Source organism: Desulfoluna sp. CYM3A, from assembly GCF_056829965.1.
The window spans coordinates 1,998,640-2,056,310 of sequence record NZ_CP186556.1 but is presented as its reverse complement, the minus strand read 5'-3'; the positions used below and the strand labels follow the sequence as shown (position 1 = coordinate 2,056,310).

The following is a 57,671-nucleotide window of genomic DNA, read 5'->3' as shown; positions in this document are numbered from 1 at the left end:
GAGACGATCCCGATCGGATTTGGAGACGCTGCGCGCCGGAATCTTGGCGATGACGGCCACCACCTTCTCCATGTCGGAGACACGCACCTTGTGGGTGGCGTCCGCCTCGTCGAGGCGCTTGATCACCCCGGCCTCGTCGATGACGTCGATGGCCTTGTCCGGGAGATGGCGGTCGTTGAGCGTCAGCAGATCGGCTGCAGCTTCAATGGCCGCTGGGGTATACTCCACCTGATGGTGGGCCTCGAACCGGTCCTTGAGCCCGTTTAAGATCTCCACGGTCTCGGCCACGCTGGGTTCGCTGATATCAATTTTTTCGAACCGGCGGGACAGGGCCCGGTCTTTCTCAAAGTTGTTCTTGAACTCTTCATAGGTGGTGGAGCCCATGCAGCGCAGCTCTCCGTTGCCCAGGACCGGCTTGAGCATGTTGGAGGCGTCGATGGACCCGCTGCTGGTGGCCCCGGCCCCCACAACGGTGTGGATCTCATCGATATAGAGAATCACATTGGGAATGGCCTTCAGGGCTTCGATGACGCCCTTCATGCGCTTTTCAAAGTCTCCCCGGAACTTGGTGCCGGCAAGGACCGCAGGCAGGTCCAGGGAAAAAATACGCGTATCTTTCAAAGGCTCGGGCACCACACCGGAGGCCACCATCTGGCCGAGACCTTCGGCAAGGGCGGTCTTTCCGACCCCGGGGTCCCCTACGAAGATGGGGTTGTTTTTCCGCCTGCGCAACAGAACCTGGATGATGCGCTGCATCTCCTTGGTCCGCCCGATAAGGGGATCCAGGCGCCCGTCAAGGGCCCGCTCCACCAGATCGACGGTGTAGAGCTTCAGGGGATCTGTCTCTTCCTTGTCGTCACGGGTCTCACCGCCTTCGGAACCGGGTTGTCCGTCTCCGGCAGGTGTCTGCTTCTGCTCCTGTTCATGGGAGATATAGCGAAGCACGGAGAGTCGGGTCACCCCTTCGGTTTCCAGGAAATAGCTGGCATGGGAGTCCCTCTCCTGGAAAATGGAGGCAATGACATCGCCCACCTCCACCTCTTTTTTCTCGGCAGAGCGCACATGGGATACGGCCCGTTGTATCACGCGCTGAAACCCTAAGGTCTGTTGGAGCACATAATCTTCGGAGCCTGCGAGTTTCTCAATCTTCTCCTGAAGGAAGGTGTCCACCTTGCTTTTGAGTTCAATGGTATCGCCGCCACAGCTTTCGATGATATCTATGCCTGTGGGATCATGGAGGATGGCAAACAGCACATGCTCTATGCAGACATATTCATGGCGTCGTTTTTTGGCTTCTCGAACTGCAAAGCCCAAGGTTGCGCTGAGTTCTCTGCTTATCATAGGTCGTTATTCTCCATAACGCTTCGCAAGGGGTAGCCGTTCTCCTCGGCCAGTTCATGGACGGTATCCACCTTGGTTTCAGCTACCTCGTACGTGTAAATACCGCACAATCCCTTGCCCTGGTGATGAACATGAAGCATGATCTCCGTCGCTTGTTCCTGCGATTTACGAAAAACCGTCATCAGGATATCCACCACAAAATCCATGGGAGTATAGTCATCGTTCACAAGGAAGACCCGGTACATGGGAGGCTCATTCAGCCTGGTGTCCCTGTCGACATCCAACTCTTCGTGCAGATCGGGATGATTCTCGGCCATTGGTCACTCATTCCCCCTGAAATCCTATGGTTAAAATTATAACACAGAACAAGGCAAAAAAGCATCGACGATCGCGAGGGCCAGGGGATCGGCTGAAGGGTAAAAATCCCCGCATACCTTTGCCCTTTAAGGGAATCATCGATGCTTCCGTTGAAAAAAATACCGCGAGGATCAGGACCTGCCACAGCATTTTTTGTATTTCTTGCCGCTTCCGCAGGGACACGGATCGTTTCGACCCACCTTGCTGTCCGCGCTGCGCGCGGGCTGCTTTGCAGCGCCGCTGTCTGTGTGGGAGTACGAAAGGTTGGCCTGGGTCCGCTCCGGATTGACCTCTTCCACCTGCTCGGGTTCGGCGATCTGAATCCGGAAAAGGATGGCCACCACCTCCTCCTGAATCCTGTCGATCATGGCCTGGAACATCTCAAAACCCTCTTTCTTGTAGACGATCAGCGGGTTCTGCTGGGCATAGCCCCTGAGGCCGACGCCCTCCTTGAGGTGGTCCATGGAGAGGAGGTGGTCTTTCCAGTGGTTATCCACGGTCTGGAGAATCACGTAACGCTCCAGCTGACGGAACTGATCTGTCCCGATGAGGGCCTCTTTGCCGTTCATGATGCCCATGGCATGCGCCAGGACCTCTTCGGCCAGCTTCTCCTTGGTCAGGCCGTTGCCGGAGGCATCCACGGTAAGGGTGGTGTTGAAGTGACTCCCCATGAGCTGGGCAAAGGTCTCCCAGTCCCAGGATGCGGGGAGGGATTTTTCCACGGCGATGGCCGAGGCAATATCCCAGGAGATCCCCTCCACCATGCGCTCCACGTCCTCATGGAGATCTCCACCCCGCAACGCATCGCGTCGCTGACGGTAAATCACCTCACGCTGTTTGTTCATCACGTCGTCATATTCGAGGATGTGCTTTCGAATATCGAAGTTATGGCCTTCCACTTTTCTCTGGGCGTTTTCAATGGCCCGGGAGATGAGCCGGTGTTCGATGGGCTCTCCGTCTTCGAGGCCGAGGCGCTCCATGATGGTGGTGATACGCTCCCCGCCGAAAATGCGCAGGAGATCGTCCTCCAGGGAGAGGAAATAGCGGGAGAGACCCGGATCGCCCTGGCGACCGGAACGGCCCCTGAGCTGGTTGTCGATACGTCGACTGTCGTGGCGTTCCGTGCCGAGGATATAGAGCCCCCCCAGCTCGGTGACGCCCTCGCCGAGGACGATGTCCGTGCCTCGGCCGGCCATGTTGGTGGAGATGGTCACCGCCCCTTTCTGGCCCGCCATGGCAACGATTTCCGCTTCCTTGCCGTGGTGCTTGGCGTTGAGCACCTCGTGCTTGACGCCCTTCTTGCTCAGTTTCTTGCTGAGCTGCTCGGACATATCGATGGAGATGGTGCCCACAAGAACGGGCTGCCCTTTTCTGTTGACGCTGATGATCTCTTCGATGACCGCATCGAATTTTTCTTTGCGGGTCTTGTAGATCACGTCCGGCATGTCCTTGCGGAGCAGGGGTTTGTTGGTGGGGATCACCAGGCACTCGAGGCTGTAGATCTTCATGAACTCTTCGGCCTCGGTCATGGCCGTACCGGTCATGCCGCAGAGGGTGTCGTACATGCGGAAGTAGTTCTGGAAGGTGATGGACGCCAGGGTCTGGTTCTCGTTTTCAATGCGAACCTTCTCCTTGGCCTCCAGGGCCTGGTGAAGGCCTTCGCTGTAGCGACGCCCTTCCATGAGGCGGCCGGTGAACTCATCGACGATGACCACCTTGCCGTTTTTGACGATGTAATCGGTGTCGCGCTTAAAGGCCACATGGGCCTTCAAGGCCTGATTCACGTGGTGAAGGATCTCGATGTTGGAGGGATCAAAAAGGTTCTCCACATTGAGCTTCTCTTCCGCCTTCTGAACCCCCTCCTCGGTGAGGGTCACGCTGCGGCTCTTCTCGTCCAGGGTGTAATCCACCTCGTTTTTAAACAGGGGCATGATGCTGTCCACCAGCCCGTAAAGCTGGGTGGACTGCTCGGCAGGGCCGGAGATGATAAGGGGCGTCCTGGCTTCGTCGATGAGGATACTGTCCACCTCATCCACAATGGCAAAATTAAGATCCCGCTGGACCAGCTGTTCCTTGGTGAACTTCATGTTGTCGCGGAGGTAATCGAAGCCGAATTCGTTGTTTGTGCCGTAGGTGATATCGGCGTTGTACGCGGCCTTTCTCTCGGCATCGTCCAGGCCGTGGACGATCTTGCCCACGGTGAGCCCCATGAAGCTGTAGAGCTGCCCCATCCACTCGGCGTCTCGGCTGGCCAGGTAGTCGTTGACGGTGACCACGTGGACCCCTTTGCCGGTGAGGGCATTGAGATAGGCCGGAAGGGTGGCCACCAGGGTCTTGCCCTCCCCTGTTTTCATCTCGGCGATCATGCCGTTGTGAAGGGCCATGCCACCGATGAGCTGGCAATCGTAGTGCCGCATTTCAAGGACCCTGCATGAGGCTTCCCTGACGGCTGCAAAGGCTTCGGGAAGCAGATCGTCCAGGGACTCTCCGTCGGCATACCGCTGCTTGAAGGCGGGGGTCAACGCCTGGAGTGCTGCATCATCCAGTGCTTTGTATGTGGCCTCGAAGGCGTTGATCTGCTCAACCACCTGGGCAAGGCGCTTGACCACACGGTCATTCTTTGTTCCAAACAGACGGGTCAGTAGTTTTATCAGCATCGGCTGCATTCCTCTCTCAGCGGGAAACCGTTTTCAATTTCACGATCATCAATTGATGGCCTTTCCACACGGACGGTTGCCATGTGTGGGACCGGGGGACGTCATGGGAGGCCCATGACGATGGGGGGACCTTCGGTGGCGGCTCACGTTGATCCTGTCAGCACGAGGGAAGCCCATGGACAGCCGGGATCCGGCATCCGCCACATAGTTGTACAAAACGGGGATAAAATCAAGGGAAAGGCGGTGGGGAACCCGGCAAAAAAAGTGAGCCCGGCGGGGATCTCGGTCAATCGAGGATATATTTCTCGGGATTAACTGGCATGCCGTTGAGATGCACCCTGAGTTAATGCAGGTGGGAGCCGTTATTCGCCCGGTATTTCCCATAAGGGCGATCTTGTCCCCACGCTTTACATGCTCCCCTTTTTTCTTCAAGGTTTTGGAGAGATGCCCGTAGCGCGTCAGCATGCCATGCCCATGGTCCAGGGAGACCATGATGCCCATGGAGCCGCGGGCCCCGGCGTAGGTCACCACCCCGTCGGCAGGCGCATAAATGGGGGTACCCACATGATTGGCGATGTCGTAGCCTTTGTGAAACCTCTTCTTGCCGGAGAAAGGAGAGACCCGAGGTCCGAACCGCGATGAGATCCAGCCCGTGGTGGGGCTGATGGAAGGCGTGGACTCCAGGATGGAGCGCTTTTCATCCAAAATATCGTACAACGAGGTGAAACGCCCCAGTTCCTCTTCGGCGGCCAGGCTCGTCTCCTGGATCTGCTCGGCCATTTCACGGACCAGGGCCTCGCCCTGTTCATGAATAATAAGGTTTGTATCGATATCCCGGGGTGTTGCACCACCCACACCAAAAAGGCTGTCCCCCTTGGAGGGGCTGCCCAGGTTGGCGATAGCGCGGTTTCCTGGAAGGTATGGGCCATGGCGACCCCTGAGCCGATGATCTCCGCAGGCAGAGGGCAGCAGCTGCTCTCTCGGCCTTGGCTGGACTCGCCTTGCGCTCCATGGAGAGAGAAAAGGCGTCGACGGATTTCTGGTGGCGAAAGGAGGCCCACTGGGAATAAAGGACAACGGAGAGCGTTGAGGAGAGCGCCGTAAGAAGGACGAGAAAGACAAGGATACCCCGTCCGGTCAAGGCAAGCTGGCGGAAGGGTTTCTTTCCGGAACCGACTATATAAAAGGTATAGCTGTGTTTCATAGACTCCACGGTGTCAACAGCCAGGAGCGAAACAAAGCGCCCTGGAATAAGAATACTCTGGCAGGCCGAAGCCCTTGCGGCAAGATGTGCAGGGAGAGCGCACACCATTGTTATCAGGCTAATTTGCTACCATGGAGAGGTTCGGCTGTCAAGCATGGCGGACGGAAAAGCCGGATCGAGCCCCCCCTTTCCGTCCGCCGGAACGGCTTATCCGGACAGATCGTTTATTTCGTATATCACATGTTTTCAGGAACTTTATCCAAAGGCACCCACCGCAGGCTACCGAAGCAAACCGGGCAGCCACATCACAAGGCCCGGCACAAAGGTAATAAGAAACAATACCGCCAGCTGAATGAGGAGAAAAGGCATCACCGCCCGGGACACAAACACCAAGCCCCGGTTTGCAATGGAGCCGGTGATAAAAAGACTCACCCCCATGGGCGGCGTGCAGTATCCGATGGCCAGGTTCACGGTGAGGACCAGACCGAAATGCATGGGGTCCACGCCAAAATGCGGAAGCATGGGAATCAGGACCGGCCCCAGGATCAGGGTGGCAGAGATAATATCCATGAACATCCCGGTCACCAGCAGAAGCAGGTTCATCAGCAGAAGGAACCCCCAGCCTGACGAGACCGTCATCATCACCCCTTCTGTGATGCGCCCCGGGATGTTTTCAAAGGTGAGATAACGCCCGAAGCAGGTGGCTCCTGCCACGATGATCAAGAGGGTTGCCGAGGTCACGGCAGAACTGACGGTAATCTGCTTCAGCTCAGCAAGGTTCATGGACCGGTGAATGAAAAGCTCCACGGAAAATGCGTAGACACAGGCCACCACCGCCGCTTCATTGGCCGTGAAGACCCCGGAAAAGATACCGCCGAATATGATCACCGGAAGCATAAGGGCCCAGAAGCCCTCCCTGAGTGCGCCCAGCACCTCCCTGGTATGGGGAACGGCACGCCGCTCCACCCGCCCGCCGCGACGGTGCAGGACCCCGGTGTAGAAACAGATCCCCCCCACAATAAGCACCCCGGGGACAAAGCCTGTGAGAAACAAGCCTTCCAGGGAGACATTGCTGATCATGCTGTACAGGATCATCCCGATACTCGGAGGGATAATGACGCCCAGATTGGGAGAGGTGGCCATGAGCCCCACCGTGTACGACTCATCGTAGCCGTGATCCATGAGGGCCGGAACCATGAAGCCACCGATGGCCACCACCGTCGCCACCGTGGAACCCGAGATGGCCCCAAACAAAGCGCAGGCCACCACCCCGGCCATGCCGAGCCCCCCGGGAAGCCAGCCCACCAGCACATCAGCCACCCGGATCAGCTTGGAGACAATGCTTCCGGCCGTCATGATGTTTCCGCAGAGAATAAAAAAAAGGACCACCACCAGGGCAAAGTTGTCCAGGCTTTTAAAGAGGGTCTGCACAAGAAGGAGCACGGGCAGATCTGTGAACAGGAGAAACCCTGCCGCCGCTGTAAAAAAGAGCGAAATTGCCACGGGAATATATGCAGCCATGCACCCCAGGAGAACAGAGAGGATGATCAGTTCGTTACTCCCCATGGTCACCTCCGGTCTCCCCTTCCCGGGGTCCCTTGAAAAGAGCCAGGGCCTGGGCGCAGGCACGAAGCCCCATGAGCCCGCCGGAAAGGGGAAGGATCCCGTAAAGCCAGGCCATGGGAATCTGCATGATAATGGTTTTCTGTCCGGTTCGAGCCTGAAGCCCCACCATCTTGGCCCCGTGCACAATAAGCACCCCGGCAAACACGAGGACGGCTGCGTATGAAAAGAGCAACAACGGTTTCTTAATCCGGGGAAAAAACTGAACAAGGGCGTCGATGCGTACCATGGCCCCGTTTTTCACGGCCCGGCTGCACCCAACAAAGGTGGTGTAAACGATGACCAGCCTGACCAGCTCTTCGGACCAGGCCAGGGAGTGGTTGAAACCATAGCGCAGGAACACGCTTGCAAAAAGCGCCCAAAGGGCCGCCATAACGGTAAGAAAGAGGGTCCACTCCTCAAAGGAGGTTACCACGCGGTCGATTTTATTCCACAAGGCAGTCATTACATATCCAAGCAAAGGGCTTAAGGGCTAAGGGCTAAGGGCTAAGGGCTAAGGGCTAAGGGCTAAGGGAAAAAACCAAAGCCCAGAGACCGGGTCAAGGGTTAGTTGGTGGTGTAGCCCAGGTGGTTTCGGACTTCGGAGAGGTAATCCTCCGGGCGATAGGTATCCCCGTCGCCCAGGCGGTTAATCTCCTCTTTCCATGCCTGGTGCACGGAATCGCCCTTCTTCTGGAGAAGCGCCATCTCCGCTTCAGGCAGGGTATAAAACGTCACCCCCTTTGCCCTGGCATCGGCAATCTGAGCCTCTTCCTGGCAACCGGCCCCTTCTCTGGATCTCAGCGGCATCCTCGGCGGCAACCACCTCGATAAAGGTGGCGCGAAGGTCCTCGGGCAGGCTCTCCAGCCATGCAGTTTGAACACCCTCCAGATAAACAGCCCCTGGGCGTAGTTGACCTGGGTATAGTGCTTGGCCACCTCGAATTTTTTCGTGATATTGCACACCATGGGGGTATGGTCCAGCCCGGTGATCACCCCCTGCTTGAGGGACACGGGCACATCCGGCCAGGGCATCACCACAGGGTTCAGGCCCCAGGCGTCGTACAGGGATTTGTTCACGCCGGCTTCGGCGATGCGGAACTTCACCTTTCCGGCCTCGGCAAGCTGCGTCACGGGGGTGGTGGTGGCCCAGCCGTAGCTTCCGTAGCCGGTGATGTCCAGTCCCGTGATGCCCTGATGGGCCATGGCACGCATGAAATGATCAAAGAGGGGCCCGCTTTTGATGAACCGGTCCAGCTTGTCAAAGCTGTTCACCAAAAAAGGAAGGTTGACCAGCCCGAACCGCGGCCCTAAGTTTGTGGCGGCCACCGAACTCACGGCCATGCCCTGTATGGCGCCCATCTGAAGCTGCCCCAGGACCTCTACCTCCCCCCCCAGAACCGAAAGGGGCCGGTAGTCGAAGTAGATCTTTCCCCCGGTCCGCTCCCACAGGGCGTCACGAATGGCAAACCCGGCAGATACTGCTTCATGAACGGGACGGAGTATTTGGATACGATGCAGCGGTATGTGGCCGTGGACGGGTCGAACCCGGGCTTCCATTGCTCCAGGGGCGAAGCGGCCTTGGTTGCCGCGGCCTTTTCCGGGGCCGCCTTCTTCCCGCCCCCGTTGTCCCCACTGCACCCCACCAGCACAAGCACCCCAAAGAGAGCTGCCATTACCGTCCACCCCAGCTCCATTGCCTTCATTCTCTTCCCCACGCTCATTCTCCTTCGCTTTCCTGTATCGTGATTGCGCCCAAACAGGCTCATGACCATCGCCCACTTTATGACCGCCGGTCATTCACAGGCACAAAAAAGACAGGCGTTGCCGGCAAAAGGATCAAATCCCTCTGCCCCGCCTGTCTCGTTTTATGGATTGTCGATGTGCAGCACCAGAAGAACTGCATGGCCGGCGCAGATCCTCGATGCTGTTGGAACCCAGCAGAATCTGAATGAGGAACCCTTCAAAAAGGGCGGTAACAATGCCGCCCAGTTTCTTCGACGGGTAAACAGGCGCCCTGCGATGGGGGGCCACGATATCTGCAAACAGATCGCTGGAGAGGCGGTAAAAACTCTTGTTGAGCTCTTTTCTCACCTCTTCGTTGCCCGATGCGTGAATGGTGAACTCAAGGAAAACCCGTGCCCATTTGCCGTCGTCAAGGATCTGTTCAAGAAAATCGATGATGACCCCGATGACATCGTCCATGCTGGACGCCTGGTTCAGGGAATCCACGCGGCGTGACCTGTAAAGCCGGTACTTCTCTTCCATGATACTCAGGAAGAGATCGTCTTTGCTCTTCCAGTACCTGTAAAAGTTCCCCTTGGCATAGCCCGCGTGCTCGGTGATTTCAGAGATGGTGGTCGTGTTGAACCCCTTTTCCCCGAAAAAATGAATCGCCGAGGCCCTGAGCTCGTCATGGGTCTCCATGGATTTTTCCTGCTGTCGTCGCGCCATCTCACCACCTGTCCGTTCTTCTGGAAAACCGGCACACAAAATCGGTTCATTTTCTGACCGCCGGTCACATTTCGCTGATTATGAAAGACAGCTACCTGCCTGTCAACGAAAAAGAGGACAATCCGGCGCATCGCCCTTTGAATCGAGGGCCACCACGCTACAGAAGCCCGGCCCGTTCATCCAGGCCAGCCATGATATTCATATTCTGAACGGCCTGCCCGGACGCCCCCTTGAGGAGGTTGTCGATGGCAGACATGACCACCAGGCGACCGCCGCGGGCATCGGATGCAAGACCGATATCGCAGAAGTTCGTGTGCTGAACATGAAGGATATCGGGCACCCTGCCCTTCTCGCGCAGCCGGACAAAAGGGCTCGCCTCGTAGGTTTCGGCAAGGACCTTTCGGGCATCCTCTTCGGTTTTGCCGTCTTCAAGGGTGCAGTAGATGAACATGCCCCGGGTGGCAGGGATCAGGTGCGGGATAAAGGTGATCTCCACCTCGTCCCCGTGTGCAGCGGAAAGCACCTCTTCGATTTCAGGCCTGTGGCGGTGTCCGTCAACCTTGTAAGCTTTGAACGACTCGTTGGCCTCGCAGAAATGGGACCCGAGGGAGAGGCCCCGGCCCGCCCCGCTCACCCCGGACTTGGAATCGGAAATGATCCCTTCGGCCCGGATGATACCGGCTTTCAGCAGCGGCACAAGGGCCAGGAGAATCGTATGATGCTGGGGCTTTGCACCGCGCGCGTCACGGATCTGATCCCGGTAGAGTTCGCACAGGCCGTAGACCGCCTGCTCGGAGAGTTCGGGGGCAGTATGGGGCTGGTACCAGGCTTCGTAATCCGCCACATTGCGGAACCTAAAGTCTGCGGAGAGGTCCACCACGCGAACCCCGCCCTCCAGGAGGCCGGGCACGATGTCCATGGGAATTTTATGGGGAAGCGCGGTAAAGGCGATGTCCACCCGGTCGCAGAAGGTTTCGAGGTCAAACGCTTCACAAACCAGCTCGCACCGCCCGGAAAGGGAGGGGTATACGTCGCTGATGGGACTTCCTTCGTATTGACGTGAGGTAATAACGGTGAGTTCCACATCCGGGTGAGCCGAAAGCATACGCACCAGCTCGGCTCCGGTGTATCCCGTGGCCCCGATAATTCCTGCCTTTATCATAAAAATCGCCTCCAAACTGTCGGTAATGGGTATCCCTGTCGTTTTATTTTGTGTTCCTTATACCCCCTGCCCCGCATTTTTTCAACAGACCGTTTGGTCTTGATATGGCTTCTCCTGAAGCCTTGAACGCGCCCGGAAAACCCATTTTACATGGATGAATCGCTTGCGGGCATTTCCATCATATCGTGTTGACAATACATCCTTTTACCTATATCATTTGTCACTAAAGCTTGATACTGCACGTGATCTCCGCAAGTCACCGGGTCTTCACCGCACCATGATCCGGTACTCAACAGTATTCCACTTCAGCTCAACTCGTTATATCTCTGACTTACGATGTTTTTCAGCCGGTATTGGTACGGCTTGTCGTTTTCAAGGACCCTAAATTTGGTGGCATCGCAAAAGGTTATTCCCTAACCGAAAGAACGCTACACGACAAGAACCGCCTTTCCGAGATACCGTGGGGTTTGCCACAAAAGGCGCTTTCGGCAATACCTTTTTACGATTACATCATCGTTGCGCATACCAAACATCCCGCGTGTGCCTGATTACCTGATCGACACCGATCGTCGGACATCGGGCCATTCCGGTATCAGGTGCGTATCACCCCAAATCACTTCAATGCATGCCCCGCCCTCAAGGAGGAACCCATGAACCAGGCTTTTACCGACATGATGAAAGGCTTTGACGTATGGAAGAGTTGGGATATGTCAAAGAACATGGAGATGTTCAACACGTCCGATGCCGCACGCATGGGAGTCCGATTCATTGACTTCCAGAAAAGTGCATTCAACACCACCTTCGACACCATGCTGAAGATGCAGGAACAGTCGCAGAAGGTCACCACGGCGTTCATGGCGGGTAACAAGGGAATCCCCGATTCCGGTCGCGCTTTCCTGGATGAGTGGCAGGCCCAGCTCACCAGCAACCAGAACGAGTTCCGAAAGTACGTCACCGATCACTACGATCGACTCATCGACATGTTGCAGCCCAAAGATGAGAAGTAACGACTTGGAGGCCATGTTTTCAAGCTTTTCAAAGACTCAAAGGCGCTACCGAACCGGCAGCGCCTTTTGTGTTTTCCAACGGTCACCCAATACTTGCGCACAACGCCAACCCCACAACCAAAGGATCCTCCCATGAACCCTCTGAACCTGATGCAGCAGATCATCCAGTTCCAGAAAACCCTGACAGACAACAGTTTCCGATCCATGAACCTTCTTATAGAACACGGCGAACGGCTCCAGTACGCCTGGCTCAACAGCGTCTCCGTACTGCACGGCCCCGCACAGGAGACGGCAGCCCTCTGGCTGGATGCGAGCAAAACCTCTCGGGCCTGTTGGCATTCAGCCGCCAACGCCGTCTTTGCGCCCTTCAGCCCGTGGGAAATCTCCTGAAGCTTTCCTTTGCGTTATCCGCCTGATAAGGCTACACTCTCCATTTTCAGACAAACGACCCCACGATTCACGAGGCCACCATGACATGCCGTCCACACGCTAGCGCTCTCATCCTCCTGCTGATCTGCATTTTGTGCCTACCCGCACCGGCCGTTGCGGAACGGGCCGGGCTCACGATCACAGCGGTGGGTGACATCATGCCGTCGAGTTCGTTTCCGGACCCCAAATACCTCTCCACGATCCCCGACGAGGTCTTCGTCACCACCTTTGCCCGGATCCTGGGGGATGCGGATGTCCGCTTCGGAAACCTCGAAGGCACCATGGCCGGAGACGCGCCCTGCCTCAAGGCCTGTAAAAACTCAACCACGTGTTACGCCTTCAACATTCCCTTCGGGTATGCCGACATACTGAAGCGCGGAGGGTTCAACCTGTTCAGCCTTGCCAACAACCACATCAGCGATTTCGGGGAGCCGGGCCGCAGGCGCACGGTTGCGCCAGCTCCGGGAAAAGCGGGATTGCCTACTGCGGAACCCTGGAAAAGCCCTGGGACATTCTCTACGCCAACGGACTGTACATCGGCTTTGCAGCCTTTGCCCCCCACAAAGGGGTGGCGGACCTTCTTGACAGAGATGCCGCGGTCAGGCGCGTCCGAACCCTCAGCAGCATCTGTGACATGGTCATTGTCTCCATGCATGGCGGGGCCGAAGGAAGCGGGGCGGAGCATGTGCCCCGTGCGACGGAGACCTACCTCGGGGAAAACCGGGGTGATCTCCATGGATTTGCCCATGACGTCGTGGATGCGGGCGCCGATCTCGTCATAGGCCACGGGCCCCATGTGGTCCGCGGCATGGAGATCTACAAAGGGCGTCTCATCGCCTACAGCCTCGGGAATTTTTTTACCTGGGCACGCTTTAACCTGGAAGGCCCCAAGGGCCTGGCCCCTGTCCTCAATGTCTCCCTCGCGCCCGATGGCCGGTTTATTGAAGGGCGCATCCACTCCCTGCGACAGCCTTACAAAAGCCTGCCCGTTACCGACCCATCCCACGGGGCGGCCAGGGAGGCGGCACGCCTCTCCCTGGAAGATTTTCCGGAAAGCCCCCTTCACATCTCGGATCAAGGCGTCTTGTCGGTACGTGACAAGGGCTGAAAAAAAAAACGGCAGCCATTACAAACCAGGGCTGCCGTCAATTATCTGTATCATGCCTTCCCCATGCCTTGCGGGCTCGGGGCACGGCCCGCATTAGTGATGGTCGCAGGCATCTCCGTGACCGCCGCACACATCAATGGGCATAAACTCTTTGAGCTCTCCCTTGTCCAGCTTGGCGAGGTTCTCCCGCACCGTCCCCTCCACGGCTTTATAAACAGGTACCGCCTTGTGCTTCAGTTTTCCGAGGGCGCTGCCACCGATGCCCCCCACCACCACCGCATCCACGGAACGCCCGCCCAGGGCCTTCAGGGGCTGGCACTTGCCGTGCTGATGGTCCAGGTCCTGGTTCAGCACCTTTTCACAGGTTTCGGTCTCCGTATCAACAATCACGAAAAAATTTGCTGATCCGAAATGGTTGTATACAGGGCTCTCAAGTTCGTCGAATTTTTCTGTCGGGAACGCGATCTTCATGGGAACAAACTCTCCTTTGACGTCTGTGGTCGGGCTCAAAAACGATGAATGCAACGGCAGGCGTTGCGTCAAAGCGGCGCTGAAGCGTTTGGTGCCTGTGGCGCCCCATCATAAAACAGTCAAAGAAATATAGGGATCGAATCTGCCGTTGTCAACGAGAAGGGAACACAGTGAGAAAGGAGGGACCGGGCTCCCTACGCCGCGGAGAGCAGCGTTAATGCCAGGGAGCCCGAGGGTGAAAAATAGTCTCTTGATCATGTAAGGTCTGACATCGGGAATTATCGATTTCTTGTGAGGTGGGATAGGGTTCCTGGATTCGCCTTGTCAGATGAGGCGTCCGAACCGAAGGTAACACAATCTTTAGCAGATTCATCGGGAATGTGTTAACCGTAAAAACACGGTAAAAATACGGTAATCCATACCGTGTTGATTACATCTGCATCAGATAAACCTTCAAGTTCACCCCACTTTTCTTAAGCCCCAATTTTTCCCGAATACTGTCCCGGTAGGCATCGATGGTCCTGGGGGAGAGGTTGAGCAGGTCGGCGATCTCCTTTGTGGTCTTTCCGCTGCGCACAAGCTGGGCGGTCTGGATTTCGGCCGGGGTCAACCGAAAATAGCCGGCATTGATGTTCCGCGCAAAGGGAGAGAGGATGTCCTCGATGTTCTTCCCCAGCATCTCCACAAGGTTCTCCTGGGCCTTTGTCAGATGGGTCCCTTTGAGCCTTTCGATGTAGGGTAAAATCAAGTCATCCACATTTCTCATCATGTTTTCCTGGATCTCACTCATGTTTTCATCGCTCTTGCTCAACATCTGTTTTAAAGAGATGTTGGCCTCGGACAGCTTTTCACCGGACTCTTTGAGTTCCCTCTCCTTCTCTTTGAGTGCCGCTTCCTTGGCCCTGCGATCCGTCACCTCGTTTTTCAGCACCCGGTTCACCATCTGGAGTTTTTCGGCCTGGTCCTTCAAGCTTTCATACAGCCGGGTGTTCTCCATGGCCCCGGCCATCTGAGAGGCAAGGGTTTTTAAGACGCGCAGGCGCCGCCCGTCGAAAAGATGGTCCAGGGTCCGGTTTTCAAGGTAGAGGATACCGCATTGCCGGGATTGAACCATGGACGGAATACAGATGGCACTGCCGCACCCAAAGTCATCAAAGTAGGGATCATAGACCACGGGGGTCTCACCGTGGTTGTACTGAATCAGGCTGCCGGTCCGGGCCACGTAATGGATCATCGCCACCGGCAACCGGGTCTCCTCAGAAAGAACGGAAGACCCGCAAAGGGAGACCTCCTCCGCACCAAACCCCTTCCACGCCTCCAGCCGAACCTGGCCGTCATCCGTGCGGCAGACCGCCCCGGCCTCGGCCCCGCCGTACTCAAGGGCTGTGTCGACAAGCTTCCTGACGAGCCGGTCGTAATTTCGTTCCGTGGACAGGGCCTCAAAGGCCCTGGAGAGTCCCTCCAGATCGAGAACCCCCTCACTTGAACAGCACGCCTCGCCGGAATACCCCCTGCGGGGCAACCACCGATTCTTCCCGGCCATGGAGGGGAGGCGCCAGAGCACCTGCTCGTAGTCTGTCTCCAGTTTGCGGGCTTTGGCCTCGGCCCCCCAGAACCGCCAGAGGTTCACCGCATCGGTGAGGCACACCCTTGCCAGGCGCTTCCTCCCCATTTGCAGATAGCAGGCACCGGCCCTCTCCGAGGCATACGCCTCGTGGAACGTGAAGTTGTTTTTCTTGGCCTTTTCAGCGGCCAGTTCAAAATGAAAAACCGCCTTCTGGACATTCTTCCGGGCCAGGAATCGTTCTCCCCGCACCATGTCATGGAGATGAGCGAAGTTACACGGCGCATCCACCGCCGCTTTGCCCAGTTTTTTCTCGATATCCCGGACCAGCTTCATCCATCCGTTCTGCCGGAATGGGAGCCCCCCTCCGCCGTGCCGCGCGCAGATCGCCGCGGCAAAGGCCGAAAAGACCGGAATGGTGTACGTGCTGGTCACCATGTCGATGAGGGCTGCATACCGACGCATGATGGGCCGGGCATCGTGCCAGAAGAGAAAAGCCAGGAGGCCTTTGGTGATATGGTAGTTCAATGCGGCGATATGGTCGTTGGGCATGTCACCCCCGCGGGGGCGCTCATCATCGGTAAAGAATGGCCCGGAAAATGATACGGGCTGGGCTTTGGCATCCGTGAGATTGGCCACGGTCTGCTGAAGGTTACGGACGGTCCCTGTAAAGGGAAGCCTGAGGCGCTCCATCTCCTCCCCGTAGGTCACCATGTCCCGAGCCAGCTGGTGCAGGTCGTCGGAGCCGAAAAAGCGGGTGTAAAACCATGCGGAGACAGCCCCTCCCGCATACTCTGTGTCCCCTTCGGCCAAAGACTGCTCATAGGCACGCAGGTACACCGGAAACAGGTCCTGAATGGGCTCTTTCCAGTGCTGGACAAGGCAGACCGTCAGGGACAGGGTCTTGCCCCGGACCCCGGACTGCTCCTCTTTTTCCAGGAGCGAAAGGGCGTTGTAGGCATGGGCCGTTCCCTTCTCCACCTTGTTGTCGACCCGAAGGCAGATAAACCCGTAGGCAGCCAGGAGAAACGGCGTGTGTTTGGAGCGGCCGTGCTTCAAGCTGTAGCGCAGGGCCGTGAAGATAATCAGCGGAGACAGCTCACTTCCGGAGAGATAGGCAGCCATGGTGGCCGAAAAGAAAAGCTCCATGATGGAAAGATGCTCGGCATCCGTCATCACAGGAACCTGTTCGAGTCCTTTTCGCCCCAGTCGCGCCAGGGAACTGCGAATGCGCAGGAGCCCGGCCAGCTGGTGCAGCCGGGAGGCCCTCTCGGGCAGGCGAAAGCCGAACCGGCCCAACGCTTCCCTTGAAAAGGCAATGGCACCCGTCAGGTCGTTGGCGGCAATGGCTCCGCGTATTCGCATGCGCCAGACATTCACGCAGTCCCAGTCGTTTCTCGCCTCTTTCTCCACGGTGGCCACATGGGCCTCCATGACCGCATACTCCCCCAGGGCATACGCGGCTTCGGCAGCGGCCGAGGTCATCTCCAGGCTCAGGGAGTACTCCCGCTCCCACCCGTCTTCCCCCAGGAACCTGAGCCCACACCGAAAGCACTCCAGGGCCTGGCCGAAAGAGGAGGTCTCCATGGCCTGCTTGCCGGCATCGAGGTTCAACAGGACCAGCTCCTTGCGGTAGCTCTCCCGTATGGGCACCGACCCCGAGGCATTGAACTGGTAGACAATATCGAAAAGGTAGGGACCGGGACGATGCTTGAGCCCCTCATAGATATGCATTCCGGCGCTGAAGTGGGCCAGTTCCCGCTGACCTTGCGTCATGCGCTCATAGGCGGCTTTCTGCACCAGGTCGTGGGCAAAACAGTATCCCTCCCGGGTACGCACCAGAATTTTTTTATCGCAAAGGACCTCAAGGCCTTGCCTGACCTTCTCTTCCGAGCGCTGAACCACCATGGCAAGGAGTTCGGGAACGACCTTGTGCCCCAGCAGGGAGGCCGACTCCACAAGCCGCCTCATCTGCATGTCCAGGCCATCCACCCTCTCGGATATCCACTGGGCCGCCGAGGTACACATGGGAAGGGCCTCGAGCTTTTGCTGGTTCCAGTGCCAGGTCTCCCCCTCGGGACCGTGGGCCCTGACCAGCTCGCCACCGGAAAGAATCCGTTCGAGAAAGGCGTTCACATGATAGGGTATGCCGCCGGTCTTGGCATACACCAGCTCGGCCAAAGGGGCGATCCTCTTTCTGTCCTCGCCGAGGCACATGGAAAGAAAGGTCTCCACGGCAAGGCTGTCCAGCCCCTGGATGGGCATCACATCCACGATGCCCTCTTTCTTCATGGTCGAAGCCTGGAAAAACGATTCCACCAGAACGCTTTTGCTTTCACTGGTTCGAAAGGCGGCAAGCAGCCCCACCTTCTCCCCGGAGATACCTGTCAGCAGGTTGAGAAAGAGGCGGGAGTCTTCATCGGCCCACTGGATATCATCGATGAACAGGATAAGGGGGCGTCCCATCTGCCTGAACACCCGGAAAAAGTTGGCCATGGCCATGTGGATGACGTTGGCCTTGGCCGATGATTCCAGGTCCAAGGTGGCGTCGCCCTGTTCCGTATCCAGAAGCAGGGAAAAATCGGGCACCATGGACAACAGGACGGCCACCCCGTCCCCCATGAGGCGCTTGATGACCTTTCGCCACTCCCGAAGCTTGGCATCCGGCTCCCCCAGCAGGGTGCTCACCACCTGCTGCAGTGCACCGACAAAGGCGGCACCGGGCCTCTCCACACTCTGATCGAATTTGCCGGAGGCCACGATCACTTCGGGGTGATGCTGGCGGGCATACCGGCAAAGCCACTCGGCAAGGGCTGTTTTACCGCATCCAGCCGCCCCGGAGAGCACCATCACACCGGGCCGTTCAAAGGCAGCGGCACCGGCTTCGGCGATGCCCTTGACCCATTGCGCCAGCTCCCGCTTCTCGTCATCCCTGCCGCAGAGCACACCTAGCCATCCGGCGAGGACCACAGGCTAAGGTAGTCGGCCGACTCACCGGTGCGCATGCCCGCCTCTATGGCCTCGATAAGGGCCTCGGCAGAGGGAACGCGCCCTTCCGGGTTTCGATTCATCAGGCTCATGATGATTTCATCGAGCCACCGGGGAATCTCAAAGCAGAGCGTGCAGGGCCGCGCGGGTGTCAGGGCCACCCGGGAATGAATCATCCCCCCCACGGTCTCCATGTCAAAGGGGAGGCGACCGGTGAAGGCCTCGTACATCACCACGCCCAGAGAGTAAAGATCGCTGCGGTGATCCGGTTCCCCTTCCCTGGCGACGGTGAGTTCAGGGGCACTGTACGCAAGGGCCGTGAGCAGGTGATCCACCTCCTGGAACTCGTCGTCCCGGATCACCCCGGGCTCGTTGTTGAACCCGCCCAGCTGAACCCGACCCGTATCCTGGTTAACGATGATGTGTGAAGGGCTGATGTGACCGTGAACCACGCCTGCCTGATGGCAGTATGCAAGGGTTCGTGAGAAATCGAGGAACCAAGAGATGAGAACCTCACGACCGGGAAGTCCCGTGTCGTAAAGTTTTCTGAGGGGCTCGCCGTCGATGTCTTCCAGGATGAGGGTCAGCCCAAGGGACGTCTGCTTCAGTCCAAAGGTCTTGATGATCCCGGGGTGAGACAATTCCCTCAGCATGGCGTATTCATGCTTGACCATCTCCACCTCGGACTCCCCGGGGCGTTCACGCTTCAACACCTTTAAAATGACTTTTCGGCTGTGCGCCGTGCTCCATGCCCTGTAGTACCCGGACACCCGATCCTGAAAAACCAACTCCGGCTGAACAAATTCGTCGATAACAGCCATGCGCCCCCTCCATCTCCGCGGCAGCCTGAGAACCCGCCAACGGACGCGCACCAACCCACCAGTCATCGTCTTCCCCGGCATCGTCTCCACAAGGCATGCCGACCACCTCCCTGAAAGGCCATCGACACCCCCACCCACGTTCGCAAACGATATCATCGCCGATTGAACGTGTTATCCACCGGTATCATCGTCGGTTCTACCCATCACATCGCCGGAAGTCAATACAGATCACAAGGAACGGCAAGGAGGAAAAAGGGAAGGCAACGGGCTGCAGACCATCGCCATGGCGAAGGGAAAAAGGCCCGGTATCCTGGCGACACCGGGCCTGAAAATAGGATGAGGATCAGCCTGCCACCGTGGGTCGTCCGGCAAAGAGCTGCTCCACGGCCGCTTCATAGGCTGCAAGATCGGTGAGGCGGCGCAAGGGTTTGAAGAGGCGATCGCCGTTTTCAAAGGCGTCCTTGAAATAGACCCAGAAGGCTTTCATGACGTTGGTCACATGCCCGGGGCCATCGAGACGTTCCACCTGGCGGGCGTAGATGGCGTCATGGAATGTCTTGAGCAGGCTCAGTTTCGTCTCGTCATCAAACCGGTCGCCCTTGATCTCAGCCGGGAGAAAGGGGTTGGGGATCACCCAGCGCCCGATCATCCAGTCCGAGATGGTGGGAAATCGCTTTGACAGCGCCGTGAACCGATCAAGGGACCACAGGTCTCCGTTGTAGATCACGCGATGCCTGATCTCGGGGAGCACGGACTCGAAGAAATCGAGGTCCGGGTCCCCCTTGTACATCTGCACACCGGTGCGGGGATGGACCGTGAGGTCTTCCAGGGGATACCGGTTGTAAATCTCAATGAGGGTGTGGAACTCGTCCCGGGTGTGACGCCCCAGCCGGGTCTTGACGGAGAGGCGACCTTTACGTCGCTCCACCAGCTGTCCAGCAGGGCGTCCAGTTCATCGGGAAAACAGAGGATCCCCGATCCCTTCTTCTTTTTGGCCACCATTTTATAGGGGCACCCGAGGTTCAGGTTCACAACGGGATGGCCAAGGTCGTAGAGACGGTTGGCAAGCAGCACGATGTCATCGGCCACACTGCCCATTACCTGGGGGATCACGGGCATCTTTGTGTTGAGTTCCGGCAGGACGTCGTTCCACTCCCGGTCCTTGGCGCGCCCTTCGGGAAGCGCAGAGATAAAGGGAGAGACGGCAACGTCGATGCCGGAGAAAATCTCGGCGTACACGTCCCGGAAGAGCAGCTCGGTGTAGCCCTGCATGGGGGCCAGCCAAAGTCGATGTGTCATGATCTCACCATAAAAAAAGTGACCGTTGCTGCATGGAGCGCGGTCACGAGATATCTGTTGCCGATGCGGGCCAGGGGCCCGCAGCCGGATATGGAATACATCTGTTTTTTTTTGTAACTATTCAGCTCAAACAAGCCGTTCCAGGCTCCGCCGAAATAATGTCCACTTTTTCACATTAGAAACGTTTTTTGCGGAGCTTTTTTTCAAAAAAGCGACCCGCCGGAGGCAAGCTGAATAGTTACTGTTTTTTCCTACCTGATATGCACATGCATGGTGGTGGCCGCGGTAAAAATCCCCAACAGGATACTTACTGCGGTCACACTCCCGCACAGAAGGGCCAGGAACTTGTCTCTCTGGGACTCCCGCTTGCGCTCAAGGTAGCCAAGGGCCCAGGCCAGGCCCGCCCCTGCGATAATGCCGCCGCCGTGGGCCCAGTTGTTGATCCCCGGCACGATAAACCCGAAAAGGGCAAGGCTCACCACCCACCCGCTCACCTGGCGGTAGACGGCGTTGCCGTAGGCCCCTCCCCGGTTCTTGCCAAAGTAAAGAGCCGCCCCCACCAGGGCACAGACAGCCCCTGAAGCCCCGATGGTCAAATCCACCCCGGCCAGATACGACACCAGATAGCTCAGGGTCCCGCCCAGCGTAAAAATGATCACCAGACGATAGGTGCCGAACTCACGCATAACAAAGGGCGCAAGGTTCCGAAAGGCGAGCATGTTGAACACAATGTGCAAAATGCTGCCATGGAGCCAGTTGGCCGCCACAAGGGACCACCAGTACCCCAGTCCGTTGATGGGTGCCACCCCCGAGGCCCCCAGAAACAGCAGGGTTTCATTGGACGGAGAAAAAAAGCTCAAGGGGTTGCCCGTCAAGCCCACGCTCTCCCCCCTCAACACGCTGACCACAAGGGAGGCCACATACATCACGACATTGATCCCGATGATTACCTTAAAGATAAGGTCTGGATCGGACATACCGCGGACCATGGCGTTGTTCTTGAGCCCCGAACCGGGCTTGCGGATTCCGCAGTAAGGACACGACGGCTCGTCGTTGCTGATCAGGCGCCTGCAATTCGGACAAAGCAGAGATGTTCGGGAAGGTTTTCTGGTCATGGGGCCTCATTGGATAAATGGGTACGAAAGAGAACACGCCAACCGACGTGGAGGGACGGCTACGGAAGCTCAGGAACACAGCCACGGAAGATTTCCGTGGGCTTATGCTTGCACGGCACCCATCATAAAAGATCCGCGCCGCAGCTTCAATAAAAACCGAAACGAGCCATGGCAAAGGACCGCAGGGACCGGAGACCCGTTATGAACCGGTCAAAAAAAGCCGCCCGGAACACCGGATGCGCATCCGACACGCCTCCAGACGGCTTGGAAACAATTCACTTCCTGAAGGTAAGGACCGGATCCGCGGGCAGGGCCAGCCCGACACTCACTTCAAGGGTCTTGAGGATGGCTGCGGGCACGGGACAGGAGACATGGGGAAGATGCGCCGTACAGAGGGTAATCACCTTGGATTGTCCTTTGGCAAACAACTCGTTCATGACATCCAGGGGCTCGTCCCCCAGGGCCTCGGCCACCTTTTTCAGGTTCGGACACCCTGTTTCAAGGGTACAGACCGCCTTGTATTTATCCGTCGGGTCGGCCGTGATCACCGTCTTGAACCCACACACACCTGCAAACACTTCCATTTCCGTCATGAGACACCCTTTCTAACAAGGGGGGACGCCTCGAAAGGCTCCCCAAAAAACATAATACGCCAGACAAAAACAAGCCCATGGCACCCCCATGGCCGCCCCTTACCATAAAGACAGGCGGCCGGAGCCCATATCAAGCGCCAAGAGTATAGGACGATTCACAATCAAACACAAACCAGAAAAAATCGAGCAACCCAACCCCGCGCAGCCCCCTTGCTTCCCCCGCTTACACAGGCCCCTCATTGACACGCGGAAGAGCGTTACTGTATAAACGTCCTTTGCCCATGCCACGCCTTACTGGGTTCGATGGTAAAAGCAATCTGTGCCACCGCACATATGGGGCCGGGGTACCCGATGTTATTTAGGTATCCGGCCTCTTTTTTTGGGCCTTTTCGCCCGCAATGTAGATTTGGAGAATGCGAAGGTATGCAACAGAAAGGAAAGAGGGACCAGTTCGGAAGCCGACTGGGATTTATTCTGGCGTCCGCAGGGTCCGCCGTAGGGCTTGGAAACATCTGGCGATTCCCCTATGTCACCGGTGAAAACGGAGGGGCTGCCTTTGTTTTTATCTATCTTCTGATGGTTTTTTCCTTAGGATTTACCGTCATGCTGGCTGAGTTTACCCTGGGGCGCAACACCCAGCGTAACAACGTGGGCGCCCTCATGCGCCTGGGGGGCAAGGCCTGGTCCATGGATGGGGTGGCTGGGCATCATCGCCTCCATCATTATTCTTTCATTTTACGGCGTCATCGGCGGCTGGACCATGTGGGACCAGCTTGTGTCGGTGTTCCAGGGACTGCCCACAGGAGCAGATGCAGCGGCCCAGGCAGGCCAGGCCTTTGAAGGGTTCATCACCAACTCTCCGTCTGTCATCTTCTATCAGGCCCTGTTCATGGGGGCCACCATCTGGGTGGTCTCAAAAGGAATCGGCCAGGGCATCGAGCGGTTCTGCAAGGTCCTCATGCCCGCCCTGTTTCTCATCATCTCATCCTGTCCGTGCGTTCCCTGACCTTGGACGGGGCCATGGCAGGCATTTCCTTTTATCTGAAACCCGATTTTTCCAAAGTGACCGGGGGCATGTGCCTGGCCGCCATGGGGCAGGCCTTCTTCTCCCTGAGCCTCGGCAACGGCGGCATGCTCACCTACGGGAGCTACCTGAAAAAAGAGGAGCCCCTCCCCTCCTCGGCCTTCCAGATCTGTATCCTGGACAGCCTGGTGGCCTTCCTCTCCGGCCTCATCATCTTTCCGGCGGTTTTTGCCTTCGGGTTTGAACCGGCCTCCGGGGCGGGCCTCTCCTTCGTGACCCTGCCCGCGGTCTTTTCCCAGATGTTCGGCGGTGTTTTCTGGGCGGGTCTCTTTTTCCTCCTGCTCGTCATCGCCTCCCTCACCTCGTCGGTGAACATGCTGGAAGTGGTCTGCGCCCATTTTATCGATGAAAAGGGATGGTCCAGAAACAAGGCGCCCTGGGCCATCGGCTTCGGCATTTTCCTTCTGGGCGTGCCGTCGGCCATCTCCCTTGCAGGCGGCCTCAACGTATCAGAGGGTTCCTGGACACCATGGACTTCATCGCCTCCAACCTCATGATGCCCCTGGGCGGGTTGTTCATTGTCCTGTTTACCGGCTGGGTCATTGCAGATATCGCCAAAAACGAGGTCACCAACGGCGGCGACGTCTCCTTTTCCCTCCTGCCCGTATGGCAGGTGGCCTGCAAGGTGGTGGCCCCCCTTGCTGTGGGATACATTTTCTTTCAGGGACTCACCTGGTAACAGCGAACGCCGGATCCCCCGGCCCGAATGCCGGGGGATAAACAGCGCAACGCGCCGGACACTCAACGCGAGGGTATCATGAGCGACTACTCTATTTTCATCGGCCTTCTGGCCCTCTACATCGGCAGCCTCATCGGCATCGGCATCTATTACAACAAGAAACAGAAAACCAGCGTGGACTTTTTCCTGGCGGGCCGGGAGCTTAATGCCCTGTCCATCGGCTTTTCCGCCGCAGCTTCCTGGCTTACGGCAGGGGCCCTTCTGGCCGTCACCGGCTTTTTCATGCTCCTGGGCATGGGGTCTGTCTGGGGCTTTGTGGCCCCCAACATCATCGCCCTGGTGGTCATTGCCCTTTTCGTCAAAAAGCTGAAACGCCTTCCGGCCATCACCCAGCCGGAGCTCCTTGAGATGCGATACGGCGACTCCCTCAGGGGGCCGGTGGCCATCATCATCACCATCGTCATGATCCTTTTTGCGGTCTCGGACATCAAAGGATTCTCCATGGTGCTGGAGATTTTCTACGGCTTGGATTCCCTCTACTCCGTGCTTATCGTGGGGGCTGCCGTGGCCCTTTATGTCAACTTAGGGGGCTTTTCCGCGGTGGTCTTCACCGACCGCATCCAGTTTACCCTCCTCTTTCTCTTTGTCATGGCCATGGCCGTCATGACCACGGGGGCCGCCACTGACGCAGACGCCACCTTGAGCTTCTCGAAGATGGTAAGCGACGTCCCCGGAGCCTGGTACAACCCCTTCTCTGTTGGGCTCCCCATGGTCCTGATCTTTACCCTTTCCATTGTTCCCGGCTGGATCACCGAGCAGGATCCCTGGCAGAAGGTGTGGGCTGCAAAGGACGACAAAGCCGCGCAAACCTGGGTATGATCATCGGGGCCGTGCCGGACCTGGTGTTGGCGGATGCGCCGTCATCGCCATCGCCCTCAACCGCCTCTACCCGGAGATCGCCGCCGCGGGCTTTCCCGCAGGCATGGCCAAGGCAGAGCCCGCCCTTCTCGTCTTCATCACGGAAAGCGGCTTCTCCAAGTTCGGCCTGGCCCTCTGCGCCATCGGCCTTGCCACCGCCGCCATGTCCTGTGCCGATACCTTTGCCACCTCCGGTGCCTCGTGCATCTCCCGGGACATCTACCAGCGATACATCAATCCCGATGCGGATGAAAAGAGCATCATGCGCATCAACCGCCTCTCCGTCCTTTTCATCATCGGTGCGGCCACCCTCTGCTCCTATTTCATCCACAACATCATCGAGGCGATTCACATCGCCACGTTTATCGCCAGCGCCTCCTACTTTTTTCCCCCTGACTCGGCGGCCTTTTCTGGAAACGGGCCACCCGTAAGGGTGCTGTGGCGGGCCTTGTCTGCGGGGCCACAACACAGATCGCCCTTGTGGCCATCGACCTGGTAAAAACCCCGCCCATGGCACCCGGTTACCTGGAGTCCCTCTCCCCGATGCTCTCCGGCCACGGCGTCATCGCCGGGATGCTCATCAGCGGCATCGCCTTTGTGGTTGGCTCGTATACAGACAAGCCCGTGGACCAGAAACGACTCGATCTCTTTTTTACCCCATAAGCTTTAGTATCCATCTGAAAAACAGGGACGCTCTTGCAAAAGAGCGTCCCTTACCGGCCCAATACCAAACCCACATTCCTTTCCCAAAAGATCTTACTCACCCTTTTTGCCTGCTTCGAAATACTCCTTCTGCCAACACCACGGACAGAATATCTCTTTTTTTCCTGAACCATCTTTCCATGGTTTTAGGCCCACCGTTCGGTGACATGGAGGCCTTTCCATCTCCATTGACAAACCATTTGCATGGGTACATCAATAAAGTTTCCCGATATTTCACGACAATCCATGATCTCGCTGTATTCCATTTCTGCGTGCCTTTCCTTTGCGTAAATCAACCGAACAGAGATGATATCCCCAAACTTACATCGCAATTCCGGAATTGACTGAGCATCTGCCCTGTGGCGTCCCCTCACCCCCGGTTTTTCGCCACCACGCAACGGGCAGCCAACCCCATCGTATCCACCCCAACAAAAAGGAAGGACACCATGACATCACGCAACGTGAAAACCACGTTTCGCTGCATCTGTTTTTCTCTGGGCATCGCCCTGCTCATCGCGGCCTACGCCCACGCATCCGCATCGGCTCCACCCATAACGGCATCACGGGGCACCCTGCCCGATGCCGTGGAGCTTCACTGGCAACCCGTCAGCTGGGCAACGGGGTACCACATCCTTCGCTCCGGCAACTTCAACGGGCCCTATTTTCCCGTGGGATGGGCGGACGACGGAAACGAGACATATCGAGACGAAAAAGCGGAAGGCGGGGTGTACTACTGGTACAAGGTCAAACCCCAATTCGGCATCATTGCCGGACGGTCCACCCCGAGGGCACAAGGCTGGATCACCCCCAGGGAGCCCGGTGGCATGGTGGATACCACGGAAAGGGTTCCGGGGCTTCTCAAGCAGGTCCCCCATTTCCACAACGTGAGGAACCTGGCGAGAAAAGGGAAAAGTCGCTTCCGGCACCTGATGCTGACAGACGGATTCATCCCCTCCAACGAGGAAGAGGACCATTGGGTGGAGGGAATCTGCGCCACAGAACACCGCCGCATCGGCTCACCGGAATCCCGCATCGCCATTGCCACCCTGACCGGCTGGCTGGAAGGAATATGATCGGGCCCCATATGTCTATGATCAGCCCTTTGCCCTGGAGGCCGTGTACACCGCAACGGACTGGGGCCTGGACATCGACAGGGGCAACGGCTTCAAACCCTTTGACGCCTTTTACGCCGTGAACACGGGCATGACCCTGGACAACCCCAACGGCTCCATGGTCACAGGCCCCATGGTGTGGGCCGGGGACGGCAGCCCCGAGTCCTTTGACAAACTGGGCAATATCCAGGGCAAGGTGGTGGTTGCCGAATGCGAGTTTTCCAACCTGCCCCTGGGGTTCATCGACATGCTCTACAACGGAGGCTACGCCAAGTCAGATCCGGAGAACTGGATCAACCTGTTCACCTCCCTTCCCATGACCTTTACCCGCTCCAATTTTCCGGCGGAATACCTGGACGAGGATCATTACGATGAGGCGGTCTACTGGCAGGCCTTCGACAGGGGCGCCGCCGGGCTGGTCCTCATCATGAAAAACCACCCCGGTGACCTCAATACGCACTGGGGGCCCTACGACGGCCGCATGCGACCCATGCCCTGCATGTGGGTAAGCAGCCACAAGGGAGAGGAGATCAAAGAAATCGCCGAATCCGGCGCCACGGCCAAGGTCCGTATTTCAGGGGAGGTCAAGCCCGGAGAAGGCCACAACATCTACGCGGTGCTCCCGGCCACCGAGCCCGTGGACGGAAAGCTCTCCGATGAGATCATCCTCATCAGCACCCACCATGACTCCTGCTTCAAAGGGGCCACCGAAGACGGCACAGGCGTGGCCATGGTCCTGGCCCAGGCCGCCTACTGGAGCCGGGTGGAAAAACGGGAGAAAAACATCGTCTTCATCTTCACGGACGGACACCACTACCGGGGTCTGGGCGCCGAACTCTTTGCCCATGACCACCTGCACGACATCATGGAACACACCATTATCAACATCAACCTGGAGCATCTTGCGGCAAGCGGGGTAAAGGAAAACAAGGAAGGAAAACTCGTGGCCAGGACCACGGGGCCCTGACCACCATCTTTATCAATGAAAACCCCACAGCTATTGCAGCCACGGCCCGCATGCTCGAAGCCGCACAGCCCGACCGCACCGTGGCCATCCACTCAACCCTTTTAGGAAACGTGCCGCCTGGGGAATCAGGCCACTTCCACGTGGTGGCGGGCATCGACTTCATCCACTGGATCGGCTACCCGGTCTACCTGCTCACCTCGGAAGACACCCTGGACAAGGTGGACCAAAGCATCCTCAGCCCCCTGGCCCGTGCCGCCACCGAGCTCACCGCTACCTTCATGATGCTCCCGGACGGGTACTCGGACTACGCTGAGTAATGTAAGGTATGTCGTCACTATCCAGATCAAAAAAAACCTCCGGCGACCCTACCGGAGGTTTTACGTTTATTTGACATTCCACTCTGGCCGCGAGGTGAGCCACCTCGAAGCCTGATTGCCTTGCGCTTTGCCCTCGTTCCTCGGGCCAAAGCGCAAGGGCCTTCGACTCGGGCTTCGCCCGACACAAACGCTGATGGTATGTGCGAGCTGGATCACAAGCTTCGACGTAACAGGATACGTTATCGCTACTTGCCCATTGTGGATTTAATCGCACTGCCTCCGGAGGCTTCTTATTTCCTAGGCTCCGCCTTGCAGGTATGAACCATAGAGGGTGTAGCGACCTCAAACGTGAAGGCCGAGCCCGTACTAGGCTGTCTGCTCGCGATGGTGAAACAGGAATTTTTTCTGGTTTTTGGCACTCGCCCCAGAAGGATATCGGAGCCTAAAAAGCGCGGGCTCTTTGGGAATGGGCTGGGCCACGGCCGCGGCCATGGTCTCTTCGCTGATCTTGCCGTCCTTGACGAATTCCCTGCCGGCCTGCCTGATGGCCTCATGGATGGCGGGCACCTCTTTGGGAAGGAGTTCTTCCATGGCCAGGACATAGGAGTTGGGACGCAGGAGTTCCCCTGCGTACTCGGCCTGGAAGTTCTTGCAGATTCGCTTGACGTGATCCACCAGCCCGTCGAAGTTGTCCATCTCCCAGAACCCGCAGACGCTCATAAGAAGCAGCTTTAACGTTTGAAATGCGGGACTTGTGGCGATAATGCCCGTCCACCATTTCAAACTCGGGCTCCACCAGGGGAATGATCCGGTCGGTGAAGGTCTTCATCTGGGCTGTCATCCCGTCCACATACAAAGGCGTTGCCAGAATAAGCACGTCCGCTGCCGCCACCTGATCCAGAATGGCCGGCATGTCGTCTTTATGGATGCACTCCCCGGGGGTGCGGACCCAGCAGTTGAAGCATCCGTCGCAATACCTGATCTTCTTGTCCACCACATTGAACCGTTCCACCTCTGCCCCCGCCTCGGCAGCCCCTTCCAGAAACAGGTTCAACATCAGGTGGGTCATCCCTTTTTTCGTTGTCGGGCTTCCGTTTACAGCCAGAATCTTCATGCTCGCTCTCTCCTTATCAAAGCAATGGGATTGAAAATCCTGTCATCCGCAAACGTCACCAGCAAAGGCACAATCAACGGAAAAGACAGGGTTTATGCCTGTCAGGCTGCCACAAACCCTGCCAAATAGCAAAGAGATGTCCCTTAAAAAACAGCAATACGTAAAGAGCCATTCAGCGCTTTCGCCTGCACACCATACGGGTTTCAGCCCAGCCCATGCGCGAGTAAAAGTCCAATGCGTTTCGGTTGGTCTTGTCCGCAAGGAGCTGGAGCCTGGATGCGCCGAGCCCACGGGCCCAGGCTTCCACGGCCGCAAGGAGCATGGCCCCAAAGCCACGCCCCCTGTGGACCTCTTCCACCACCAGGTCCTCCACCAGGGCGGAGAGCCCGCCTTCGGCCGTGGAAACCAGGCACTGGGCGCTGCACATGGCCACAACGCGGCCCCCGGTTTCCACGCACAGAACCACCGAGTCGTCCCGGGACAGAAGCAAGCTCAGCCCCCGTGCCTGTTTCTCCGGATCAATGGCAAAATCCGCTTCCAGGGCGAACAGCACAGCAAGAAGTGATACCAGCCCCTGGATATCCTCCTGCCCTGCCCGTCGGAGGACGTAGGCGCCATCAGTCATCACCTCAGGCCTCCACGGCCGTCAGGAGATACGCTTCGGCTGCGGTGCCGTCTTCGATGGCGTCGAGGACCGCGTCCACAGCCTCTTCGGAGTCGATGCCCCCGTACCAGTGATTTTCCGGGTACACCACCACCACGGGCCCCCGCTCGCACTGCTTGAGGCACCCGGTGCTGGAGAGCAGGACATCGCTCATGCCCCGATCCAGGATCTCCTCTTCCATGTACTGGAGAAGGGAGACCGACCCTTTTTTATGACAGATCCCCTGGGGTTCCCCGGAAGCACGGGGGCTGCGTATAGCAAAATATGATGTTTCGGACATTCCATGATCTGCTCCTTTTCTCTTAAAATCGCTTTAGATTCATTCTTCGATGGTGCGCAAGCGCACCCTACAACCTGGCCGATAGCCATTAACCGCACCCCATGCCCATGCCCATGCCGGAGCACATTTCGCCCCGCCGCCTGGCTGGCCTTTTTGCCATGGGGGCCAGGCTTCGGCCCTCGAACACCGCCCCCAGGGCTTCGTCAATGAGCCCTTCGATGACGTGCACATCCACCCCGCTCTCTGCCATGGCTTTGCGGGGCGCGTCCCCAATGCCGCTCACAAGCAGGGTCGAGCAATCGGCCAAGCGCTCTGCAAGCTCCCGCCACCTCTCGGCCCCGGTACCCGCTGCCGGTGTGGGCCGGGTCTCCAGGTGCAGGAATTGGCCCTTTTTCTTGCCGAAAATCTTCAACTCCATGGCCTCGCCAAGGTGCTGGTTCACCAGCAGACCTTCCATGGAGGCCACGGCCACAAAGGGCCGCTCACTGTGGGTGGTCCGGCAGCTCTCCTGGGGGGACTCCCAGACGGAATCGGGCACTTCGGGCATGAGCTCGCACGCCTTGAGCTTGGCCATGAGGCCGTTATCCTGGGCATCGCCCAGGCACCCCACGGCATCGGCACGGCACCGGGCACAATGGGTCATCTGCCGGATATACACCCCGGCCTCTTTCCTGACGGCGTTCACCTCGGCTGCCGACGGCTCCGGGATATGGGCAAAGGCAGAGCCCTTGTTTTCATGGAAGGGCAGGCAGTTGAAGATATCCACCCCGAGGCCTGCCACGGTCTTTGCGATCTCCACGATGTGGTGATCGTTGATCCCCGGGATCATGATGGCGTTGACCTTCACCATGACCCCCGCCTGCTTCAGGGCCCTGATGGCGGCAAGCTGGCGCTCCATAAGAAGGGCGGCCCCTGCCTGGGAGCCGATGACCCGCTTGCCGTCCCGAACCCAGGCATACACCTCCGCGCCAACAGCCGGATCCACGGCGTTGACCGTGACGGTCACATGGCCGGTGTTCAGTGCGGCCAGATCATCGATGAAGGGGGCAATGCCCAATCCGTTGGTGGCAAGACAAAGGATCACATCGGGATAGGCCTGCCGAACCAGGCGCAGGGTCTCCATGGTCTGGGACGGGTTGGCAAAGGGATCCCCGGGACCGGCAATGCCCACCACCGAAATGTTCTTCTTGGCCTCGAACACATGCTCCAGGTACACCAGGGCCTGATAGGGCGAGAGCACACCGCTTGTAACCCCCGGGCGGCTCTCGTTGACGCAGTCGAATTTCCGGTCGCAGAACCGGCACTGGATATTGCAGCGGGGGGCCACGGGCAGATGGACCCGCCCGAAGCGCTTGCGGGCATTGACGTTAAAACAGGGATGGTTGACGCTGTTGATATCCTTATCTGGTTTCATTGGCTCTCTCCTGAAAATAGCTGTAAACATCCCGCCTGGAGCAAGATGATCCGCCGTGGGCACATGTGCGAATGACGAGCCGTTCACACATCTTTGATTGTAACTATTCAGCTTATGTTTGCCTCCGGCGGCCCTGCCGGGGGCCAAACTTTTGCCTGATTTATGAAACGCAGGTTTGACAAACAGGTCTTGACAGCTTTGGCATGAATTCAAGCGATTTTGACTGCTCTAATCCTTTTACCGGAAAGTTTTTTGCGGAGCTTTTTTTCAAAAAAGCGACCCGCCGGAGGCAAGCTGAATAGTTACCCTTTTTTACATGACCAGCTCGAAGCTCTCCTCTGAGGAGTCGCGATCCTTTCGGTCGAGGAGGGCGCTGAGTATCTGCTCCAAAAGCCTCAGGCCGCCCCGGTAGCCCACTGTGGGAAAATAGGAGTGCCCCACCCTGTCCAGGATGGGAAACCCGTGCCGCACAAAGGGGATGTCCTCGTCCCGTGCGATGTACTTGCCGTAGGTGTTGCCCATCAAAAGGTCCACGGGCTCGTTTTTGATCCACTGGTGCAGTTGGAACATGTCCCCGTGGGACTTGATGTTGACGGGCACGGGGGAGTCCTTGGTGAGTTCGGCGATGGTGGCTTCGAACTCCTTGCCCGGGGTGCCGGTGACGATGTGCACGGGCACCATGTCCAGGGTCACGAGAAACTCGGTGAGGGCGATGAGCTGATCCGGGTCTCCGAACAGGGCCACCTTTTTCCCGTAGAGGTACTGCTGCATGTCCGTCATGACGTCCACGAGCTGGCCGCGCTCAAAGGTCAGGGAGTCCGGCACGGTCACCCCGGCGAATTTCCGCAGGGTGTCGATGTAACGGTCCGTGGCCACAAGCCCGATGGGCAGGGGCAGTACCCGGCACGGCACCTTGAACTTGGTATCCAGGAACTTGGCGGCAAGGGAGGAGGCAAAGGAGCCCAGGGCCAGGGTCCCCATGCTGTCCCCCGTTGACTTGAGCTCCTCCACGGTGGTGCCCCCTTTGGGGAACATATGGTACCTGCCGGTCTGGGGGCCGTTGAGCACCCCGGAGGTATCGGGAAACAGCACGGTTTTCACCCCCATCTCCTCTGCCAGGCGCTTGACCTCGGCCATGTCCGACGGCTCCACAAAGCCCGGGATGATGTTCATCTGGTTTTTCTGCTCACCGGTCTTTTCGGCAAAGCCGCTGACGATGCCCTTGCACATGTTGGAAAAGCCCGTCACATGGGAGCCCACGTAGCTGGGGGTCGGGGCGTAGATCACGTGCTTTCCCTCTGGCACCTTGCCGTCGTCGTAGGCTTTCTTCACGATCTGGGTCAAATCGTCCCCTATGGTTTCCGACAGGCATGTGGTATGAACGGAGATGATGTCAGGCTCGTACACGGTAAAGATATTGTCGATGGCCTGAAGCATGTTGGACTGACCGCCGAACACCGACGACCCTTCGGTAAAGGAGCTGGTGGCCGCCACCACCGGTTCCTTGTAATGCCGGGTCAGGGTGCTTCGATGGTAAGCGCAACACCCCTGGGATCCGTGGCTGTGGGGCATACAGCCATGGATCCCCAGGGACGCGTACATGGCCCCGATGGGCTGACAGGTTTTGGCCGGGTTGATCATCAGGGCCTTTCTGTCCGTAATCTCTGTGGGTGTGTGTCTCAGTAGCATGATGTGTCCTTTTTTGTCTGGTTGATTCCGTCACCGCGCCTCACGCCGCTGCATAGGTCGCCGTCAGCTCCGGCTCTTTCTCCCAGGGCGCCTTCACATACGACCACACCTTGCTGTTGGTCATCCGCGCGATCTCCCGGTAAAAGTTGATGGCCCCCTTGAACCCCGCGTAGGGGCCTCCGTAGTCATAGGAGTGGAGCTGCTTCATGGGCACCCCGCTCTTCTGGATGATGTACTTCTCCTTGATGCCCGCGCAGAAGACGTCGGGCTTGATGGCCTCGATGAGCTTTTCCGTCTCGTACTGGCTGATGTCGTCGATGACAAAGGTGTTGGGCTTCATGTCCGCGATAAGGCCGTCGTACTCGCGGTAGATCTGGCCCGTGGACGTGAGCTCCTCCTCGGTCTTTCGCAGCCGGTATTTGTCCGGGTCCTGCTCCACCGAGAGCTGTCGATGCTGTCGATGCACGATTTCCAGCCCTTGATGGAGGAGGCGCTGCTTGCCTGGTAGATCATCCCGATCAGCGGCTTCCTGGCGGCCATGGTCTTCATGCCGAGCTCGCTGAAGAGTTCCTGGTAGTGGTGGGCCCTGGACCCGCCCACAAAAAGCATGGCCAGCTTGCCTTCGCACAAGGGGCGGTTCGCCTCCATGGCCTCGTTCACAGCGGGCATCTCCCGGGCGATGACCTCCTCCACCCGGGCGGTAAGTGAATCATCTTCAAAGTACTGAGCAATTTTCCTCAACGATTGGGCGGTGGCCCGGGCCCCGATAAAGTTGATCTTGATCCAGGGCATCCCGTACTTCTTCTCCATCATCTCCGCCATGTAGGTAATGGAGCGGTGACACATCACCACGTTCAAGTCGGCTGTGTGGGAGTTGGCAAACTGTTCCATGGTGGAGTTGCCGCTGAAGGTGGAGATAAGGGAGATCCCGCACTCATCCAGGATCCGTTCGATTTCAAAGGCGTCCCCGCCGATGTTGTACTCGCCCAGAAGGTTGATCCTGAACTCCCCGCCCCGGATGGTGTCGTCCAAACCCACCACATGTTGAAAAATACCGTTGTTGGCGATGTGGTGCCCCGCGGACTGGCTCACCCCCTTGTACCCCTCACAACTGAAGCCGAAGATATTGATGCCCAGGGTCTCCTTCATCTCCCGGCACACCGAATGGATGTCGTCCCCGATGAGCCCCACCGGGCAGGTAGAAAAGACGCTGATGGTCTGGGGATGAAAGATGTCGTACGCCTCCTGGATGGCCTGCTTGAGTTTCTTTTCTCCGCCGAAGACGATGTTTTCGTCCTGCATGTCCGTGGAAAAGCAGTAGGGCATGTAGTTCGGGGAGTCATCGGAGGCGGGCCGGGTCTGGTTTCGCCGGGTCAGCCAGGCGTAAAAGCCGCACCCGATGGGGCCGTGGACAATGTTGATCACGTCCCGGGTGGGCCCCAGGATCACCCCTTTGCAGCCTGCGTAGCAGCATCCCCTCTGGGTCAGGATACCGGGCACGGTTCGCACGTTGGCTCCGATCTCGGGAATATCGGTGCCTGCGCCGCCAGGCTTTACAAGGATCTGCTTGGCCCGTTTCCGGGCGACCTTGGTGGGATACTTGGAGAGAATCTCGGACCTGACCTTGTCAAGGTCCACATCGTGGGTGCTCTCGGTTCGGTTGGTATCTGTGACTGGTGCTTCCATGGTTTTCCTCTCTTGATGTTCGTGTGGGTCTTGCAATCACCCTGTGCCGGTTGCCCGGGTTCACAGCTCGTCGAGCACCGCATCGCCATGCTCTCCCGTGCGGATACGGATGGCGTCTTTGGAGGGCAGAACAAAGATCTTGCCGTCCCCGGACTTTCCCGTCTGGTTCACCCGGATCAGGGTCTGCACGGCCGTCTCCACGAGGTTGTCGGGAAGGGAGATGAGAATCAGGCGCTTAGGGATAAGCCGGTCGGTCTGTCCCAGCCGGGAGACCGCCTCTTCGTAGCCGTGTTCTGCCCCTTCCAAAAGGTCCAGGTCCACAATGCCCTTTCCCCTGCCCAACACCTCCCGGGCGGTCATGGAGGAGATCCCGGCGTCCGACAGGGCCCGCTTGGTCTGGTTCATCATGTTCATCCTGATGATGGCGATGACCTCCTTCATACCGGCACCTCCTCAAGCTCCCCGTCAGCGTTCTGGCGAATCCCAGAGCTGATGGTGTAGCTCTCCTCTACAGGGGTGATGAAAATCTTCCCGTCCCCGAAGGCCCCTTTTTCACCGGAGCGGGCCGCCTTGATGATGGTCTTGACCACGTACTCCCGGTCGGACTCCTTCACCACGGTGAAGAGCAGCTCCTTGATGATTTCGTCGTAGGTCACTTCGCCGATCTTGATGCCCCGCTGCTTGCCGCGGCCCACCACGGAAAACCGGGTGATGGCGGGAAACCCCGCGGCCATGAGGGACTCCAGGACATGGTTGACTCTTTCAGGACGGACGATGGCGCGTATCATGATCATGGTAACGGTCTCCTTTGCGTATTTTTTCTGTCTCTATTCAGTTAATCTTCGTTGAAAATACGTTTACCCACCCAAGCCGTAATCCATCAAAAGGCTTTCGAGTTCTTCAATTTCAATGGGGGTCGGAATCACGTGCAGGGTGTTTTCCGAAATTTTCTTGGCCAGGGTACGGTATTCATCGGCCTGGGGATCTTCAGGCTCGTATTCGATGACCGTTTTCTTGTTGATTTCGGCCCGCTGAACCACATTGTCCCTGGGGATAAAGTGGATCATCTGGGTCCCGAGCTTTTTGGCCAGCTCTTCGATCATCTCTTTTTCAAAATCCACGTTTCGCGAGTTGCAGATGAGCCCGCCGAGACGCACCCCGCCTGACTCCGCAAACTTGACGATGCCCTTGCAGATGTTGTTGGCCGCGTACATGGCCATCATCTCACCGGAGACCACGATGTAGACCTCCTGGGCCTTGCCCTCCCGGATGGGCATGGCAAACCCGCCGCACACCACGTCGCCCAGGACGTCGTAAAACACGTAGTCAAGCTCCTTGGAGTCCGAATAGGCCCCCAGCTGCTCCAGCAGGTTGATGGAGGTGATGATGCCCCGGCCCGCGCACCCGACGCCAGGTTCGGGGCCCCCGGATTCGGTGCAGACAGCGTTCCTGAAGCCTTCCTTCAGCACATCGCTCAGTTCCACGTCTTCGCCCTCTTCACGCAGGGTATCCAGCACCGTCTTCTGGGCCAGCCCCCCAAGAAGGAGCCGCGTGGAGTCGGCCTTGGGGTCGCACCCCACCACCATCACCTTTTCGCCGCTCTCCGCCAGGCCCGCCACCGTGTTCTGGGTTGTCGTGGATTTTCCGATGCCGCCTTTCCCATAGATCGCAATTTTTCTCATGGTGTGTCTCCTTAAGGTGTTGAGTCGTTGGGTAGATGCCGGGTGCCCGTCCCTTTCGGGGCCTTCAACGGGCAAACCCGGGAAATCAAAATTCGTCGTTCGCAGAGTTTACGTAGCAACAGCCATGCCATGGCGAGTAATCCACAGCATCGAAAACTCTCAACATATTGATAAATCGTTATAAAGCGCCATAAATCCCACATCCACCCCACGCGATACCCGAGGAATTTCACCTCCACCTTGCCAACAAAATTGTAATAACAATCCAAGGGCACAACATTTTTGTAGTAACACTGTTCAATACCCATTCCCCAAGTCAGAGCCAGACCCGACACTGCTTCCCCACCCCCCACCTATATCCGGCTGTATCGGTTGCGACGGCTTAGCCTATAGCCCCTCACCCATAACCCCATTGTTTCAGACATATCGCGATAAAACGAAACCCCACTCAAGATCCTTTTTTCTGCCGTCTCACAGGAGTCCTCCGCTTCGTGACTGTGGAATCGATCCGCGACAGCGTCGCCCCCCAAAAAAGAGACATCGATGTTATTTCTCAACATCAAGTCAACAAAATTGTCATTACGAACACAACGTAGCGTGAACCCACGCGCACACAACCCATCAAGAAAATCCCGCAAAGCCTGACATTACGGCAAATTACCCACGCAACCCCACAAAACAATCTCCGACTGGCACAGTCATTGCGACGTTATCGTCATGATATTCGTCAACCACCCACCAAAGGAGCCACAGCATGACGGAATTGAACATCCTTAAAGAGAGAGAAAAACAGGTCCACAGAAACGACCTCACCACCTTTCAAATGGACTGTGAAACCAAAAGCGCCGCAGGCTCGGTCAGTCAGAGGGCCTGTGTCTTCTGCGGCTCGCGGGTTGTTCTCTACCCGGTGGCCGACGCCCTTCACCTGGTCCACGGTCCCATCGGATGCGCGGCCTACACCTGGGACATCCGAGGAGCCCTCTCCTCGGGGCCCCAGCTCCATCGCCTCAGTTTTTCCACGGATTTGCGGGAGGAGCAGGTGGTCTTCGGGGGTGAAAAAAAACTCCGCCAGTGCCTCACGGACCTCATCGATCGCCACGCACCGGCCGCGGCCTTTGTCTACGCCACGTGCATCGTGGGCATCATCGGAGACGACGTGGACGCCGTTTGCAAAGCCGTAACCAAAGAAAAGGGGATCCCCGTGATTCCCGTGCACTCGGAAGGATTCAAGGGAACCAAAAAAGACGGGTACAGGGCGGCCTGCAAGGCCCTTTTCCAGCTTGTGGGAACGGGGGACACAAGCGGCATCCCACCGGTGAGCATCAACATCCTGGGGGAATTCAACATCAGCGGGGAAGCGTGGATGATCGAAGAGTACTACCGGAAGATGGGCGTGGAGGTGGTCTCGGTCCTCACCGGGGACAGCCGGGTGGAGAAGATCAAACGGAGCCACGGCGCGACCCTTAATGTGGTGCAGTGCTCCGGGGCCATGCTCCAGCTGGCCGAGATGATGGAAGAGGCTTACGGCATCCCTTACATCCGGGTTTCCTACTTCGGCTTAGAGGACACGGCCCAGGCCCTCTACGACGTGGCCGCCCACTTCAGCGACCACCCGGACGTGATGGAAGCCACCCGGGCCCTGGTAAAAACGGAAATCGAGGCTGTCCACCCGGACCTGTTGGAGTTCAAAAAGGTGCTCCACGGCAAAAAGGCTGCCATCTACGTGGGCGGTGCCTTCAAGGCATTTTCCCTCATTAAGGCCCTCCGGTACCTGGGCATGACAACGGTCCTGGTCGGGTCCCAGACCGGCAACACCCAGGACTACGATCTGCTCAAAAAAATGTGCGACACGGACACCATCATCGTGGACGACTCCAACCCCCTGGAGCTCTCCACCTACATCACGGAAAAGGAGGCCGACATCTTCATCGGCGGGGTAAAGGAGAGACCCATCGCCTACAAGATGGGCATCGGGTTCTGCGACCACAACCACGAGCGAAAAACGCCCCTGGCGGGATTCAAAGGAATGCACAATTTCGCCAAGGAGGTATACACCACGGTCCGAAGCCCGGTGTGGCAGTTTGCACCAGCACGAAACCGTGTGTATTGAAGGCATTTTTTTAAGACATCCCCCTCCAGCACCGGAGGGACCATTTCCCATTTATCCACCCAAGGAGAGAGACATGGACGTCACCTACAACGACTCGGCCACAACCAACGCCTGCAAACTCTGCACGCCCCTGGGGGCGTCCCTGGTATTCAAGGGAATCCGTGGCTCCGTGCCCCTGATGCACGGGTCCCAGGGATGCGCCACCTATATAAGGAGATACCTCATCAGCCACTTCAGGGAGCCCGTGGACATTGCCTCCTCCAGTTTCTCCAGACACGGCCATTTTCGGCGGGGGCGACAACCTGAAGCAGGCCATCACCAACGTCACCCGCCAGTACAAACCGGAGCTGGTGGGCATCTCCACCACCTGTCTGAGCGAGACCATCGGCGATGACGTGGGCATGATCTTAAAGGAGTTCAAGGCTGAGCAGTCCGGTGGTCGCCTGCCGGAAATCGTCCACGTCTCCACCCCGAGCTACCGGGGCACCCATGTGGACGGCTTCCACGACGCCGTGGCCGCCCTGCTCCACGCCCTTGCAGACAGCCTGGGCGGAAACAACGGGTGCATCAACATCCTGCCCGGCATGGTCTCTCCGGCGGACATGCGGCATATCCGGGAAATTTTGGATGACTTCGACACAGGCTGCTTCATGCTCCCGGATTACTCAGAGACCCTGGACGGCGAGCTGTGGGACAGCTACCAGAAAATCCCCACAGGGGGCATCGGCATCGACGAGATCCGGGAGATGGGCGGAGCCCGCGCCACCATCGACTTGAGCCGCGTCTGCAGCGAAAAACGAAGCGGTGCCCAGGTTCTCAAGGCCCGATGCAATATCCCGGTCCATCGCACGGGCCTGCCCCTTGGCATCAAGGCCTGCGATCACTTTTTCGCCACCCTGTCGGCCCTCACGCGTCGTGACGTGCCTGAAAAATACACCCGGCAGAGGGGGCGCCTTCTGGACGCCTTTGTGGACGGCCATAAATACATCTCAGGCAAACGGGCCGTGGTCTACGCAGAAGAGGATCTGGTGGTGGGGCTGGCGGGTTTTCTCTGCGAAATCGGCATCGTCCCCGTGGTCTGCGCCTCAGGGGGCACCAGCGGGCACATGAGAGAAGTTCTGGAAAAGACCCTGCCGGACAACATGAAAGAAGACGTAAAGATCATCGAAGAGGCAGACTTTCAGGACATCGAAGAGGCGGCCCTGAAGGTGTCTCCGGACCTTTTCATCGGCAACAGCAAGGGCTACTCCATAACCCGGAAACTGGGGATTCCCCTGATCCGAGTGGGCTTTCCCATCCACGACCGTTTCGGCGGTCAGCGGACCCTCCACGTCGGCTACCGGGGAACCCAGCGGCTCTACGACAACATCGTCAACGCCGTTCTTGAGGCCAGGCAGACCACCTCGGATGTGGGGTACAGCTACATGTAAGGCTGCAAAAGAGAGGAAACAGCCTCCGGCGGCAAGGTGTGCCACCTTGAAAGCAAATTACCGCCGGACTTTGTCCCTCGTTCCTCGGGTCAAATCCCAGCGGTGTTCTGGCGAACTACTGTGTGATTATTTGTTTCCGACAGCCTAACCCGGATATTTCATGAGTCGCGTGCACCCAAAAGCCGCACAGGAGTGCGGCGCTCCTCCTGACACATTGGAGAACTCTTCATATACATATTAAGTGGGATATCAACCATGGACACAAAATATAAGACATCGGGACGCGTCATCCTCTCCGACACCACCTTGCGGGACGGGGAGCAGGCACCGGGCGTGGCGTTCACCAGAAAAGAGAAGATAACCCTTGCTGCGGCCCTTTCGGACGCCGGGATCGATGAGCTGGAGGTGGGGACCCCGGCCATGGGAGCCGAGGAGAGACACACCATCCGGGAAATGGCGAGATTAAAGCTCAAATCTCCCCTCACCTGCTGGTGCCGGGGCACGGCCGAGGACCTTGAGCTGGCCATGGGCTGCGGAACCCAGGGCGTTCACCTGAGTTTTCCCGTCTCAGACAGGCTCCTTGCGGCAACGGGCAAAGAGTCGGAACAGGTGCTGGAGGCGCTCTGCGCCCTCGTTGCCCGGGCAAAAACAACCTTTGACACCTGCACCGTGGGCGCAATGGACGCATCCCGGGCTAAAAAGAAAACCCTCAATGCCTTTGTCCGCTGCGCCCGGGAAGCAGGGGCAAGCCGGGTTCGCCTGGCAGACACCGTGGGCATCTTCACACCCCACGCGGTGAGCCGCCTCGTCACCGACCTCAAGGCCTCGGGCATGCCACTGGAATTCCACGGACACAACGACCTGGGCATGGCAACGGCCAACAGCGTGGCCGCCGCCGAATCCGGCATTGATGCCCTCAGTGTCACCGTGGGCGGCCTGGGCGAACGGGCAGGAAACGCAGCCCTGGAAGAGGTTGCAGCAGCCCTTGCCTGGGGCACCCCCCTGTCCACGGGCATGGACCTGACCGCCCAGCCCCGGCTCTGCGCCCTTGCCGAGCAGATCACCGGCATATCCCCCGCCCCCACCAAACCCATCACCGGGTCTGCGGTCTTCACCCATGAATCGGGCATCCACGCCCACGCCATGCTCAAAGACCCAACAGCCTTCCAGCCCTTTGCCCCGGCCGCCGTGGGCCGGGAAGCGCCGACTATCGTGGCGGGCAAGCACTCAGGGACATCCGCCCTGGCCCATATCCTGGCAACAGAAGGGATTCGTATGAACCGGGAAACACTCGCCGCATCAATCCCTGCCATCCGCAGGGAAGCCGAAGTAAAAAAGCGGGGGCTCACCCCCCGGGAGGTCACAGCCATCTGCCTTGGACAAGGACAAAGTAGGTCAAAAAAAAGGTCTCCGGCGGCGAGGTGTGCCACCTCGAAAGCAATTTGCGAATGCTTCGCTCCCTGGCGGCTCTGCCTTAGCTGCAAGGAAACCGCGTAGCCCCGCACAATAAAAAAGGCTACACAAACAGACCCTTGCATGGGCATAACACGAAGCCGACGGTGTAGGAGTGTGAGGTAGGGTGGTGCTGCGATGCCCGAAAAATCGTAACGGTCATGATAATCCATGGTCGGGAGACCGTTTCACAGATAAATGGCAAAAGGTGTCGGTTTTCCGGACACATGGTGCGCAAGCACACGCTACAGGATGTCACATAACAAGCGGTTCAGATCATCCTGACAATCTGAGACATATAGGCATGAATCACTTATAGGCGACCTCTGAGAGTCACAAGACAGGCAGGGTCACACCAGCTGTCACGACCCTCTCATCGGTTGTATTGGGGGGAATCCGTCCGTCTGCGTACCGGATGAAAAAAACCGGGTTCTTCAAAAACGATAGGGTCATGGTGCTGCTGTAGGTCAGGGCCGCAGCCAGATAGGAGACCTCGTCCTGGTCTGCCGCCTTGAGTTTGCCGTCCATGTCCCAGGCCCTGTTGTACCGTCCATCCAGACGAAGCCCAAAGGGCATCAGGGCCTTGTGATCAAACAGCAACTCACCGAAGGCACACTTGAGCGATGCCTCCGCACGGAAACGACCGTAGGCATCTTCCTCGATGTCCGATGCCACCCCGTTGACGTACTCCCCTGCAACGATCACAGAAGGGATAAAGGAAAAGGGCCCTTCGGTTCGTATGTTGATGTAACCGGCTTCAATACCTGCGGCAAGGTTCTGCTCGTCAAAGGATTGGATGGTTTCGTGCCGGGCGTTGAAACCTCCGTAGATGTACCCCCAGCTGCTTTTGTCCTTGCTTGCCCCCACGCCCGCATTGGGATCCATGCCCGGTGAAAAGTCAGGGGAAACCGCCTGACCTCCGAGAAGGGAAAAACCTGCGATCACCTGAGACACAAGGGCCTCGTTATTCAGGTCCTTGTCTTCAAGGACCGTGCCCTTGAGCTGAAGCTGAACAAAGGACTCTGCTTCGCCCAATTGATGAGATTGCAGATTGGACCACGGGTAATTCACATCGTAGGAAAGGCCCAGGGTCCAGTCGCTGGAACTTTCATCGGTGGCTATTTTCGGTGAAATCTCCACAAAACGGTCCCTGGGTGAGGCATAAACAAAACCGGATACAGACATCACAAGCAAACAGGCAAGCACATATTGTTTCATCACAGATCAGCTCCTGTCGGTTATCGGGTTGTGCGCGGGCTTGAACATCAGGCCCCTTCAGTTGAAAAGTTGTAGAGTTCGTCGCAAAGGGAGGCCAAATCAACAAAGACGCTCCCCTCATCGGCAAGGGTAGCAATCAGTTTCTGCACGGCCATGGTGCGATTCGCCTTCTCTTCATACGTGGCCTTGCTCTCCCGAAAGTACCGATCCATGCCTTTTGCCAGCGCTTCACATTTTCGGTAGAAAATCGCCGATGATTCAAACCCCTTGTTCCAGTACTGCAATCGGGTAACGGAAAAATAGGCGTCGGTGTAAAAATCAGCGGACGACCTGTCTTTCTTACCCATCTGATTGTCCCTGAGATACCAGAAAAGCCGGACATGGGCCTCATTGTTGGCATTCCAACGAGCGTTGGGTGTTGTGGTCGTCCAGTTCACGTCGGCGCCTTTCGCCTGCAGTTCGTCTTTGATCCAGTTTGCTGCGGACACAGGATTCATGGTCCCACGGTGGTCCTTAATAAACTGGACGTAGTGGCGCATGTTCTCCTCCCCTGTGCCGGGGGCATCGCCAAACCCCAGAAAACCACGTGGGTTGGTTGTGGTGAGCTGCCTGAACAGGCCCTCGTCATCCAGGACTTTCTCGAAGTACTCCCAGTGACTTGCCTCGGACAGTGCTGTACGGACCAGCCAGAAATCCGTGCCGAAGAGTATCCGATTGCCGATGACCGGATCATGGAGGAGCTCTTTGAGGTGACCTATGTAATGCGCCTGGCCGTTTCCCCCTTCCATGGGCTCGGTGTGAAAGGAGATGTCCGCATACACGCCCGTGTTGTCGGGATCGCGCATCAAAGACAAAATCTGGGAGGTCCAGGAGTCGGTTGGGATCTTGGCACCGCAGAGGTTTTCACCGCCGCCGAAGTGACCAAAACAGACCTTGAGCCCATTATACTTCTTCAGGATAGGCTCCCACAATCGGGGCTCGCTGTTTCCCTGAAACGACTCCTTGGCGTAGAAGCCTCCGGGGGTACAGTGCATGAGGATCGGGATGCCGCGGGGATGACAAAAATCATACACCGCGTGCATCTCAGGAGAATCCACATCATAGCCCAATGATGGGTAGAGCTTAACCCCCACAAACCCTCGGGAGAGCAAAGCCCGCTCCATAATATGCCGATGGCCGTCCCGCAGGGGGTTCACGGCGATAAAGGGAAGGACCCGCCCCGGATACCTCAACACCTGGTCCGAGGTATCCTGTACCTGGCGCTCAAACAGCTCCGCATCGTTGCTCCCTCCGCTTGTGATATCCATCATCAGAGCAACGATGAGGTCGTCTTCGTTCAGTTGCTCCATGATGTGGGCCGTCACAGCGGAGATGCCGGGCTTCAGACCGATAAGAACAAAATCAAGGAGATCCCCGATGGGCATCCGGTGGCGCCCGGCATCATCCCTTGAGAGGGCTTTTTTCAGTTTTTCAACAACGGCCAGTGCCCCTGCCTTGGCGATCTCATCTGCACCGAGGAACTCAAGGGCCACGCTGTTCACTGAATCCAGGGCCTTGAGTCGCTCTGCAAGGGCAGCCTTTTTCACGAAGGCATCCACCAGGGACTCCACCTCGGCGTACTCTCCGGCCTTTGTCAGAGTTTCTTCCAGGAGGCTGCGCAGGTCGTTTTTAAACACCTCGGGGACGTCCACCTCCGTCACCCGCCGCAAAAGGATCTCCAACGTCTCGCTTGAGAAAACCGATGCGAGATTGAAAATGTGGGTATGTGCATTGATTCTCACGGTGTCTCCTTATCCCGGATATTTCATGAAAAAACAGCCAGCCAAAAGAAAAATATCATTACTTCGGATAGCTGCAATAAAAATGATAGTTATTTTCAAAATGCAAAATGTAAACCGACGTTTGCTGTTTGATTTTCTCACCCTTCGAGCGAGCTGAGTGCACCCATCTTCTGCGTTATCAGAGCTTCGAGGTAAAAAACTACATCTGCAGCTCGACGCCGAACGGCGGACCCGACACGTGAAATATCCAGGCTATAAAGTTAACTTGTATCCGGCCAGATAGGAAACAACCTGACCTGTTTCGGGAACGGGAAGGATTCCGCATTCCCACGTATAATCATTGTCAAAGGCGCCATGAAGCGCCGAAAGCTCTGCCACCGAATAGGTCCGAAGGTGGGACACCATGCCGTCCCACAGATAGACAAGGGGCACCACCGGGACACAGAGAGTCCAGAACAGCCGGTCCAGGGACACAGGCCTGATCCTCAAGGTGAGGACCAGCACCACCAGGGGGGAAAAGAGCATCCCCGCCAGGGTAGAAAACCGTCGCCGGGTAAACTCGAACAGACAAACAGCCCGCCCCTGGGCCACCGCCTGTTCCAGGATGGTGACGGCGTCCCGAGGGGGAAAGTGATGGAAACAGGTGAAAAGGGTGAGGTCGCCCTTCAGGGACGGCGGAATGCGCAGCGCATCCACGGGGCCTGGATAGGCGATTAACCCCGGAGGAAGGGTGCCTCCCCCTTCCGCACTCGGATATTTATCCGTAAGGATCACGGATCGCCCCTGGAGCTTCTTGTCTGCCATCCAACGTTTCCACGGCCCCGACGATCCCGAGCAGAGGTCGATCACCGGCCCTTGGGGGCGATGCGCCAAAACCCGGTTGAGCATGGGGAGCACCACATCGTAGGTGCCGTCCCAGTCCATTTGGCACTGCAAGAGGTCCGTCAGGTAGTGCCTGAGCCGTCGGGGCAGCCACCGCTGGTCTGAAAATTCAAAAAGATGGCGACGTTTCATCAGGAAAACTCGTATCGGCCGGGGGAGAGAATGTGGTTGGGATCGAACACCCCCTTCAACGCCCTTGCCAGGGAGGCGTTAAGCGGTGACGGTGTCTTATCCCATGCTCTGGATACCCAGCCTGTAGGGCAGATAGCCGTGCTCATAAAGTGAGGCCAGAAGCGCGTCGTAACAGGCCATGGCCTTGTGGTCTTCACCGGCAATATCCCGGTCGTAGACGATGCCCGCCATGACATAGAGGTACCGGGTACTCATGAACCGAAGGGTCACCCCGGCCTCGAAGCCGTGGGCTGTCACCACGTTTTCCACGATATCCAGGCAGAGCCTCACATCCTCGTTGCGAAACGGCACCACCGGAACGCACCAGATGGTTCCGCACCAGTCGGCATCCGGGTCCGGGTGATCCGGCATTGTTTTTTTCCTCCAGTAAAACGGACTGGAGGCCGGTTTGCATCTCCGGGTTATAAAAGGCGTTGGGCTCATTGACCTCGCCGATGAAAAAATCGTCGGTGTAAGGGGAAAGCTCGCGCATCACCTCCGTCAGCTTGTTGTTTCCGTCCGCTTCGTTAAAGGCCTCGATGCCGAGCTCTCCGTCCACTCCCCCCCTTCCAGGCGCCTCTGGATCCCGCTTCGGCACGCCCCGGGCAAGGGCGTCCGGCCCCCGGCCTCCTGCCACGGGTAGGTGTCCAAAAAGGAGATCAGGCGCAGGTCGTTGAACAGGGTGCAGCAGCCCCCGAGGACCTGCCGTTGCTTAAGCTCCCGGATGCGGGTGAGGACCTTCGGGAAATCGGCGCTCTTCGGCAGTGAAAACGCCAGGTACCTGAAGTGCTCGGGGAACGGGTCCACATACAGGGTCATCTCGGTGACGATGCCGTAGTTGGACTGGGTAAACAAGCCGCCCATGGACGGCCCCAGCCCGTGCCGATAGAGTTTTCCGGTTCTCACATCCCCAAAACGGGAGTGGCCGCCATGGACCCATGTGCCGTCGGCCAGCATCACCTTAAGGTTGGCGATGTTCTCCCACATGTCGGGCCGGGGACCGGGCACCAGGCCGCGCTCCATGGTCACCCCGGTGATACTGGCATGGGCCGTGTTGCCCGGGCAGTTCAAAAAATGGGCGGCACCGTGGGCTTTGAAAAAAGCGTTGAGTTGGGCAAAAGTCACCCCCGGTTCCACGGTAACGGTACCTAACGCCTTATCGTAGCCGGTGATGGCCGTCAGCCTGGAGAGCCTGATGACCGTGCAGTTGTCCGATACTGGAGCACCCGAGCCGTACCCCCAATTTTTTCCGGTACTGATCACGCTCACGGGGCAGGCATGCCGATGCGCCGCCGCCATGCACCGCTGCAGCTCGGCCACACTGCCCGGGCTGACAACGGCAGCAACCCTGTTGAGCTGAGGAAAGGTGGCCCCGGCCGCGCGTCGAAGCGCCTTTTCCTCGGTCTCCACATGCGCGTCGCCGACAATGGCTCGCCACTCGTCCAAGGCCCGATCCAGGCCGCCTGGCTGACCGGATGCCGTGTGATGTTCCGTAAATCCTCTCAACGCATCGTATCCCTTTGCTTCCTTCGTGCATGGTACGTTATCCTTGGGCCGCGGTCCGTTGCGCAGCGTCCTCATGGGCCCTTCGGACCATCTCCTCTGCCTGTTGGCGCTTGGCTTCGATATGCTGGTTTTTCTGTTCCCGGGCCCGGGCCACATCACGGTCAGCGGTCCCTTGCGCGTCCGCACGTTGCACATGTCCTCTACCTCCCTGGTCGCTGCAGCCTGCGTTCCCGCGTCTTCAACGGCTTTCTGCGACGCACGGATCTTGTTCTGCTTGTCCTCGTGGGCCGTGGCAATACGTTCTGATGCTTGCTGATCGGCAGCTTTCTTGTCGTCTGCGGCTTTGAGGCGGGCGGCGGCCCTGCCCGCAAGGGCATCCTGGAGTTCAAGGCTTGTGGCCTTGATATTCAGGCTCAGGCCCCACCCCTGGTTGTCGGCTCCCAGGGGCATCACCTCCTCCACAGTGGCGGATTGGCTGTCGCAGCGCTGAAGGACCGTGCCCTCCCCCGCCTTGTTGATAAAATAGACGTCCCCCAGCACATCATCCACGGCCATGCCCTTGTTGATGTACATGGGTTCCACGGCGCAGACCCTTTGCGGGTTGCTGCCGTCCAACCCAGCCTTCATGATCTGCTTAAGCTCTTCATCCATCCAGTAGAGACGTCCCCGCCCATGGTCCAGGGCCACGTAGGTGGGCTTGGGCGACACCTCGGGGGTGATCACCGCCGCCATGTCGTCGTTGCCGGTGGCCTTCATGACCCGATGCCCGTCGGCCCAGTAAAACACATGGGTGCCGTCCTCGCGGGTGATCATGGCCAGCTTCATGTACTTGAGCTCCCCTGAAAACCCATAGATATCCAGGACAGGTCTCATGGCCTGTGAGCCGTTCAGATCGCCCTGCATGATGCAGGAAAAATTGGAAATCCAGAACAGCTTTCCATTTTTTGTATCCAGGGCAAGGGATTGCGGGGTGTTGGCATGGAACTCCGCCTGCTTGTCCGTGCCGTCCAGGTTGGCCGACATGATGACGCCCCGGTCCGGTACGGCCCAGTAGAGGCGTTTGGCCCGGCTGTCCGCCACGATGTCGGATACCAGGGTGTTTTCTTCATGGATGGAGGCAGGCGGTGCCTCCGACACGGGTTGCCAGCACCGGACCTCCCGGGACTGGTTGAATCCGAAGGCAAGCACGGGTGCCTGCATCCACTTGGCCTTCCTGTGGGAATCGGCCAGGTCGTCCCGGGCCTTGAGGTGGGCTGCGTCTGTCTCGTTTTTTGCCTTGTCGTGCGCGTCGGCAATTGTTCGGGCTTTATCCTGCGTTGCAAGCAGAACGATTCTCTGGGTCTCTCCCATGGTGCTCATTGTTCGACTCCATCTGCCTGGATCAGTACTTTGAAATTTTATGCCACACTTTTTTTGCCGCTTTTTTCACGGCGTGGGCCACGGCCTCTGCAGCTTTTCTGGCTTCCTCTTCCACTTTTCTGGCGAACTCCGCCACCTCATCCAATATCCTTCTCGCCTCTTCTTCGATCTCGTCTGCGATGCGCTCTGCTTCCTCGGCGATTCGCCTTGCCTCCTCTTCGGCCTCCTGCATCAGTTTCTCTGCTTCCCGGGCTGCCTCCTCGCCAATGTGCGCCACCTCTTCGGCTGCTGCCTGCCCGATATGGGCGATCTCTTTTTCGACGGCCTCAACCTCTTTTGCCACGGCCTCTTCAACCTTTTTCACCTCCTTGGCCGCCTCGTTAAAAACCGCCTCCGCCTCTTTACCGAGTTTTTCCACCTCGGCGGCAGCGGCCTCCGCGATATGGGCCACGGCTTCTTCGCCGGCCTCGGCGATCTTCTTGGCTTCGGCCCCGATTTTTTTGGCCTCTTCTTCGGCTTCGTGGGCAGCGATCTCAGCGGTTTTTTTGGCGTCGTCGATGATTTTTCCTGCTTCCTGGGCAGCGGCTTCCCCGATCTGTTCCACCTCTTTGGCGGCTTCCTTGGCGATTTTTTCTGCCTCTTCCAGGCCCTCTTTCAAAATCGCGCCGAGATCAGCCACCAACGCCTTGAAGATGTGCGCGGCCTCTTTGCCCAGTTGTTTCACAATGGCTTCGGGGAGCTTGGCCATGTCTGTGAAGGAGGCGTCCAGGGTCAGGGTGGGCATGGTCAGGGAAGAGCCTTCGAATTCAAAGGAGCCGTCCACCTTAAGCTCGAACCCTTTGGGATCGACGGAAAGGGCAAGGTCTGTGAGAAACCCGACATCGAGGTGGATCGTGCCCAGGTTGACCCCAAGGACAACCAGGGGGCCGATGTCCGCCTTCAAGGCGAGGTTGAATCCGGCCGATGCGGAAAAGCCCGAGGTGGATTTCAGGGAACATGCCAACTTGAAATCGGCGATGGCGCCGATGGTGTACTCCAGCTCGAAGCTCATCCCCTTGTCCGAGATCTCCACGTCGATCTCTTCGCTGTACAGCCCCAGGAGATTGGCCCGGATGCTCGCCGCAAAATACGGTGAGCGTAAGGTATTGAACTGCAAAAAGGGACCGCCCGGAGGAATCAACCGGTAGGTCCGGGTCTCACGGGGCGACCGATCGGTGCTCGGCGGAAACCGGTCCACGGTCTCCCACTGGCCGTTGACGTAGACCTGATTGACCGTAACCCCTTTTCCCCGACCCGTGATGGAGACCCCCGGAAGGTTGATGGGCGGCATCTCCGCGTCCCCGGAGATCCCCTGGGAGGCTTTGACCATAAGCCCCGCGTGGGCGGCAAACCCGTAGATATCGATGAAACCGTTGAACCCGAAGCCCTGGGAGGCCAGGGTCCCGTCCGGCAGGTACTGATCGCTTTCGGACCAGTAGATCGTCAGGTCGGACATCCGGATGTCGTTGATAAACGGAGGAAGGCTCACGCTTGCATCCAGGCAGGCCGTGACCAGCTCTTCCATGGAGAGTTCTGCGATGTGGCAATACAGAAGGGTCGGGTTGGGCACCTCCCCTTCGAGGTCGAGCACCACGGCAAATTTGTCGTCCCCCACAGGCTCGCCTCCGATGTGAAACTGCCCTTCGAGCCCCAAGTCAATGCCCGGGGGCTCCCACATGGCACCCAACTCCACGGCCATGGCGTCCAGCTTGATCCCGGGGAGCCCCATGGGAGCGTCAAGGGATGCCGGAACCGGTGTGCCGTCCGGTCCGGGAAGGCTTGCGGAGACGTCCAGCATGGCCTCGATTTCCGCGTCGGTAATGCCAATGCGACCGATGGCGTAAAGGGTCTCTTTTCCCGATGAAATGGAAAAGGGAATCTGGATATCCCCGGAAACAGAAAACGAAAGCGGGCTGCTGGTAAGCTTAACGGCCGCATCGCCAAAGGCAAGCTTGGAACCCCCATGGCCAGCGATGACAACATCGCCCTGGAGCTTGGCCTCAAGATCCACCGCATCGCGGGTTTCATCGATCTCGCAAGCCAAGAGCAACTTAGGCTCCGGCAGGATGCCCCCCAGGTGTTTCACCCGTGCATCACCAGTGTGCTGGTTGAAATCGATGGTGCAGCCCAGGTTGATCCCTTTCACCAGCGTCATGCCTTTGTTGGTGCCGTTGGCCGGAGCAAGGGCAAAGGTTTTGTTTTTCGGCAGTCCGGGAATGGTGAAATTGTTGAGGGCCAGGCTGGAGACGATGAGGCATCCATGCTCAAAGTCCAGAAAATCGAAGGGTGCCATCAGCTTGCCCACTGTCCCGGGGATGTCGCTAAATCGCCAGGCATCGGGCAGCATGAGCCCGAAGATCACCTCCCAGGACTCGGACACGGTCTGACTGGCTTCCCTGGCCGTGTTGTCGAAGATCTTCCCGACCTGAATAAACCCTTCTCCAAGAGAACAACTGTCCACAACTGCCGTCAGCACCTCTTTGGTGGCGTTGTAAGCAAAGGAAACCGCCTTGAGGGAAAGGTCGATGCCTTCCGGAAGGGTGAGGGAGTCGGGTACGCCCATGGTCGACAGAAAATCATTGATGGAAAGGGGCTTTCCCGTACCCTGACGCCACTGCCCCTCGATGACATGCTCTGCCTTTCCAAAGGCGTAGCTCAGCTCGAACACGGCATGGGCCACCTCAAGGTCTGCGGAAAAACGCCCGCTGAATCGGCGTTTCCCTGTCTGCGGGTCCACAACAGACGAGCACGCCACCCGGGCATCCAGATCCAGATTGACGTTGCACAGGGGCACGGAGGCCTTGGTGAGGCACTCTCCTGAAAAATCAAAGGCCTTGCTCTCCGTATGGAAGGTCAGATCCAGGTCCTTTAAGTCCACCTCCGGCACCGAGGCCGGCAGGGTCGGAAGGCCGAATGTGGTGAGGAGACCGTCCACAAACGCACTGAGATTGATTTGGCTCTGCCGGGCCGCGCTGCCGCTGAACACCCACCCCTTGGTGTCGGTATGGTGGGTTGCCTCCAGGTCGAAATCGATGCCCGCCAGGATCAGCTGGCCGTCGAACCAGGCATTGGTTTGATCTTCGTGGTGATCGATGGAAAAGCCGATGCCTGTCAGGGCCACGGGAAAATGGGCATTTACCAGGGGCCAGTCCCCCTTGGCGATGCACTTTACCGCGTAATGGTCAGAGGCCACATCCATGTCCAGGCCGTAGATGTCTATTTCGGGGATCTCGTTGTCGGTGCCGAGAAACAGGTTCGTCAACTCGCCCAGTTTGAGAACCGTCCCCCCCTTGAGATATGCCTGGGCCTCCCATGCCGGGTAGTGGGAATGGACAGACACCGTTCCCCTTGCTGAGATAAAATCCCCGGACACGGCAACAAAGGGGCTCTTTTCCCCAAAGGGATCTCGAATGGCAAAATCAAACGCCACATTCGCCGCCTGGATCTTCTGCTTTGTCTCCGGCAATGAGAGGACGGTCCAGGGGTTGGTGCTGTTCACCTTGATGGAGATCAACACTATTTTTTTCTGCCGGAGGTCGTAATCAAAGGCAAATTGCGACACCTTGACCACCTCTTCGATGGAAAACCCGTGCTTTGGAAGCAGCCCGGAGAGCCCCGCATGGTTGACCAGCACCTCCAGTTCATCCAGGGCCGCATCGATTCCGTCGTTGATGTCCGCGCTGAACCGAATGGGCGTGTCCACATTGGAGATCTCCACGGAGAGCGGAAGGGTATGCTCGACGCCCCGTGCCTTAAAGGGAATGGTCGTGGTGAGACGGAGAAAAGGCACCGACACCGTGGTGTTGTCAAAGCCATTTTCATATTGATGGATCCCCACGTCGCACCCCATCGTGCACGACTTGACGATCAACAGGTCCACAGGTCTTATCTCAGGCCCTTTAAACATCACATCGCTGAGCTTCGCGCCGTTTTTCGCGTAGCCAAGGGTCCCGTCAAGGGCAACGGAGGATTCCCCCAAAAGCTCCGCCAATGACGGCTGGGTGGCCTTCAAGTCCATCAGAGCGTGAAAAGCCATGGCAGGTGCCTCGGGGTTGGTTTGGTCCGAGGCCAGGGTCAGGATGGGTGCAGATGTTTGCTCCAGCGTGATGCGGTCCCCCAACGTCCCTTTCAGATCGGGAATGACCCCGGACAGGGCCACCCCTTGATCTACCTTGGCGGTGAGTGCCACGGAGGCGTTGCCGCTGCTGTCCAGCCCAAAGGTCACCTCCAGGAAGAACGGGTGAAAAGGCGCATCGATTCCTTTGCCCGCAACGGTGATGCCCTTGTCATCTTCCCGGACACTTTCCGTTGAAGAGTCCAGGGTCAGTTTGAGGACGCTCTCTTTGAAATAGGCGGAAGCCAAACGAGAAACCGGCTCCGAGTGAAGCAGGTTAGTGTCCAGAATAAATGCGCCCGGTGTGATGCTTTTTCGGACAATGTTTTTCAGGTCTTGGATATCCATCACATACGTTCCCTAATCAGGATATTTCATGTGAAAGCAGTTAGCCAAAACGGCAACCACATAATTTCGTATAGTTACACGAAAACTGTCAGCTATTTTTGCAAATACAAAATGTAAATCAGCGTTTGCTGTTTGATTTTCTCACCCTTTGGGCGAGCCGGGCTAAGGCAATGTATAATCGATGGTTCCGTACACACCGGTTTCTGCGATCTCTTTGGTTGAGGTTGTCCTGTACAGATAAAACCCGTTACTGGTTACACCGTAAAAATTGTTGGCTCCGGCTTTGGCAGGCTTGTCCAACCAGAAAAACGTGCCGCTGTTGTTGTTATGCACTGTAAAATGACTCTTCCAGTGAGCGACGATTGCGCTGATATCGCTATAGGTCAGGGGGTTGGCCAATTCATGGTTGGACAACCAGTAGTCAATCACGATTTTGCTTGGATTAAGCTTTGGACAGCTCAGCCAATTGCTCAGGACGCTGTACCTGGGAAGATGGAAGGTATCGTTGAGCATGCCGACGCTAACGTAAAGATTCTCCGGGTTGACCAGCTGCCTGAAGGCGGGCCTCGAATCACATTCCGCACTGCCGTGGTGGGGTATCTGAAAGAGTTCGAGATTCGAAATTGTCTTGGATTTTTGAAAGGTCGTACCGAGATAATCCTGTGTGGAAAGGGTTGCGTCCCCGGTAAGCAGAATTTTCCTGGTACCAAACTCAATAAGGGTGACAAGGCTGGCCGAATTGGTCCTGTCCGCATCGCTTTTGCAATACGGAGGCACATTGCCCGCGATCACAGAGATGGACCATTTTTTCTTCTTTGGGGTGATGCCTGAGATAACCGGATAGCCCGACGTGGTGAGCGCCGTTGTCACAGGGACCGGGTTCGGATGGGACAGGTCCCAGGTTTTGCTCTGTTTGGTTGCCGCGTTGAGGGTCACCTCCACCAACTTGGGGTAACCAAAGCAATACCCATAGATATGGCCGCTGACGCTGTTTTCCTTGTACCTGGCCAGCGGGCTCTGATCGTTGTAACTCATGCTGAAAACCACCTGGTTGACCGCCAGGAACGTCTTGGATTTGTAGTTGTAGAGCATGTTGACGACCTGATTGTAATGGTCTCGGTCAGGATGCGTCAAAATAAGTGAATGCAGAGGGTTGCCCTTCAGAACTGCATTCAGTGTGGTGTTGGCCTTGTTGAAGGCGTCCACCTCCAGATGGGCGCTGCACCCGCAGTCCACCATGACGACATTGCCGTCCGGGCACTTGATGATGGCGCAATCCCCCTGCCCCATATCCACAAACTTGATTTGAAATTTTTCCATGCCGTGTGTTCCGTATTAACCGTTGATACCAAAGCGTCTCATGGCCCGGATATCCGCAAAAACAGCCGAACAAGAAAAAAATCAATGATCACAGAAAATAGCTATCAAGCCATTTATTCGGATCAAAAAACAACATATCGCCTGTTTTGCTTTCACACTTCGGATGGGTTAAATGAACCCAACCCTGTGTTATCGGAGCCTTGCCCATAGACAAATCCGGCCCGTGAAATATCCGGGTTCGTCAGGGCCGCAGGTGTTTACTCAAAAAAGACCTGCGCATCCCCCATGGTCACGAGCTGCCCTGCGCTGGTGTGCTCTTCCGTAAGGTTAAAGGCCTCCCGGGGCTCGGCGTGGAGGGCAAGGAGCTTATGGTTTGCCTCCTGGGCATCATTCAGGTTGTCCCCGCCGACAATTTTCATGTAATTGGGCGTCACACTTCCCCCGGACGGCCAGGACACGTTTTCAGGCAGGGTAATGGTCACCACCAGATTGCCTTCGAAGTTGGCCGGGAGCGTGGATTCGGTGTAGAGAAACTCCATCTCATCGCCGGAGAGCACCTTGGTGGCGTTGATCTGCGGATACGGGCCCGTGGCCCCGCAAGCCAGGTTGACAACCGTCCCCTTGGGCATTTTCGCGCACTTGGCCATCACCGCGTACTTCTCCTCAAACCCATCGAGATTGGCAAACGTGAGCAGGTAGGTCGTCGTCGGGATGGTCTGGGGTTTCTGGATAAACACGTTTCGCCAGGCAATGGCCGGATTGTTTCTGACCCAGTTAACAAACCCGCCGGACGAATGAAAATCGTCGGGAATGGGGTTGGGGTGTTTTTCCGTCACGATCTGGGACACAAGGCAGTAGTGCCAGCCCCGGGGCTGCGGGGGAGCATTCCATAAAAACGTGTTGTCCCCGAGCACCCGCTCGTTGTGGATCCGTGCTGAAAATTTTGGCTGTGAGCCTCCCGAAGACGGCAGGCTGTTGTAACGCCAGTCCTGGGGACGCAGTAAAATGGAGCTCGGCGCATTATAGAGGTAGACCTCCCCTTCGGCCACGTTGGGAGCCTTGTTCGTGCCACGGACGTAGATGTAGTTGTAACTGCCCTGAACGATCTCCCCCCCTCTGTCGCGATCCCAGTCGTTTTGCACAAGGTCTAGGGGCTCGGCCAGGGGTTGTGTGCCCACGGGCACGATATCGGGCGACATGCATAAGCATCGATCGGAAGATGGGATGAACCCCTGGTCGTCCATGGTATCTCTCATGAATAAATCGTTGTAACCACCCATGTACTTCTCCTTACATCTTGGAATATTGCAACATCACGACAAAAAACGACTTGTCCTCTTATTTCTCATTTTATCATTGCGCATACCCGTTTATCCCGGATATTTCGACGAGTCGAGTTCACCCATATTCAAGGCATCAGAGCTGCAGATGTAGTGGTTTACCTCAAAGCTCTGATAACGCAGAAGATGGGTGCACCCGGCTCGCCCGAAGGGTGAGAAAATCAAACAGCAAACGTCGATTTACATTTTGCATTTTCAAAGTAGCTGACATTTTTATTGTAGCCATCCGAAATCATGGTATTTTCTTTTTTACCGATTGTTTTCTCATGAAATATCCGGGTTATCTCCAGCGCGGTGTACCCATGATTGATTTCCCCATCCCAATAATGATCGCATGAACGACAAGGCTTCAGACCGCCTATACCCTTGGAAGTATGGTTCGATTTGCTCTGTATTTTAAAGAAGGTAGATTTTTGTTTTCTCACCTTTTCGGACATGATGGTTGCACAATCATCGCGGCAGTGTATTTCGTCCCCGCAACAAAGGCATCCTACACGGATTCATTGAAGGAAAGTTTTTCTTACATCGTCAGAAGAATAATTACAAGAAGGCAAGCACAAAATATCTAACTTAACAAATCCAACCCGAGACTCTTTAGCCTTCTCTGCATGGAGGGTTAGGGTTAAATCTTATCTAATTCCAACCCATACGACGCGCTTCAGAGAGAGCCCATCCCTAAGCCAATAACAAACCACCCTCCTCACCAATCAAACCGACAAAAAAGGTAGTCAAGCTACGTTACGCGTATTCCTTTAAAGCCAGCACCTGTACCTTGGTACATTTTTTTATCCATAAAAATGAAATACAACGGGTATACCTGTGAAAGGCTTATGCCCACGCAGGCTGGACAAGCAAGCAACGCTTCAGCGTATTTATATTTGTGTTATCGGAGGACAATATGGCTCAAGTCGGTATCATCGCATCCCTTTCCGGATCTGCTACAGCAAAGACACCCCAGGGAGACACTCGTATCCTGGCCGCCGGGGACATCCTGCATGAAAATGAGGTCATTGAGACCTCCGAAGGTGCCGTGCTGTCCATTCGCCAGAACGACGGAACCTTTCTGGAGCTTTCTGAAAAACTCAACCCGGACTTGGATGAGACCGTCACAGAGGCCGTTGACCCCCTGGATGCCGTCATCAGCGAAGCCGAGGCCATGCAACAGGCCCTTGTAAGCGGCGACGAGATCGATGACATCGAGCAGGATACCGCCGCAGGCGAAGAACTTCCCGACACCCATGATTTTGAACTGGCATCCCTCGATGGCGACCAGTCCAGTGGAGAGATCGGGAGTTATCTCATCGACTCCGGCACCGACACAAACGCTGCAGCAACCACCTACGACCCGTTCAATGTCGACGATGAGAACCTGCCTCCCCTCGTTGCCCCGACATTGAGCCTGTCCGCCGACATCACAGCCGACGACATCATCAATGCCTCCGAGGCAGCCTCCACCCTGACCATCACAGGCACCGTGGTCGGTAATTTCCCCGCCGACGCCACCGTGACCCTCACCGTCAACGGAACCGACTACCAGGGAACGGTCAATACCGACGGCACCTTTGCCGTGGATGTGGCAGGCTCCGACCTCGTCCAGGACCCGGACCACACCATCGACGCAAAAATCACGGTAACGGATTCGGCGGGGAATACGGCGACTGCGACGGCGAGTGAGGGGTATGGGGTTGATATTGTAGCCGACGCTTCCGAAGTTAGCATCGCAGATTCCGGTAACGACGGCGTGATAAGCTCCACGATGACCTGGGCCACACCCAGCTGTCCGGTTCCATCGAAGCCGGCGGTCGTATCACCGGGCTCACCATCTCCGACGGGTCCACCACCATCACCTTAAATGAGGGCGACTACACCCTCCTGGCCGATGGGACCTGGACCGCCAACGTGGATGTTTCTTCGTTCAACGACGGCACCCTGACCGTGACCCTCGATGCCGAAGACGCAAGCGGCAACACCGCTGAACAAGCCAGAGGCACGATTATTAAAGATACCGTCACCGAGGTTGCCGTTGACACCATTGCCGACACAAGCGACAACACGCCTCAGATCACCGGCACAGGCGAGCCCGGATCCACCATCACCATCATGGACGGCGACACCCAGGTT

The 57,671-nt window shown here is 57.4% G+C and carries 49 protein-coding genes and 6 pseudogenes (2 of these 55 only partly in view); 20 read left to right on the top strand and 35 right to left on the bottom strand.

Going from position 1 to position 57,671, the window contains the following annotated elements; translation table 11 throughout:
- The 9 genes from clpA to argC all read right to left on the bottom strand — a co-directional run.
- A protein-coding gene (gene clpA / locus ACOYW1_RS10605) for an ATP-dependent Clp protease ATP-binding subunit ClpA (protein ID WP_482422766.1) crosses the window boundary here: on the bottom strand, window positions 1-1,341 show its 5' portion. Its footprint begins 897 nt before the window's first position; only the first 1,341 of its 2,238 coding nucleotides appear in the window; it begins with the start codon at window positions 1,339-1,341; its stop codon lies beyond the left edge, outside the window.
- Window positions 1,338-1,658 (bottom strand): ATP-dependent Clp protease adapter ClpS, encoded by a 321-nt coding sequence (clpS, locus tag ACOYW1_RS10600; RefSeq protein ID WP_180146447.1) that lies wholly within the window; start codon window positions 1,656-1,658, stop codon window positions 1,338-1,340. Before clpS ends, clpA begins: the two co-directional genes overlap by 4 nt.
- 171 nt (window positions 1,659-1,829) lie before the next feature.
- Window positions 1,830-4,355: a preprotein translocase subunit SecA gene (gene secA / locus ACOYW1_RS10595; protein WP_482422765.1), complete on the bottom strand. Its 2,526-nt coding sequence runs from the start codon at window positions 4,353-4,355 to the stop codon at window positions 1,830-1,832.
- 48 nt (window positions 4,356-4,403) lie between these two features.
- On the bottom strand, window positions 4,404-5,210 hold the full coding sequence (locus ACOYW1_RS10590; RefSeq protein WP_482422764.1) for a M23 family metallopeptidase: 807 nt from the start codon (window positions 5,208-5,210) through the stop codon (window positions 4,404-4,406).
- Between the two features lie 628 nt (window positions 5,211-5,838).
- The gene (locus ACOYW1_RS10585; RefSeq protein ID WP_482422763.1) at window positions 5,839-7,125 is read right to left on the bottom strand and encodes a TRAP transporter large permease; all 1,287 of its coding nucleotides are present in this window, start codon (window positions 7,123-7,125) and stop codon (window positions 5,839-5,841) included.
- Window positions 7,115-7,627, bottom strand: coding sequence for a TRAP transporter small permease (locus tag ACOYW1_RS10580; RefSeq protein WP_482422762.1), 513 nt, complete (start codon window positions 7,625-7,627; stop codon window positions 7,115-7,117). Before ACOYW1_RS10580 ends, ACOYW1_RS10585 begins: the two co-directional genes overlap by 11 nt.
- 101 nt (window positions 7,628-7,728) lie before the next feature.
- Complete coding sequence (locus ACOYW1_RS10575; RefSeq protein ID WP_482422761.1) at window positions 7,729-8,721, bottom strand: TRAP transporter substrate-binding protein; 993 nt, start codon at window positions 8,719-8,721, stop codon at window positions 7,729-7,731.
- 279 nt (window positions 8,722-9,000) lie between these two features.
- Window positions 9,001-9,615, bottom strand: coding sequence for a TetR/AcrR family transcriptional regulator (locus tag ACOYW1_RS10570; protein ID WP_482422760.1), 615 nt, complete (start codon window positions 9,613-9,615; stop codon window positions 9,001-9,003).
- Window positions 9,616-9,772: 157 nt separating this feature from the next.
- Window positions 9,773-10,777 carry an N-acetyl-gamma-glutamyl-phosphate reductase gene (gene argC, locus ACOYW1_RS10565; protein WP_482422759.1) on the bottom strand — a complete coding sequence of 335 codons (1,005 nt, stop codon included), beginning with the start codon at window positions 10,775-10,777 and terminating at the stop codon, window positions 9,773-9,775.
- A 650-nt stretch (window positions 10,778-11,427) separates the two neighbouring features.
- Between argC and ACOYW1_RS10560 the strand changes: the two genes are divergently transcribed.
- The 4 genes and pseudogenes from ACOYW1_RS10560 (at window position 11,428) to ACOYW1_RS10545 (ending at window position 13,321) form a co-directional block, all read left to right on the top strand.
- On the top strand, window positions 11,428-11,784 hold the full coding sequence (locus tag ACOYW1_RS10560; RefSeq protein WP_180146430.1) for a hypothetical protein: 357 nt from the start codon (window positions 11,428-11,430) through the stop codon (window positions 11,782-11,784).
- A gap of 132 nt (window positions 11,785-11,916) precedes the next feature.
- Window positions 11,917-12,174 (top strand): hypothetical protein, encoded by a 258-nt coding sequence (locus ACOYW1_RS10555; RefSeq protein ID WP_482416476.1) that lies wholly within the window; start codon window positions 11,917-11,919, stop codon window positions 12,172-12,174.
- Between the two features lie 80 nt (window positions 12,175-12,254).
- Window positions 12,255-12,608, top strand: a pseudogene (locus ACOYW1_RS10550) (CapA family protein); the annotation flags it as partial.
- Complete coding sequence (locus ACOYW1_RS10545; protein ID WP_482422758.1) at window positions 12,542-13,321, top strand: CapA family protein; 780 nt, start codon at window positions 12,542-12,544, stop codon at window positions 13,319-13,321. The pseudogene ACOYW1_RS10550 and the gene ACOYW1_RS10545, both read left to right, overlap by 67 nt.
- A gap of 93 nt (window positions 13,322-13,414) precedes the next feature.
- On the opposite strand, the gene ACOYW1_RS10540 is transcribed toward ACOYW1_RS10545, so the two are convergent.
- From ACOYW1_RS10540 to ACOYW1_RS10515, 6 genes and pseudogenes are all read right to left on the bottom strand, one after another.
- Window positions 13,415-13,792: a NifB/NifX family molybdenum-iron cluster-binding protein gene (locus ACOYW1_RS10540; protein ID WP_482422757.1), complete on the bottom strand. Its 378-nt coding sequence runs from the start codon at window positions 13,790-13,792 to the stop codon at window positions 13,415-13,417.
- A 430-nt stretch (window positions 13,793-14,222) separates the two neighbouring features.
- Window positions 14,223-18,302 carry an AAA family ATPase gene (locus ACOYW1_RS10535; RefSeq protein WP_482422756.1) on the bottom strand — a complete coding sequence of 1,360 codons (4,080 nt, stop codon included), beginning with the start codon at window positions 18,300-18,302 and terminating at the stop codon, window positions 14,223-14,225.
- A 2-nt stretch (window positions 18,303-18,304) separates the two neighbouring features.
- Window positions 18,305-19,165, bottom strand: a complete 861-nt coding sequence (locus tag ACOYW1_RS10530; RefSeq protein ID WP_482422755.1) for a serine/threonine protein kinase — start codon at window positions 19,163-19,165, stop codon at window positions 18,305-18,307.
- A 343-nt stretch (window positions 19,166-19,508) separates the two neighbouring features.
- Window positions 19,509-20,437 (bottom strand): annotated as a pseudogene (locus ACOYW1_RS10525) (tRNA-dihydrouridine synthase).
- Window positions 20,438-20,715: 278 nt separating this feature from the next.
- Window positions 20,716-21,579, bottom strand: a complete 864-nt coding sequence (locus ACOYW1_RS10520; RefSeq protein WP_180146411.1) for a rhomboid family intramembrane serine protease — start codon at window positions 21,577-21,579, stop codon at window positions 20,716-20,718.
- 275 nt (window positions 21,580-21,854) lie between these two features.
- Window positions 21,855-22,172 carry a DUF6951 family protein gene (locus tag ACOYW1_RS10515; RefSeq protein WP_482416482.1) on the bottom strand — a complete coding sequence of 106 codons (318 nt, stop codon included), beginning with the start codon at window positions 22,170-22,172 and terminating at the stop codon, window positions 21,855-21,857.
- A 303-nt stretch (window positions 22,173-22,475) separates the two neighbouring features.
- On the opposite strand from ACOYW1_RS10515, the pseudogene ACOYW1_RS10510 reads away from it, so the two are divergent.
- The 10 genes and pseudogenes from ACOYW1_RS10510 to ACOYW1_RS10465 form a co-directional block, all read left to right on the top strand.
- Window positions 22,476-22,820, top strand: a pseudogene (locus ACOYW1_RS10510) (hypothetical protein); the annotation flags it as partial.
- 43 nt (window positions 22,821-22,863) lie between these two features.
- Window positions 22,864-23,178, top strand: a complete 315-nt coding sequence (locus ACOYW1_RS10505; protein ID WP_482423898.1) for a hypothetical protein — start codon at window positions 22,864-22,866, stop codon at window positions 23,176-23,178.
- Window positions 23,179-23,192: 14 nt separating this feature from the next.
- Window positions 23,193-23,753 carry a sodium-dependent transporter gene (locus tag ACOYW1_RS10500; RefSeq protein ID WP_482422754.1) on the top strand — a complete coding sequence of 187 codons (561 nt, stop codon included), beginning with the start codon at window positions 23,193-23,195 and terminating at the stop codon, window positions 23,751-23,753.
- Complete coding sequence (locus tag ACOYW1_RS10495) at window positions 23,726-23,935, top strand: hypothetical protein (RefSeq protein WP_482422753.1); 210 nt, start codon at window positions 23,726-23,728, stop codon at window positions 23,933-23,935. The genes ACOYW1_RS10500 and ACOYW1_RS10495 overlap by 28 nt, the downstream gene beginning before the upstream one ends.
- Window positions 23,936-24,013: 78 nt before the next feature.
- On the top strand, window positions 24,014-24,814 hold the full coding sequence (locus ACOYW1_RS10490) for a sodium:solute symporter family protein (protein WP_482422752.1): 801 nt from the start codon (window positions 24,014-24,016) through the stop codon (window positions 24,812-24,814).
- A gap of 103 nt (window positions 24,815-24,917) precedes the next feature.
- Window positions 24,918-25,352, top strand: a complete 435-nt coding sequence (locus tag ACOYW1_RS10485) for a hypothetical protein (protein ID WP_482422751.1) — start codon at window positions 24,918-24,920, stop codon at window positions 25,350-25,352.
- A gap of 11 nt (window positions 25,353-25,363) precedes the next feature.
- Window positions 25,364-25,516 (top strand): hypothetical protein, encoded by a 153-nt coding sequence (locus ACOYW1_RS10480; protein ID WP_482422750.1) that lies wholly within the window; start codon window positions 25,364-25,366, stop codon window positions 25,514-25,516.
- A gap of 485 nt (window positions 25,517-26,001) precedes the next feature.
- Complete coding sequence (locus tag ACOYW1_RS10475; RefSeq protein WP_482422749.1) at window positions 26,002-26,628, top strand: hypothetical protein; 627 nt, start codon at window positions 26,002-26,004, stop codon at window positions 26,626-26,628.
- Between the two features lie 43 nt (window positions 26,629-26,671).
- A complete protein-coding gene (locus tag ACOYW1_RS10470; protein WP_482422748.1) occupies window positions 26,672-27,634 on the top strand; it encodes a M28 family peptidase in 963 nt (320 codons plus the stop codon).
- A gap of 50 nt (window positions 27,635-27,684) precedes the next feature.
- Window positions 27,685-27,951, top strand: coding sequence for a hypothetical protein (locus tag ACOYW1_RS10465; protein WP_482422747.1), 267 nt, complete (start codon window positions 27,685-27,687; stop codon window positions 27,949-27,951).
- 366 nt (window positions 27,952-28,317) lie between these two features.
- Here the strand turns inward: ACOYW1_RS10465 and ACOYW1_RS10460 are convergent, their stop codons facing one another.
- The 11 genes and pseudogenes from ACOYW1_RS10460 to nifH all read right to left on the bottom strand — a co-directional run bounded on the left by ACOYW1_RS10460 (window position 28,318) and on the right by nifH (window position 36,555).
- The gene (locus tag ACOYW1_RS10460) at window positions 28,318-28,734 is read right to left on the bottom strand and encodes a hypothetical protein (protein WP_482423897.1); all 417 of its coding nucleotides are present in this window, start codon (window positions 28,732-28,734) and stop codon (window positions 28,318-28,320) included.
- A gap of 34 nt (window positions 28,735-28,768) precedes the next feature.
- Window positions 28,769-29,065: pseudogene (locus ACOYW1_RS10455) on the bottom strand (flavodoxin family protein); the annotation flags it as partial.
- A gap of 172 nt (window positions 29,066-29,237) precedes the next feature.
- The gene (locus tag ACOYW1_RS10450) at window positions 29,238-29,690 is read right to left on the bottom strand and encodes a GNAT family N-acetyltransferase (RefSeq protein WP_482423701.1); all 453 of its coding nucleotides are present in this window, start codon (window positions 29,688-29,690) and stop codon (window positions 29,238-29,240) included.
- Between the two features lie 4 nt (window positions 29,691-29,694).
- Complete coding sequence (locus ACOYW1_RS10445) at window positions 29,695-30,009, bottom strand: (2Fe-2S) ferredoxin domain-containing protein (protein ID WP_482422746.1); 315 nt, start codon at window positions 30,007-30,009, stop codon at window positions 29,695-29,697.
- Window positions 30,010-30,097: 88 nt separating this feature from the next.
- Window positions 30,098-31,423, bottom strand: a complete 1,326-nt coding sequence (gene nifB / locus ACOYW1_RS10440) for a nitrogenase cofactor biosynthesis protein NifB (protein ID WP_482422745.1) — start codon at window positions 31,421-31,423, stop codon at window positions 30,098-30,100.
- 312 nt (window positions 31,424-31,735) lie between these two features.
- Window positions 31,736-33,112 carry a nitrogenase molybdenum-iron protein subunit beta gene (gene nifK / locus ACOYW1_RS10435; protein WP_482422744.1) on the bottom strand — a complete coding sequence of 459 codons (1,377 nt, stop codon included), beginning with the start codon at window positions 33,110-33,112 and terminating at the stop codon, window positions 31,736-31,738.
- Between the two features lie 40 nt (window positions 33,113-33,152).
- Window positions 33,153-33,452 carry a nitrogenase component 1 gene (locus ACOYW1_RS10430; protein WP_482423700.1) on the bottom strand — a complete coding sequence of 100 codons (300 nt, stop codon included), beginning with the start codon at window positions 33,450-33,452 and terminating at the stop codon, window positions 33,153-33,155.
- Window positions 33,449-34,798, bottom strand: a complete 1,350-nt coding sequence (locus ACOYW1_RS10425) for a nitrogenase component 1 (RefSeq protein WP_482422743.1) — start codon at window positions 34,796-34,798, stop codon at window positions 33,449-33,451. The genes ACOYW1_RS10430 and ACOYW1_RS10425 overlap by 4 nt, the downstream gene beginning before the upstream one ends.
- Window positions 34,799-34,858: 60 nt before the next feature.
- Window positions 34,859-35,239 (bottom strand): P-II family nitrogen regulator, encoded by a 381-nt coding sequence (locus tag ACOYW1_RS10420; protein ID WP_180146375.1) that lies wholly within the window; start codon window positions 35,237-35,239, stop codon window positions 34,859-34,861.
- Window positions 35,236-35,592: a P-II family nitrogen regulator gene (locus ACOYW1_RS10415; RefSeq protein ID WP_482416491.1), complete on the bottom strand. Its 357-nt coding sequence runs from the start codon at window positions 35,590-35,592 to the stop codon at window positions 35,236-35,238. The genes ACOYW1_RS10420 and ACOYW1_RS10415 overlap by 4 nt, the downstream gene beginning before the upstream one ends.
- 63 nt (window positions 35,593-35,655) lie before the next feature.
- Complete coding sequence (gene nifH / locus ACOYW1_RS10410; protein WP_482422742.1) at window positions 35,656-36,555, bottom strand: nitrogenase iron protein; 900 nt, start codon at window positions 36,553-36,555, stop codon at window positions 35,656-35,658.
- A gap of 679 nt (window positions 36,556-37,234) precedes the next feature.
- Between nifH and nifE the strand changes: the two genes are divergently transcribed.
- The 4 genes and pseudogenes from nifE (at window position 37,235) to ACOYW1_RS10390 (ending at window position 41,517) form a co-directional block, all read left to right on the top strand.
- Window positions 37,235-38,590 (top strand): nitrogenase iron-molybdenum cofactor biosynthesis protein NifE, encoded by a 1,356-nt coding sequence (gene nifE / locus ACOYW1_RS10405; protein ID WP_482422741.1) that lies wholly within the window; start codon window positions 37,235-37,237, stop codon window positions 38,588-38,590.
- 73 nt (window positions 38,591-38,663) lie between these two features.
- Window positions 38,664-38,801, top strand: a pseudogene (locus tag ACOYW1_RS10400) (nitrogenase component 1); the annotation flags it as partial.
- A 40-nt stretch (window positions 38,802-38,841) separates the two neighbouring features.
- Window positions 38,842-40,020, top strand: a complete 1,179-nt coding sequence (locus tag ACOYW1_RS10395; RefSeq protein ID WP_482422740.1) for a nitrogenase component 1 — start codon at window positions 38,842-38,844, stop codon at window positions 40,018-40,020.
- Between the two features lie 255 nt (window positions 40,021-40,275).
- Window positions 40,276-41,517 (top strand): homocitrate synthase/isopropylmalate synthase family protein, encoded by a 1,242-nt coding sequence (locus ACOYW1_RS10390; RefSeq protein WP_482422739.1) that lies wholly within the window; start codon window positions 40,276-40,278, stop codon window positions 41,515-41,517.
- A 288-nt stretch (window positions 41,518-41,805) separates the two neighbouring features.
- Here the strand turns inward: ACOYW1_RS10390 and ACOYW1_RS10385 are convergent, their stop codons facing one another.
- From ACOYW1_RS10385 to ACOYW1_RS10345, 9 genes are all read right to left on the bottom strand, one after another.
- On the bottom strand, window positions 41,806-42,690 hold the full coding sequence (locus ACOYW1_RS10385; RefSeq protein WP_482422738.1) for a hypothetical protein: 885 nt from the start codon (window positions 42,688-42,690) through the stop codon (window positions 41,806-41,808).
- 47 nt (window positions 42,691-42,737) lie between these two features.
- Window positions 42,738-44,471, bottom strand: coding sequence for an amidohydrolase family protein (locus ACOYW1_RS10380; RefSeq protein WP_482422737.1), 1,734 nt, complete (start codon window positions 44,469-44,471; stop codon window positions 42,738-42,740).
- A gap of 252 nt (window positions 44,472-44,723) precedes the next feature.
- Window positions 44,724-45,485 (bottom strand): hypothetical protein, encoded by a 762-nt coding sequence (locus ACOYW1_RS10375; protein ID WP_482422736.1) that lies wholly within the window; start codon window positions 45,483-45,485, stop codon window positions 44,724-44,726.
- Window positions 45,486-45,581: 96 nt separating this feature from the next.
- Complete coding sequence (locus ACOYW1_RS10370; RefSeq protein WP_482422735.1) at window positions 45,582-45,896, bottom strand: hypothetical protein; 315 nt, start codon at window positions 45,894-45,896, stop codon at window positions 45,582-45,584.
- Between the two features lie 129 nt (window positions 45,897-46,025).
- Window positions 46,026-48,389, bottom strand: coding sequence for an FAD-binding protein (locus tag ACOYW1_RS10365; RefSeq protein WP_482422734.1), 2,364 nt, complete (start codon window positions 48,387-48,389; stop codon window positions 46,026-46,028).
- A 22-nt stretch (window positions 48,390-48,411) separates the two neighbouring features.
- Window positions 48,412-52,890, bottom strand: a complete 4,479-nt coding sequence (locus tag ACOYW1_RS10360; RefSeq protein ID WP_482422733.1) for a hypothetical protein — start codon at window positions 52,888-52,890, stop codon at window positions 48,412-48,414.
- 162 nt (window positions 52,891-53,052) lie between these two features.
- The gene (locus ACOYW1_RS10355) at window positions 53,053-54,210 is read right to left on the bottom strand and encodes a ComEC/Rec2 family competence protein (protein ID WP_482422732.1); all 1,158 of its coding nucleotides are present in this window, start codon (window positions 54,208-54,210) and stop codon (window positions 53,053-53,055) included.
- 257 nt (window positions 54,211-54,467) lie between these two features.
- Window positions 54,468-55,409, bottom strand: coding sequence for a hypothetical protein (locus tag ACOYW1_RS10350; protein ID WP_482422731.1), 942 nt, complete (start codon window positions 55,407-55,409; stop codon window positions 54,468-54,470).
- 302 nt (window positions 55,410-55,711) lie between these two features.
- Window positions 55,712-55,987, bottom strand: coding sequence for a hypothetical protein (locus ACOYW1_RS10345; protein ID WP_482422730.1), 276 nt, complete (start codon window positions 55,985-55,987; stop codon window positions 55,712-55,714).
- Window positions 55,988-56,448: 461 nt separating this feature from the next.
- Between ACOYW1_RS10345 and ACOYW1_RS10340 the strand changes: the two genes are divergently transcribed.
- Window positions 56,449-57,402, top strand: a complete 954-nt coding sequence (locus ACOYW1_RS10340; RefSeq protein ID WP_482422729.1) for a retention module-containing protein — start codon at window positions 56,449-56,451, stop codon at window positions 57,400-57,402.
- Window positions 57,312-57,671, top strand: a pseudogene (locus tag ACOYW1_RS10335) (Ig-like domain-containing protein) (its annotated part continues 390 nt past the right edge of the window); the annotation flags it as partial. The gene ACOYW1_RS10340 and the pseudogene ACOYW1_RS10335, both read left to right, overlap by 91 nt.

What these genes read in the sequence shown, in the direction of transcription:
- ACOYW1_RS10425 (WP_482422743.1), bottom strand. Translation starts at nt 34,798, where the DNA reads ATGGAAGCACCAGTCACAGATACCAACCGAACCGAGAGCACCCACGAT.
- nifK (WP_482422744.1), bottom strand. Translation starts at nt 33,112, where the DNA reads ATGCTACTGAGACACACACCCACAGAGATTACGGACAGAAAGGCCCTG.
- ACOYW1_RS10345 (WP_482422730.1), bottom strand. Translation starts at nt 55,987, where the DNA reads ATGTCCGAAAAGGTGAGAAAACAAAAATCTACCTTCTTTAAAATACAG.
- secA (WP_482422765.1), bottom strand. Translation starts at nt 4,355, where the DNA reads ATGCTGATAAAACTACTGACCCGTCTGTTTGGAACAAAGAATGACCGT.
- ACOYW1_RS10385 (WP_482422738.1), bottom strand. Translation starts at nt 42,690, where the DNA reads ATGAAACAATATGTGCTTGCCTGTTTGCTTGTGATGTCTGTATCCGGT.
- ACOYW1_RS10350 (WP_482422731.1), bottom strand. Translation starts at nt 55,409, where the DNA reads ATGTCGCCCGATATCGTGCCCGTGGGCACACAACCCCTGGCCGAGCCC.
- clpS (WP_180146447.1), bottom strand. Translation starts at nt 1,658, where the DNA reads ATGGCCGAGAATCATCCCGATCTGCACGAAGAGTTGGATGTCGACAGG.
- ACOYW1_RS10445 (WP_482422746.1), bottom strand. Translation starts at nt 30,009, where the DNA reads ATGTCCGAAACATCATATTTTGCTATACGCAGCCCCCGTGCTTCCGGG.
- ACOYW1_RS10520 (WP_180146411.1), bottom strand. Translation starts at nt 21,579, where the DNA reads ATGACCAGAAAACCTTCCCGAACATCTCTGCTTTGTCCGAATTGCAGG.
- ACOYW1_RS10515 (WP_482416482.1), bottom strand. Translation starts at nt 22,172, where the DNA reads ATGACGGAAATGGAAGTGTTTGCAGGTGTGTGTGGGTTCAAGACGGTG.
- nifB (WP_482422745.1), bottom strand. Translation starts at nt 31,423, where the DNA reads ATGAAACCAGATAAGGATATCAACAGCGTCAACCATCCCTGTTTTAAC.
- ACOYW1_RS10580 (WP_482422762.1), bottom strand. Translation starts at nt 7,627, where the DNA reads ATGACTGCCTTGTGGAATAAAATCGACCGCGTGGTAACCTCCTTTGAG.
- ACOYW1_RS10450 (WP_482423701.1), bottom strand. Translation starts at nt 29,690, where the DNA reads ATGACTGATGGCGCCTACGTCCTCCGACGGGCAGGGCAGGAGGATATC.
- ACOYW1_RS10415 (WP_482416491.1), bottom strand. Translation starts at nt 35,592, where the DNA reads ATGATCATGATACGCGCCATCGTCCGTCCTGAAAGAGTCAACCATGTC.
- ACOYW1_RS10360 (WP_482422733.1), bottom strand. Translation starts at nt 52,890, where the DNA reads ATGGATATCCAAGACCTGAAAAACATTGTCCGAAAAAGCATCACACCG.
- ACOYW1_RS10555 (WP_482416476.1), top strand. Translation starts at nt 11,917, where the DNA reads ATGAACCCTCTGAACCTGATGCAGCAGATCATCCAGTTCCAGAAAACC.
- ACOYW1_RS10340 (WP_482422729.1), top strand. Translation starts at nt 56,449, where the DNA reads ATGGCTCAAGTCGGTATCATCGCATCCCTTTCCGGATCTGCTACAGCA.
- ACOYW1_RS10375 (WP_482422736.1), bottom strand. Translation starts at nt 45,485, where the DNA reads ATGAAACGTCGCCATCTTTTTGAATTTTCAGACCAGCGGTGGCTGCCC.
- ACOYW1_RS10575 (WP_482422761.1), bottom strand. Translation starts at nt 8,721, where the DNA reads ATGGAAGCCCGGGTTCGACCCGTCCACGGCCACATACCGCTGCATCGT.
- ACOYW1_RS10570 (WP_482422760.1), bottom strand. Translation starts at nt 9,615, where the DNA reads ATGGCGCGACGACAGCAGGAAAAATCCATGGAGACCCATGACGAGCTC.
- ACOYW1_RS10465 (WP_482422747.1), top strand. Translation starts at nt 27,685, where the DNA reads ATGCTCGAAGCCGCACAGCCCGACCGCACCGTGGCCATCCACTCAACC.
- ACOYW1_RS10355 (WP_482422732.1), bottom strand. Translation starts at nt 54,210, where the DNA reads ATGGAAAAATTTCAAATCAAGTTTGTGGATATGGGGCAGGGGGATTGC.
- ACOYW1_RS10500 (WP_482422754.1), top strand. Translation starts at nt 23,193, where the DNA reads ATGGCAGGCATTTCCTTTTATCTGAAACCCGATTTTTCCAAAGTGACC.
- ACOYW1_RS10475 (WP_482422749.1), top strand. Translation starts at nt 26,002, where the DNA reads ATGACATCACGCAACGTGAAAACCACGTTTCGCTGCATCTGTTTTTCT.
- ACOYW1_RS10420 (WP_180146375.1), bottom strand. Translation starts at nt 35,239, where the DNA reads ATGAAGGAGGTCATCGCCATCATCAGGATGAACATGATGAACCAGACC.
- ACOYW1_RS10505 (WP_482423898.1), top strand. Translation starts at nt 22,864, where the DNA reads ATGGGGTGGCTGGGCATCATCGCCTCCATCATTATTCTTTCATTTTAC.
- ACOYW1_RS10430 (WP_482423700.1), bottom strand. Translation starts at nt 33,452, where the DNA reads ATGAAGCCCAACACCTTTGTCATCGACGACATCAGCCAGTACGAGACG.
- ACOYW1_RS10480 (WP_482422750.1), top strand. Translation starts at nt 25,364, where the DNA reads ATGGCACCCGGTTACCTGGAGTCCCTCTCCCCGATGCTCTCCGGCCAC.
- ACOYW1_RS10560 (WP_180146430.1), top strand. Translation starts at nt 11,428, where the DNA reads ATGAACCAGGCTTTTACCGACATGATGAAAGGCTTTGACGTATGGAAG.
- ACOYW1_RS10370 (WP_482422735.1), bottom strand. Translation starts at nt 45,896, where the DNA reads ATGCCGGATCACCCGGACCCGGATGCCGACTGGTGCGGAACCATCTGG.
- ACOYW1_RS10485 (WP_482422751.1), top strand. Translation starts at nt 24,918, where the DNA reads ATGGCCAAGGCAGAGCCCGCCCTTCTCGTCTTCATCACGGAAAGCGGC.
- ACOYW1_RS10390 (WP_482422739.1), top strand. Translation starts at nt 40,276, where the DNA reads ATGGACACAAAATATAAGACATCGGGACGCGTCATCCTCTCCGACACC.
- ACOYW1_RS10530 (WP_482422755.1), bottom strand. Translation starts at nt 19,165, where the DNA reads ATGGCTGTTATCGACGAATTTGTTCAGCCGGAGTTGGTTTTTCAGGAT.
- ACOYW1_RS10540 (WP_482422757.1), bottom strand. Translation starts at nt 13,792, where the DNA reads ATGAAGATCGCGTTCCCGACAGAAAAATTCGACGAACTTGAGAGCCCT.
- ACOYW1_RS10365 (WP_482422734.1), bottom strand. Translation starts at nt 48,389, where the DNA reads ATGAGCACCATGGGAGAGACCCAGAGAATCGTTCTGCTTGCAACGCAG.
- ACOYW1_RS10495 (WP_482422753.1), top strand. Translation starts at nt 23,726, where the DNA reads ATGGACTTCATCGCCTCCAACCTCATGATGCCCCTGGGCGGGTTGTTC.
- ACOYW1_RS10585 (WP_482422763.1), bottom strand. Translation starts at nt 7,125, where the DNA reads ATGGGGAGTAACGAACTGATCATCCTCTCTGTTCTCCTGGGGTGCATG.
- argC (WP_482422759.1), bottom strand. Translation starts at nt 10,777, where the DNA reads ATGATAAAGGCAGGAATTATCGGGGCCACGGGATACACCGGAGCCGAG.
- nifE (WP_482422741.1), top strand. Translation starts at nt 37,235, where the DNA reads ATGACGGAATTGAACATCCTTAAAGAGAGAGAAAAACAGGTCCACAGA.
- ACOYW1_RS10490 (WP_482422752.1), top strand. Translation starts at nt 24,014, where the DNA reads ATGAGCGACTACTCTATTTTCATCGGCCTTCTGGCCCTCTACATCGGC.